51 protein-coding genes and 8 tRNA genes (1 of these 59 running past the window's edge) are annotated in these 57671 nt (G+C 35.4%); 42 read left to right on the forward strand and 17 right to left on the reverse strand.

Annotated elements, in window-relative coordinates; all coding sequences use genetic code 11:
• Positions 1 to 49 precede the first annotated feature (49 nt).
• The 3 genes from SPD45_RS09550 (at position 50) to SPD45_RS09560 (ending at position 2084) form a co-directional block, all read left to right on the forward strand.
• Positions 50 to 126 (forward strand) — tRNA-Ile (locus tag SPD45_RS09550).
• A gap of 27 nt (positions 127 to 153) precedes the next feature.
• Positions 154 to 226, forward strand: a tRNA-Ala gene (locus tag SPD45_RS09555).
• A 334-nt stretch (positions 227 to 560) separates the two neighbouring features.
• Positions 561 to 2084, forward strand: a complete 1524-nt coding sequence (locus SPD45_RS09560) for a BCCT family transporter (protein ID WP_336267510.1) — start codon at positions 561 to 563, stop codon at positions 2082 to 2084.
• Between the two features lie 97 nt (positions 2085 to 2181).
• Here the strand turns inward: SPD45_RS09560 and SPD45_RS09565 are convergent, their stop codons facing one another.
• The 3 genes from SPD45_RS09565 to SPD45_RS09575 form a co-directional block, all read right to left on the reverse strand.
• Positions 2182 to 3480: a CitMHS family transporter gene (locus SPD45_RS09565; RefSeq protein WP_336267511.1), complete on the reverse strand. Its 1299-nt coding sequence runs from the start codon at positions 3478 to 3480 to the stop codon at positions 2182 to 2184.
• Positions 3481 to 3584: 104 nt separating this feature from the next.
• On the reverse strand, positions 3585 to 4295 hold the full coding sequence (locus SPD45_RS09570; protein ID WP_336267512.1) for a response regulator: 711 nt from the start codon (positions 4293 to 4295) through the stop codon (positions 3585 to 3587).
• Positions 4292 to 5893, reverse strand: coding sequence for a sensor histidine kinase (locus SPD45_RS09575; RefSeq protein WP_336267513.1), 1602 nt, complete (start codon positions 5891 to 5893; stop codon positions 4292 to 4294). The genes SPD45_RS09570 and SPD45_RS09575 overlap by 4 nt, the downstream gene beginning before the upstream one ends.
• A 546-nt stretch (positions 5894 to 6439) precedes the next feature.
• Between SPD45_RS09575 and SPD45_RS09580 the strand changes: the two genes are divergently transcribed.
• The 7 genes from SPD45_RS09580 to SPD45_RS09610 all read left to right on the forward strand — a co-directional run bounded on the left by SPD45_RS09580 (position 6440) and on the right by SPD45_RS09610 (position 12873).
• Positions 6440 to 6511: transfer RNA gene (locus tag SPD45_RS09580), tRNA-Asn, on the forward strand.
• A gap of 153 nt (positions 6512 to 6664) precedes the next feature.
• Positions 6665 to 6735 (forward strand) — tRNA-Thr (locus tag SPD45_RS09585).
• Positions 6736 to 7586: 851 nt separating this feature from the next.
• Positions 7587 to 7916, forward strand: coding sequence for a general stress protein (locus SPD45_RS09590; protein WP_336267616.1), 330 nt, complete (start codon positions 7587 to 7589; stop codon positions 7914 to 7916).
• A gap of 758 nt (positions 7917 to 8674) precedes the next feature.
• Positions 8675 to 9565, forward strand: a complete 891-nt coding sequence (locus SPD45_RS09595; protein ID WP_336267514.1) for a cell division protein FtsQ — start codon at positions 8675 to 8677, stop codon at positions 9563 to 9565.
• A complete protein-coding gene (locus SPD45_RS09600; RefSeq protein ID WP_336267515.1) occupies positions 9553 to 11271 on the forward strand; it encodes an ABC transporter ATP-binding protein in 1719 nt (572 codons plus the stop codon). The genes SPD45_RS09595 and SPD45_RS09600 overlap by 13 nt, the downstream gene beginning before the upstream one ends.
• The gene (locus tag SPD45_RS09605; RefSeq protein ID WP_336267516.1) at positions 11255 to 12082 is read left to right on the forward strand and encodes an energy-coupling factor transporter transmembrane component T family protein; all 828 of its coding nucleotides are present in this window, start codon (positions 11255 to 11257) and stop codon (positions 12080 to 12082) included. Before SPD45_RS09600 ends, SPD45_RS09605 begins: the two co-directional genes overlap by 17 nt.
• Positions 12083 to 12111: 29 nt before the next feature.
• Positions 12112 to 12873, forward strand: coding sequence for a PHP domain-containing protein (locus SPD45_RS09610; RefSeq protein WP_336267517.1), 762 nt, complete (start codon positions 12112 to 12114; stop codon positions 12871 to 12873).
• Between the two features lie 280 nt (positions 12874 to 13153).
• Here the strand turns inward: SPD45_RS09610 and nadA are convergent, their stop codons facing one another.
• Together nadA and nadC are read right to left on the reverse strand one after the other, a co-directional pair.
• Positions 13154 to 14260 (reverse strand): quinolinate synthase NadA, encoded by a 1107-nt coding sequence (gene nadA / locus SPD45_RS09615; RefSeq protein ID WP_336267518.1) that lies wholly within the window; start codon positions 14258 to 14260, stop codon positions 13154 to 13156.
• Between the two features lies 1 nt (position 14261).
• Entirely contained in the window at positions 14262 to 15101 is an 840-nt protein-coding gene (gene nadC, locus SPD45_RS09620) for a carboxylating nicotinate-nucleotide diphosphorylase (protein WP_336267519.1), read from the reverse strand.
• 115 nt (positions 15102 to 15216) lie between these two features.
• Here nadC and SPD45_RS09625 point away from each other — a divergent pair, with 115 nt between their 5' ends.
• Together SPD45_RS09625 and SPD45_RS09630 are read left to right on the forward strand one after the other, a co-directional pair.
• The gene (locus tag SPD45_RS09625) at positions 15217 to 16353 is read left to right on the forward strand and encodes an IscS subfamily cysteine desulfurase (protein WP_336267520.1); all 1137 of its coding nucleotides are present in this window, start codon (positions 15217 to 15219) and stop codon (positions 16351 to 16353) included.
• An 89-nt stretch (positions 16354 to 16442) separates the two neighbouring features.
• A complete protein-coding gene (locus SPD45_RS09630) occupies positions 16443 to 17222 on the forward strand; it encodes a TatD family hydrolase (RefSeq protein ID WP_336267521.1) in 780 nt (259 codons plus the stop codon).
• Positions 17223 to 17309: 87 nt separating this feature from the next.
• Here SPD45_RS09630 and SPD45_RS09635 read toward each other — a convergent pair whose 3' ends face one another.
• A complete protein-coding gene (locus tag SPD45_RS09635) occupies positions 17310 to 18290 on the reverse strand; it encodes a YeiH family protein (RefSeq protein ID WP_336267617.1) in 981 nt (326 codons plus the stop codon).
• A gap of 172 nt (positions 18291 to 18462) precedes the next feature.
• Here SPD45_RS09635 and SPD45_RS09640 point away from each other — a divergent pair, with 172 nt between their 5' ends.
• The gene (locus tag SPD45_RS09640) at positions 18463 to 19338 is read left to right on the forward strand and encodes a LysR family transcriptional regulator (protein WP_336267618.1); all 876 of its coding nucleotides are present in this window, start codon (positions 18463 to 18465) and stop codon (positions 19336 to 19338) included.
• A gap of 185 nt (positions 19339 to 19523) precedes the next feature.
• Here SPD45_RS09640 and SPD45_RS09645 read toward each other — a convergent pair whose 3' ends face one another.
• The 7 genes from SPD45_RS09645 to SPD45_RS09675 all read right to left on the reverse strand — a co-directional run bounded on the left by SPD45_RS09645 (position 19524) and on the right by SPD45_RS09675 (position 24976).
• Positions 19524 to 20183 (reverse strand): hypothetical protein, encoded by a 660-nt coding sequence (locus SPD45_RS09645; protein WP_336267522.1) that lies wholly within the window; start codon positions 20181 to 20183, stop codon positions 19524 to 19526.
• A 271-nt stretch (positions 20184 to 20454) separates the two neighbouring features.
• Entirely contained in the window at positions 20455 to 21081 is a 627-nt protein-coding gene (locus tag SPD45_RS09650) for a response regulator transcription factor (protein WP_336267523.1), read from the reverse strand.
• Between the two features lie 9 nt (positions 21082 to 21090).
• Positions 21091 to 22110 carry a sensor histidine kinase gene (locus SPD45_RS09655; protein ID WP_336267524.1) on the reverse strand — a complete coding sequence of 340 codons (1020 nt, stop codon included), beginning with the start codon at positions 22108 to 22110 and terminating at the stop codon, positions 21091 to 21093.
• Positions 22107 to 22772, reverse strand: coding sequence for a cell wall-active antibiotics response protein LiaF (gene liaF / locus SPD45_RS09660; RefSeq protein ID WP_336267525.1), 666 nt, complete (start codon positions 22770 to 22772; stop codon positions 22107 to 22109). The genes SPD45_RS09655 and liaF overlap by 4 nt, the downstream gene beginning before the upstream one ends.
• Positions 22773 to 22915: 143 nt before the next feature.
• Positions 22916 to 23566 carry a PspA/IM30 family protein gene (locus tag SPD45_RS09665; protein WP_336267526.1) on the reverse strand — a complete coding sequence of 217 codons (651 nt, stop codon included), beginning with the start codon at positions 23564 to 23566 and terminating at the stop codon, positions 22916 to 22918.
• A gap of 17 nt (positions 23567 to 23583) precedes the next feature.
• Entirely contained in the window at positions 23584 to 23946 is a 363-nt protein-coding gene (locus SPD45_RS09670) for a lmo0954 family membrane protein (protein ID WP_336267527.1), read from the reverse strand.
• A gap of 418 nt (positions 23947 to 24364) precedes the next feature.
• Positions 24365 to 24976, reverse strand: a complete 612-nt coding sequence (locus SPD45_RS09675) for a TetR/AcrR family transcriptional regulator (protein WP_336267528.1) — start codon at positions 24974 to 24976, stop codon at positions 24365 to 24367.
• 325 nt (positions 24977 to 25301) lie between these two features.
• Here SPD45_RS09675 and SPD45_RS09680 point away from each other — a divergent pair, with 325 nt between their 5' ends.
• The 4 genes from SPD45_RS09680 (at position 25302) to SPD45_RS09695 (ending at position 30987) form a co-directional block, all read left to right on the forward strand.
• A complete protein-coding gene (locus SPD45_RS09680) occupies positions 25302 to 25940 on the forward strand; it encodes an NEAT domain-containing protein (RefSeq protein WP_336267529.1) in 639 nt (212 codons plus the stop codon).
• A 24-nt stretch (positions 25941 to 25964) separates the two neighbouring features.
• Entirely contained in the window at positions 25965 to 28121 is a 2157-nt protein-coding gene (locus tag SPD45_RS09685) for an NEAT domain-containing protein (RefSeq protein WP_336267530.1), read from the forward strand.
• Positions 28122 to 28542: 421 nt separating this feature from the next.
• Entirely contained in the window at positions 28543 to 30081 is a 1539-nt protein-coding gene (locus SPD45_RS09690; protein ID WP_336267531.1) for a class I adenylate-forming enzyme family protein, read from the forward strand.
• Positions 30082 to 30174: 93 nt separating this feature from the next.
• Entirely contained in the window at positions 30175 to 30987 is an 813-nt protein-coding gene (locus tag SPD45_RS09695; protein ID WP_336267532.1) for a GNAT family N-acetyltransferase, read from the forward strand.
• 62 nt (positions 30988 to 31049) lie between these two features.
• Here SPD45_RS09695 and SPD45_RS09700 read toward each other — a convergent pair whose 3' ends face one another.
• A complete protein-coding gene (locus SPD45_RS09700; RefSeq protein WP_336267533.1) occupies positions 31050 to 31727 on the reverse strand; it encodes a hypothetical protein in 678 nt (225 codons plus the stop codon).
• A gap of 15 nt (positions 31728 to 31742) precedes the next feature.
• Entirely contained in the window at positions 31743 to 32420 is a 678-nt protein-coding gene (locus SPD45_RS09705) for a hypothetical protein (protein WP_336267534.1), read from the reverse strand.
• A 101-nt stretch (positions 32421 to 32521) separates the two neighbouring features.
• Here SPD45_RS09705 and SPD45_RS09710 point away from each other — a divergent pair, with 101 nt between their 5' ends.
• Together SPD45_RS09710 and SPD45_RS09715 are read left to right on the forward strand one after the other, a co-directional pair.
• Positions 32522 to 32656, forward strand: coding sequence for a glycine betaine ABC transporter substrate-binding protein (locus tag SPD45_RS09710; RefSeq protein ID WP_336267535.1), 135 nt, complete (start codon positions 32522 to 32524; stop codon positions 32654 to 32656).
• Positions 32657 to 32851: 195 nt separating this feature from the next.
• The gene (locus tag SPD45_RS09715; RefSeq protein WP_336267536.1) at positions 32852 to 33382 is read left to right on the forward strand and encodes a transcription repressor NadR; all 531 of its coding nucleotides are present in this window, start codon (positions 32852 to 32854) and stop codon (positions 33380 to 33382) included.
• A 37-nt stretch (positions 33383 to 33419) separates the two neighbouring features.
• On the opposite strand, the gene fabI is transcribed toward SPD45_RS09715, so the two are convergent.
• Positions 33420 to 34196, reverse strand: coding sequence for an enoyl-ACP reductase FabI (fabI, locus tag SPD45_RS09720; RefSeq protein WP_336267537.1), 777 nt, complete (start codon positions 34194 to 34196; stop codon positions 33420 to 33422).
• Between the two features lie 319 nt (positions 34197 to 34515).
• Here fabI and SPD45_RS09725 point away from each other — a divergent pair.
• The 21 genes from SPD45_RS09725 to moaA all read left to right on the forward strand — a co-directional run bounded on the left by SPD45_RS09725 (position 34516) and on the right by moaA (position 51483).
• Positions 34516 to 34590 (forward strand) — tRNA-Glu (locus tag SPD45_RS09725).
• A 4-nt stretch (positions 34591 to 34594) separates the two neighbouring features.
• Positions 34595 to 34667, forward strand: a tRNA-Thr gene (locus tag SPD45_RS09730).
• Positions 34668 to 34688: 21 nt separating this feature from the next.
• A tRNA-Tyr gene (locus SPD45_RS09735) sits at positions 34689 to 34773 on the forward strand.
• A gap of 7 nt (positions 34774 to 34780) precedes the next feature.
• Positions 34781 to 34855 (forward strand) — tRNA-Gln (locus tag SPD45_RS09740).
• A 245-nt stretch (positions 34856 to 35100) separates the two neighbouring features.
• A complete protein-coding gene (locus SPD45_RS09745) occupies positions 35101 to 36390 on the forward strand; it encodes a hydroxymethylglutaryl-CoA reductase, degradative (protein WP_336267538.1) in 1290 nt (429 codons plus the stop codon).
• Between the two features lie 17 nt (positions 36391 to 36407).
• A complete protein-coding gene (gene mvk, locus SPD45_RS09750) occupies positions 36408 to 37355 on the forward strand; it encodes a mevalonate kinase (RefSeq protein ID WP_336267539.1) in 948 nt (315 codons plus the stop codon).
• A 70-nt stretch (positions 37356 to 37425) separates the two neighbouring features.
• Positions 37426 to 38403 (forward strand): diphosphomevalonate decarboxylase, encoded by a 978-nt coding sequence (gene mvaD, locus SPD45_RS09755; protein WP_336267540.1) that lies wholly within the window; start codon positions 37426 to 37428, stop codon positions 38401 to 38403.
• Between the two features lie 15 nt (positions 38404 to 38418).
• Positions 38419 to 39501: a phosphomevalonate kinase gene (locus SPD45_RS09760; protein ID WP_336267541.1), complete on the forward strand. Its 1083-nt coding sequence runs from the start codon at positions 38419 to 38421 to the stop codon at positions 39499 to 39501.
• Between the two features lie 82 nt (positions 39502 to 39583).
• Entirely contained in the window at positions 39584 to 40486 is a 903-nt protein-coding gene (gene rocF / locus SPD45_RS09765; RefSeq protein ID WP_336267542.1) for an arginase, read from the forward strand.
• Positions 40487 to 40533: 47 nt separating this feature from the next.
• Entirely contained in the window at positions 40534 to 41052 is a 519-nt protein-coding gene (locus tag SPD45_RS09770) for a hypothetical protein (protein ID WP_336267543.1), read from the forward strand.
• A 140-nt stretch (positions 41053 to 41192) separates the two neighbouring features.
• Positions 41193 to 42014, forward strand: a complete 822-nt coding sequence (cdaA, locus tag SPD45_RS09775; RefSeq protein WP_336267544.1) for a diadenylate cyclase CdaA — start codon at positions 41193 to 41195, stop codon at positions 42012 to 42014.
• Entirely contained in the window at positions 42007 to 43230 is a 1224-nt protein-coding gene (locus SPD45_RS09780) for a CdaR family protein (protein ID WP_336267545.1), read from the forward strand. Before cdaA ends, SPD45_RS09780 begins: the two co-directional genes overlap by 8 nt.
• A 37-nt stretch (positions 43231 to 43267) precedes the next feature.
• Entirely contained in the window at positions 43268 to 44605 is a 1338-nt protein-coding gene (gene glmM, locus SPD45_RS09785; protein WP_336267546.1) for a phosphoglucosamine mutase, read from the forward strand.
• A gap of 105 nt (positions 44606 to 44710) precedes the next feature.
• Entirely contained in the window at positions 44711 to 46180 is a 1470-nt protein-coding gene (locus SPD45_RS09790; protein ID WP_336267547.1) for a DHA2 family efflux MFS transporter permease subunit, read from the forward strand.
• A 15-nt stretch (positions 46181 to 46195) separates the two neighbouring features.
• Positions 46196 to 46789 carry a lysophospholipid acyltransferase family protein gene (locus SPD45_RS09795; RefSeq protein ID WP_336267548.1) on the forward strand — a complete coding sequence of 198 codons (594 nt, stop codon included), beginning with the start codon at positions 46196 to 46198 and terminating at the stop codon, positions 46787 to 46789.
• A gap of 75 nt (positions 46790 to 46864) precedes the next feature.
• Positions 46865 to 47197: a hypothetical protein gene (locus SPD45_RS09800; RefSeq protein ID WP_336267549.1), complete on the forward strand. Its 333-nt coding sequence runs from the start codon at positions 46865 to 46867 to the stop codon at positions 47195 to 47197.
• 288 nt (positions 47198 to 47485) lie between these two features.
• Positions 47486 to 48133: a hypothetical protein gene (locus SPD45_RS09805; RefSeq protein WP_336267550.1), complete on the forward strand. Its 648-nt coding sequence runs from the start codon at positions 47486 to 47488 to the stop codon at positions 48131 to 48133.
• 6 nt (positions 48134 to 48139) lie between these two features.
• A complete protein-coding gene (locus SPD45_RS09810) occupies positions 48140 to 49390 on the forward strand; it encodes a molybdopterin molybdotransferase MoeA (protein WP_336267552.1) in 1251 nt (416 codons plus the stop codon).
• On the forward strand, positions 49378 to 49878 hold the full coding sequence (mobB, locus tag SPD45_RS09815) for a molybdopterin-guanine dinucleotide biosynthesis protein B (protein WP_336267553.1): 501 nt from the start codon (positions 49378 to 49380) through the stop codon (positions 49876 to 49878). Before SPD45_RS09810 ends, mobB begins: the two co-directional genes overlap by 13 nt.
• A gap of 16 nt (positions 49879 to 49894) precedes the next feature.
• Complete coding sequence (locus SPD45_RS09820; RefSeq protein WP_336267554.1) at positions 49895 to 50488, forward strand: molybdenum cofactor guanylyltransferase; 594 nt, start codon at positions 49895 to 49897, stop codon at positions 50486 to 50488.
• Positions 50473 to 51483 (forward strand): GTP 3',8-cyclase MoaA, encoded by a 1011-nt coding sequence (gene moaA / locus SPD45_RS09825; RefSeq protein ID WP_336267555.1) that lies wholly within the window; start codon positions 50473 to 50475, stop codon positions 51481 to 51483. Before SPD45_RS09820 ends, moaA begins: the two co-directional genes overlap by 16 nt.
• A 242-nt stretch (positions 51484 to 51725) precedes the next feature.
• Here the strand turns inward: moaA and SPD45_RS09830 are convergent, their stop codons facing one another.
• On the reverse strand, positions 51726 to 52910 hold the full coding sequence (locus SPD45_RS09830; RefSeq protein WP_336267556.1) for a hypothetical protein: 1185 nt from the start codon (positions 52908 to 52910) through the stop codon (positions 51726 to 51728).
• Between the two features lie 333 nt (positions 52911 to 53243).
• On the opposite strand from SPD45_RS09830, the gene SPD45_RS09835 reads away from it, so the two are divergent.
• Positions 53244 to 56921, forward strand: a complete 3678-nt coding sequence (locus SPD45_RS09835; RefSeq protein WP_336267557.1) for a nitrate reductase subunit alpha — start codon at positions 53244 to 53246, stop codon at positions 56919 to 56921.
• A protein-coding gene (gene narH, locus SPD45_RS09840) for a nitrate reductase subunit beta (RefSeq protein WP_336267559.1) crosses the window boundary here: on the forward strand, positions 56911 to 57671 show its beginning. It continues 781 nt past the right edge of the window; the window shows 761 of its 1542 coding nt (coding positions 1-761); the start codon lies at positions 56911 to 56913; its stop codon lies off the right edge, out of view. Before SPD45_RS09835 ends, narH begins: the two co-directional genes overlap by 11 nt.

Here is a 57671-nt window from a genome sequence, read left to right on the forward strand (position 1 = left end):
GCATTTATTGTTGTTTGTTCGGTTTTGAGGGAATATTTCTAACGTAGATGGGCCTGTAGCTCAGCTGGTTAGAGCGCACGCCTGATAAGCGTGAGGTCGGTGGTTCGAGTCCACTCAGGCCCACCATCTAGAATACATATTCATTTTTACTATGGGGCCTTAGCTCAGCTGGGAGAGCGCCTGCCTTGCACGCAGGAGGTCAGCGGTTCGATCCCGCTAGGCTCCATACTAAGCATCTATTGATCATGAAATCAATAGATGCTTTTTTATCGTTTTCGAATAAAGTAATCGTCCATAATTATATGAAAATAGGACGATGTCGAGTGATAGGATATGAGTCGTTATCAGGTTAGGTGATCACCTATAGGCATTTAACATCTTACTTCATGCCTGAACAGTATAATCTGTTGGAGTGGAATTATTGTAATATTTCGATTTATATTAAGTTGAACGTTTTACTTTGACAAAGTAGATAGAAAAGCGTAACATGTCTAACCATGCTATGAATTTTTGAGTGGGATCAATATTCATTGTGTAATGATAAATAAAGGGGAAGTTTTGTGCGTAATATAAAGAAGGAAAAGCAAGTTATTGACTATCCTGTTTTTATGATTAGTGGTGGATTGCTATTACTATTCATTATTATTGGATTTATGAATCAAGACCTTGTGACAAACATTGTAAATAGTTCTTTTGCATTTTCGGTTAAATATTTTGGTGGGTTGTACCAGCTTATATTGCTAGGTACTTTTTTTATTGCCTTATATTTAGGTTTTTCTAAGTATGGAAAAATTAAATTAGGCAAAATGGAGCGACCAGAAATTGGCACATTTGAGTGGATATCTATTATTATGTGTACATTATTAGCAGCAGGTGGTGTATTTTGGGCGGCTGCGGAGCCGTTAAGTCATTTTATTGAGACTCCACCTTATTTTTCAGGTACGGAGGCGAAAACAGCTGAAGCAGTAGTACCTGCACTTGCGACTAGTTTTGTGGATTGGGGATTTTTAGCATGGGCAATATTAGGGACATTAGGAACAATTGTATTAATGTATGCCCACTACCATAAAGGCGCACCATTAAAGCCGCGGACATTATTATATCCATTTTTCGGTAATAAAGTTATGGAAAAAAGTGTGCTTGGAACTTTAGTTGATGCAGCATGTGTTATTGCTGTTGCAGCAGGAACAATTGGTCCTATCGGATTTTTAGGATTGCAAGCGAGTTACGGTTTAAGTGCACTATTTGATATACCAGATACGATGGCAATGCAAATAATCATAATTGTATTACTCGTTATTGCTGCGGCAATTTCAGCAGCTACTGGAGTGCATAAAGGAATTCGTATATTAAGTACGTATAATGTTTATTTAGCGCTATTTTTAATTGTTGTATTATTAATACTTGGGCCAGCATTATTTATATCAAATTCATATTTAGAAGCAATGGCTACGTATGTGGAGAATTTCTTAACATTAAATGCGTATCGTGGAGATGAAGGTTGGTTAAGTAGTTGGACGATATTTTTCTTTGCATGGTTCTTAGGATATGGACCGATGATGGCAATGTTCGTAACGAGAATATCTCGTGGACGTACAATCCGACAGTTAGTAACATCTGTTGCGATTATCGCACCGATTATTTCAACATTTTGGTTTACGGTTGTAGGTGGGACAGGTATTTATCAGGAGTTGATGAATCCGGGTTCTGTTTCCGATGCATTAAATAGTAATGGTCCACCAGCAGCGATGATTGCCATTACAGAGCAATTACCATTTGGTACGATTATTGGATTTTTATTTATCGTCGCTACGATTATTTTCGTTCTGACAACGACGGATTCGATGTCTTTAACAATTTCAATGGCAATAACAGGTAGTGGCAATCCATCCAAGCTTTTACGCGTGTTTTGGGCGTTATTAATGGGAGCTGTAGCTGTTTTATTATTAACGATTGGTGAAGATAGTATTAATGCATTACAATCTTTCATTGTCGTTACAGCAGTACCTGTATCCATATTACTGTTAACGACTTTTTGGACAGCACCGAAAGTGTGTAAGGAAATGTGGAACGAACAGAAGTAGTTTGGATAGTAAGAGTAAGAGAGAAATATAATAATCATCATAAAAGGGGTGCCATGTATCATGTTGGCATCCCTTTTATCTTTGTTTATATATTTGCTTAAATTAATCCCATAAAGAATGAGACGATTAATAAAATAATACTGATTCCCCATAACCAGAAGAAAGAGTAACGAATATGTTTCCCCATTTCAAGTCCTGCAAGCCCTAAAGCTAACCATAATGCAGGAGAGAATGGACTAACAAATGTACCGACGATATTTCCGACAATCATTGCATATGTTGTCGCTAGAGATGAAATGCCGAAAGTCGTTCCAATTTGATCTGCTACAGGTAACAACGCAAAATAGTAAGCATCTGTACTTAGTAGTAAATCTAATGGTAAACCAAGTACACCAATGATTAAGTGGATATATGGTGAGATGAATTCTGGAATGATTTTAACAGCATCAGTTGCGATAGAATCTAACATACCAGTTCCACTTAAGATACCTAGGAAAGACCCAGCTGCTAAAATAATGGTCCCCATTGTTAAAGCACTTGCAGCATGTTCTTTAATAATGTCATTTTGTTCATCAGCTGTACGGAAATTAATAACAAGTGCAATACTTAGCGCAATCATAAATACTAAACCTGCTGGAATGACACCCCATACAAGCATGATTACAACTAAAATAGTTAAAAGTAAATTCACCCAAAGTAACTTTGGTTTCTCCTTTGGTTCTGTACTCTCTTTAGCTTCCTTTATTTCCTCTAGAGCAATTTTAGTAGAACCGTACTTCTTTTCGATGCGACGTTTTTCCATAATACCTAAAAAAGCGGCTAAAATGATCATTAAAACCATTCCAATAATTTGAATAGGAATAAGTGGGCGCCATAATTCCGTGACATCCATATCTAATACAGAGGCAGCTCTTCCTAACGGTCCTGCCCATGGAACCATATTCATAATACTAGCACTACCACCGATGAGTAGTAAAAGTAAATACGGATTCATTTTCATTCGTTGGTATAAAGGTAAAAGTGCAGGAATCGTAATTAAAAAGGTAGATGCACCGGATCCATCTAAATGTGCAACTGCTGCAATAATAACTGTTCCAATACTTATCGTAACGATATTTCCTTGTGTGATTTGTACCATTTTATTTATTAATGGATCAAACAATCCAACATGTTGCATAAGTCCAAAGTATAAAATAGCAAAAATAAACATGATGACAACGTTCATTACTTTTAAGGAACCTTCTGTGAAAAATTCTCCAATATCCGCAAGCCCAAAACCTGTAATTAATGCTGCGATAATAGGAATGATAATTAACGGGATAATCGGAATCGTTTTTCCCCTTAAAAGTATAGCAACAATAACGACTATTGTTATAAAACCAACAATACTTAACATCTATAATCCTCCTCATGTAAAACGCTTTCTTTATTGTACTAATTGTACACGCTTACAGTGAGGGAGGAAATATTCCATTTATATAGTTTATTAAGAAAATAAAATTAATTTTGTTCATATTGTTCACGGAGGATATACATTCTCTGTGGTCTACCAACTTGTCCATAATGTACTGTCGCTTCGACAACTTGTATCGCGTCTAAGTATTCTAAATATCTTCGAGCAGTGGAGCGGCTAACTCCAATTTTTTCTGTTAAAAGTTGTGCGGTAATATATTCTTCTTCTAAAGAGGGAAGAAAAGTTAATATTTTTTCTAATGTTAATTCATCAATTCCTTTTGGTAGTTCTCCTTGTTTTTTTGTTTGATTTTCTTCATCTAATTTTTCCGCATGAAAGAGAATATCGAGTTGAGCTTGCGTCCATTCTTGCTCTTGTAAGTCTACTTCCTTTTTGAAATTTCGAAAACTTGCTTGCAATCGCTCTTTATCAATAGGTTTGATCATAAAATCAAATACTCCTAGTTGTTTTGCGGCTTTAATCGTTTTCGTATCATTTGCAGCCGAAGCAATAATAATATTGCTATATGGATATTGTTTCCGTAAGTTTTCTACTAATTCTAGTCCTTGCACATCTGGAATATACATATCCAATAAAATGATATCTGGTAATATTAGACTCGTCTCTAAAAACTCCATTGCATCTTTTGCATGTAATGACGTATGCAACACATGGCAAAAAGGCAATTGTTCCACCATTTCTTTATGAATATGTGCAATTCTAAAATCATCTTCAATGATTAATACGTTTACGTTCATTTGTTGGCTCCTTTCTTTGGGAGAATCACGATAAATCTTGCTCCACCAAAGTCACTTTCATCGATTAATATTTCTCCATCTAAAGCGTGAACTGCCCGTTGCACGATAAATAAACCTTTTCCATGACCTATCGTTTGCTTCGTTGTTATACCGTCTTCAAAGATTAGATCTATCATTGCTTCAGGTACTCCCTTTCCATTATCATCCACTTCCAGTACGATATTGTTTCCGACATCTGTTATATGCAATTGTACATATGGTCGATTAGAGGAAAGAGTAGCTGCAAAGGCATTATCAATTAAATTTCCGAGTGTTAATAAAATACATTGACGAATTTGCTCATCGTTTATTTTTTGTAAGGAACTATCTTTTTCAATTTCAAATGTAATTCCTTTTTCATTCGCAATATTATATTTAGCGATTAACAATCCGTGGATGACGGCATCTTTAATTTGATTTTCTAAAGAAGGATAATAAGTAGAAGATGTATCTAACTCTTCTTCAATAAATTGTTTCGCTTCTTCATAATGTTGTAATTGTATTAAGCCGTATAATGTATGAATCTTGTTGGAAAACTCATGTGTTTGGGCACGTAATCCTTCTGAATATTGTTTAATCGAGCTTAATTCGCGTGTTGCTTTTTCGAGATCTGTTTTCTTTCGAAAAGTTAATACTGCTCCATATAACGTGTCGTCCATTTTCAGAGAGAGTACATTCATTAAAACTGGTTCATTTTTAATGATATATTCTGTATCTTGACTCATTTCATTTGTTTTGGCATAGTGTAGTAACGGGAAGGATAAAATGGCATCTAATCGTTTTCCGATTACATCGGTTTCTATTTGTAACATTTCTTTTGTTGCTTCATTTATTAATGTAATTCGATTATGTATATCGACGGCAATGATTCCTTCTTTAACAGATTGTAAAATGGCCTCCTTTTGTAATAAAAGGGAGGCAATTTCTTCTGGTTCCATTTTATGTAGTAATTTTTTTAAATGTTGAGCAATAAGAAAGGCGCCGGCCATACCTATTCCTAAAAATACGATAAGTAAAAACAAAATTGGTGTATTTTGCTTCCATACGAGTTTATGTATATCTTCTAATAAATATCCAACGGAAACAACTCCAACAATATCTCCATCTTTTATGATAGGACTTTTCCCTCGAATAGATAACCCAATACTCCCTTCTTTTTTAGAAATATAAGACTTACCATCTTGGAGGGCCCGTTCATTATCATCCCCAACCATTTTCTTGCCAATTCGATCTTTAAGTGGATGCGCAAGTCTTACTTCATTTTTATCCCCAACGACGATAAATTCGGCATCAATTTTATGTTGAATGGCATCTGTGTAAACTTGAATATTTGCAGAAGGATCATCCTCATCAAATGCTTGTATTATGCTTGGAGATGCGGAAATTGCTTCAGAAACTGCGAGTGCTTTTTTACCAACTTCCTCTTGAATATTTTGTGATGTAATGGAATGAATGTATAAGTACAATGCTAGAAAAATAATAAAAATAAGAGCATTCATTAGTACTAAAACTTTCGTTTGGAATTTTATTTGTTTATACCATTGCCTTATTATTTGCACGTTCATCCCTCCATTTTTGTATATTATCTAATTATATTGTAATCGATTTACATGGGAGTTTACATGTATTTTCATTCAAAATATTTACGAGAAGTATTTTATTTGCACAAACAAATAATTTTCGTTATGATATGAGTGAAATGAGCAATACAAAGTTTATGAAGATTCCACAGTAGCTCAGTGGTAGAGCAACGGAGCGTAAGCGAAGTCTGCGAGGAGTGCGTATGCACGACGAGACCATTAGAGTTAACACATGAAACAATCGGGTATAAGTAATTTACTATGATTCCACAGTAGCTCAGTGGTAGAGCATTATATGATTTTTGTTAAAAAATCATATAAACTGCGCCGAGGACCGTAAGGCCCGGAGGCGGCTATCGTCAAGTTACACACGAAACAATCGGGTATAAGTAATTTACTATGATTCCACAGTAGCTCAGTGGTAGAGCAACGGAGCGTAAGCGAAGTCTGCGAGGAGTGCGTATGCACGACGAGACCATTAGAGTTAACACATGAAACAATCGGGTATAAGTAATTTACTATGATTCCACAGTAGCTCAGTGGTAGAGCAATCGGCTGTTAACCGATCGGTCGTAGGTTCGAACCCTACCTGTGGAGCTTTTTTATGTCTTTTTGCTCTCGTAGTTTTGTGGCAAAACATTTATTTTGTATGGAAAATACATATTATTGGATATTTGAAAATAGTATGATGAAGTGATTTAATTACTTAAGAATTTTGCTGAGATGTATGAAATGATGATTTTTTTAAATGCCAGTATAGTTTAATGGTAGAACACCGCCATGGTAAGGCGGCGATGTGAGTTCGATTCTCACTACTGGCTTATATTTATAAAAGTATTTGAAGAGTGTAAGTTGATTTTAAATGGACTTTCGGATAAAAGTATGTAAATACATTTAATGTTGTTTTTCCTGTAAAAAGTTTGAACACGTTCAAAATGGTTAATCTTGTTTCGGTTATATATTAACATTCTGCTAAATATGTTTTATTGCCATTCGACACACTAATATTACATTATTACATATCAACCCTTTCTCACATTGGTGGGAAAGGGTTTTTGTCTCAAAATCAAAGGGTATACAATTATTGCTAATCTAAATTTTAGTAAATATAGAAGAGTCGTAACTTATAAATTTTAGGATGATTGTATGGCTACAAAGGTAAATGAAATCATACAAGCAGCTATTATACGCATCATTATGATAGTGTTAATATTTATTTTAGAGTTTCCGAGGATAGGTGTTCTTCGTCAATTAGTCGGTTCTCGTTATTTTGCTTTTTTTTACCTCTACAACATATTCGATCATTGTATTATGTAAAATTTCAAGACTTTATGAAGAGAAAGATGAAAAGTAATTTATACATTGAAAGGGATGGTGAAAACGAATTTTATTTCCTTTAGTGCTTTGCTAACGACAGGATTGGACCATAAAGTAAATACGTTTTTGCAATCTAATCCCAACATAGAAATAGTCGATATAAAGTTTGCAGCAAGTTTTGGATTTATTTTCGTATCAATTGTATATAAGTAATGATAGCTAATCACTCTATGTTTTTTAGAGTGGTTTTGTTTTTATATACGATATTTAATGCTCAAAAAGATGTTTAAAAGTCGTTAGATAGGAGAAGCTACCTGTGAAACATTTAAATAAAACAGGAAAGGAAGAACTAACTTTGAAGCCACAAGTGAAAGAGTTTCAAGATGATCAAGATGTCATTCAAGAGGTAGAGAAGCAATTGAACGATGGTGTGTCGAAAGAAAATTTATATATTATTTCACATGATGATGATCGTACGAAACGTATTGCGAATAAAGTGAATGCAAATGTAATTGGATTAGAGGAAGAAGGTATGAAAGTCGCAATGGAAAATATGTTCAATAAGAAAGGGGATGAATTAAGAAATAAATTAGAAGTAATTGGCTTTTCGGAAGACGAGGCAGCAAAATTAGAAGAAAAACTTGATCATGGTAAAGTGTTATTAATAAGTACGAGCGAAAAATAGTATAATAAGAACTAAAAAATTCCCATGTCATGAACTGTTTACTTTAATAATTTCCCGAATGCTTTGCCACATACAAAATAATTTAGTACGTAATTGGGTGAAAAGGGAGATTATTCCAACTAGCCTATTAGAACAGTAATGAAATTTTCTTTAAATGATTATATTTGGGATAAAATAGCATCGGATTATCTGGAATATGTTCAGATCGAATATTTAGATGTTAATGTAGATGAAAATAAAATGAATGGTCAAACAACGTTTAGCCGAGATAGGTGTACAGCAGAAGATCTTTTGAACGAAGTGTCCCGAATGAATTCTAATAGAAATGGATGATGTTATACTATGAAGATAATCTTATAAAGAATAGTGATTAAAAATAGGAACGACGTCCATTCATTAAACAGATAGAAAAGTAATGTTTTTTATCTGTTTAATTTTTTTGGTAAAAGTGAGTTATCATTTATGAAATATGTACAGGTTTTTTTGTTTTATATAATTACTGCTTTTGTTATATATGCACTTATAAATTGATCGCACTTTCATTTTTATTATTGTAATTTTATGTATCGTTCGTCTTTCTTATATTTTATTTTGTATGAGTCAGGAGATATGTTGAATGGAAGCAAAAGAATTTTCATCAATCTGTATTGTTATAAACACAATTCTTAAATTTACATCTATTTTACATGTAATTTATAATTAATTAAACTTTCACTGATACGATAAAAGTAGTTCAAAATTAAGAGGAGGAAATTATCGTGTCAGAAAGTTTAGTAAAGAAAACAGGGTATACGCAATCCCAGAAAATGATGATCTTTATTTTAGCAATGTCACTTTATGGACTTGCAGATTTATTTACGGAGTTGTTGCCAGAGTTTCAAATCGGACCAGTGGATTTATCTATTAAATATATGGTATTTGTTCCTATCATTCTCGTTATTTTATTTCATCCGTTATACGCAGCTTTAGGTTCAGCAGTTGGATCTATAATTTTTGGGAGTCTATTACTTGGAGATTTCAGTGGATTAGGTGAAGTTGAAGGTTTCCTTCAATTTACGTTGGCAATGTATATTGCTGGGTTACTTGTAAGAGATCCAACTAGTAAAGGACAAATTGCGACGGCAGCAATAGTTGGGGTATCAATTGATCAACTATTGGGTGCGATTGTTGACATCGGTAAGGTATGGTATGGGGTAGAAGAGTTGGAAGCTGTACCAGGATTACCTGAAAGTATAGTTATCATAGAAGCTGTTGATTTTGTTACGAATACGTTTATTTCCGGCGTTCTTTTCGGAGTAATTCCTGCATTTTATTTAATTCCAAAGTTATATGGAAAAATTGAGCCTTTAATGGGAATGAATCCACGTGATAAGAATACAAATGGATCTATTTTAGAATTCATTTCCATTCGTTTAATTGTTATAACGATTTTCCTAACTTTTGTTGGATTAGTTGCAGAGTTTATAGCTGAAATGGACATCAGTTTTGCAGTTTGGGAACCAGATTTCTTAGATCAATTTGGAGATGGGTTTATTTGGTTACCAATATCTGTTGCGGCAATTATTTGTATAACAGTTATCTTTATTGCAGTAAAATTAGCCACCAAAAGAAAAAATACAGAAAGGGATAATGAAAAATGGCCAGCTTAAATCAACCAATTATAGAAATTAATAATGTTCGTTACCAATACCCTGGTGCGGATTATCCAGTATTAAATGGTGCAAATTTAACGATTCATAAAGGAGATTTTCTTGCTATTATTGGTGGTAATGGTAGTGGTAAATCAACTATTTGTAAAACAATCAATGGTTTGATTCCGCATTATTTCTCTGGATACTTTGATGGAGAAGTGATAGTTGAAGGGAAGTCCGTCAAAGATCAAGCAGTTGCGACATTAAGTCATCATGTTGGCTATGTATATCAAGATTTTCAAAATCAGTTAATGAAGTTAACTGTTTTAGAGGATGTTTCATTTGCTCCACTAAATTTTGGCTATAAAGATTATAAAGAAAAGGCGAAACAGGCTTTAGAATTGGTCGGAATCACGCATTTACAAAATAAAACAATCTGGGAATTGAGTGGAGGAGAAAAGCATTTAACGGCACTTGCAGGTGCACTAGCACTTAATCCGGAAATACTAATTGTAGATGAACCTGTAGCACAGCTTGATCCCCAACATGCTACAGAGATATATGAGAAATTAAAATTTTTAAATGAAGAATTAGGTAAAACAATTATTACTATCGAACATCATACAGAGTTTATAGCAAATTACTGTAAGCAAGTAGCCCTTATTGAAAATGGTAAGGTGAAATGGCATGAGGATGTAAGAAAGGGACTATTCAATATTACGGAGCTTCAAGAAACACATATATATCCACCACAAGTAACACAAGCAGCTATGCAATTAAATGATGTTACAACTAATCATGACTTGCCGATTACAGTGGAGGAAGCTATTGAGTACTTTGAGGGGTTTTATTTTTATCCTGACACTAATCGTCATCAGCCAAATTTACATACAACTAATTCTGCTATTATATCTGTATCGGATGTCCAACATGAAGTAAAACTATTAAACAAGGAAAGAAGAACGGTTTTAAATATTGAAGAATTAACGTTCTATACAGGTGAGCAAGTTGCCATAGTTGGAAACAATGGTGCTGGTAAAACTACATTAATGAAATGTTTAGCCGGAATTATTACACCGAAACAAGGTGAAATTAATGTCAATGGTATCGATGTATTAAAAACACCAGTTGAAAAGCTTTCTAGTCATATTTCTTATATTTATCAAAATCCAGAAGAAATGTTTATTCAGGATACGATAAACAATGATATTACTTTCTTTGGGGATGTACGTAATATGAATCAAGACGATCTGTATGAACATATTACAGAATCATTAGATATGAAGGATCTACTTCCACTTGATGGTAGATTACTAAGTGGCGGACAGCAAAGGAGATCATCTGTCGCCATAGGTCTCGGAATGCTACCTACAGTTATGATGCTAGATGAACCAACAGCTAGCCTTGATATAGGAAATCGAAAACAATTAATTAATATTCTACACTCCATTCGTGATGAGGTAAAAACGGTGCTTATCACGACACATGATATGCAACTTGTTGCAGAGTGGGCAACAAGAGTGATTGTTATGGAGCATGGAAAAGTTATTTTTGATGGGACACCAAAAGTTTTATTTGATCGGGTAGATATTTGGCAACAAGCTGGACTTAAACTGCCACAAATTGCAGAACTTAGCCTAGCTTTAAATATTCATCCTGCGTTATCTGTAAATGAATTCGTTGGGAGAATAAAGGAGGTTCATGTCGATGGATCTAACGGCTAAAATAAAAGATGTACTTAATGTAGAAACAATTAAACTGGAATTAATCAAAACAGCCTTTGGTAAACCAGATGTATATTTTTCAAAAATTGATGCCAGATTATTAATCTTTTGGTATTTAGTTATTAGCCTTTTACCATGGTTTACATTTAATAATACTATTTTAATCACCATTATTATTTATGCTACTTTTTTAGCATTTATCTCAAGAGTAAGTCCGTTGATTTTAACATTACTATTTATCGGGATTCTAACAGAATTATTTACAATATTTATCGTTTCGGCGTTTTTTGCAGGGGGAAGTCTTGAAGCCATACTACCCCTTCTTACTTTATCAATGAAGATATTCATTATGTCCATTGCAAGTGTTTCTGTCTTTGCGAGTATGAGTCCTGAAAAGTTGAGTGATGGTTTATTGAGTTTAGGATTACCGGCACAATTTAGCTTTGCAGTATCCTATGCATTCCGGATGTTACCCATTTTGCTAGACGAGTACCATCAAATTTTTCAATCTTACAGATTACGTGGGAAGACACCAGAAAAACATGGTTTTCTGAAATGGCGAATTGTTTATTATTATATCAAAGTAATTGTTCAATCATTTTATCCTTTGATGCTAAATGTCGCAAAAAGAACAAGACTTACAGTAGAAGCGTTGGAAGTACGAGGGTTTTCGTACTCTCTTCATAATCCCGAAGCGAAAAAACAAAAGTTAACTTATTTGAAATTTAGAAAACAAGACTACCTATTCATTTTTACGCAAACGATTATAATTCTACTCATCCTTTGGTTTGGTGCAACGTTTCCATCCTAGGAAATCACTTATTTAAAAGGAGAATTTACATGCAAATTGATTTTCATACACATGCTAACTTATCAAAAGAAATAAATATCTCTTTTGAGGATTTTAAAAAGAAAATGAATGAGGCGAAAGCTAATGGGCTTACGGCATTAGCTATTACAGAACATTTCAATGCCGCTAATATAATCGAGTTTTACGAAATGTTACAGGCAGAATACCCTTATGAAAAAGATTATTATAAGATTGAGGGAATGAAAATATTTTGTGGGTTAGAAGTGGATGTGAAAGAAAATGGCCACTTTCTTATCATTGGCTCTCGAGATGATATTTGGACCATCGCACATCTTCTTATCCCATATCGTGATAAAGATGCTTTTATTCCAGTAAAAGAGCTTATTAATTTAACTTCTGATTTTAATGTGTTAAAGATTGGTGCCCATCCTTTACGTAAATCGACACCTTGGCATCATCACGAAGTGGATGTTTTGCAACAATTTGACGCATATGATTTAAATAGTAAAGATTTATTTACAGATGGACTAGAAATGGAAGAAAGAGTTCAGTCTTTTGCTACTTCATACAATGTTCCAGTAGTGGGTGGTAGTGATACTCATCAGGAATTACAGTATGGATCTATTCTCAATGTATTTCCTGAGTGTAATTCCATCGATGAACTAAGAGAAGTAATTCGTCAAGGTAATTATGAAATACAAATATCTCCTTGTTTGGAAGTGAAAGTTAAGGCTGCAAGTCAAATTAAGAAAATGATGAAGGAATTGAATTTATATAATAAGGTTAAATAATTGTAAGGTAGATTTCTTTACCTTCATTATGAGAAGGATAAACGCATGAAATCAAATTTAATTCATTTGATTTCATGCGTTAAATTTTTTAATCTTCTGTAACAAAGGAAAATAGATGGGTATACTGTATGGAAGTGTGTATCAAATGTAATTAGCGTGTCGAATGCATGAGAGTGTTAAACAAATGCAATGAAGCACAAAGGTAGATGGACTGGACCATACAGGCCATATGACGAAAAAGCAAGCACATTGTCCACTTACATCTTCTTGTTTTTTCATGTTACACATGTTCTAACATACGATTTAGTGCTAATTTTGCATATTCAGCTGTCTTATTCTCTACTTTTATTACATGTTTATATTCTTCGGTTTCAATGGATTCTATGGACCATAATAAATGGGCTAAATCTATTCGATTCATTGTCATACATGGACATAAATGTGGGTTAAGGGAAATGATTTCCTTATCTGGATGTGCTTGAATCAAACGTTGTACTAGATTCATTTCTGTTCCGATGGCCCATTTACTTCCAGAGGGTGCCTCCTCAATCATACGGATAATATAACTTGTTGAGCCAACATAATCAGATTTTGCGACTGTTTCATAAGGACATTCTGGGTGAACGAGTACACTTATATTGGGATAATCTTTCCGTACTTGTTCGATGTTTTCTACAGTGAAATTCTCATGTACAGAACATTGACCCTTCCATAAAATAACTTTCGCATCCTCTATATTGCCATTGAATTCGAATGAATTTGTTGATTGATTCCATACCGCCATTTTATTCAATGGTATTTCTAGGTCGTGTGATATATTTCGACCTAAATGTTGGTCAGGTAAAAATAAAATTCTCTCCTTCTGTGTAAATGCCCATGTAATTATTTTTTTCGCATTGGAAGATGTAACAGTCGCACCACCATTTTTTCCGACAAATTGTTTAATTTCAGCTGTAGAATTTACATACGTTAAGGGAATTATTGTATCACCGAATGTTTGTTGTAATGTTTCCCAACAGCGTTCCGTTTGCTCTATGTTTGCTGTATCTGCTAAGGAACAACCAGCACGTAAGTCTGGTAGTAATACGGTTTGTTCTTCTTTTGTTAACATATCTGCAGTTTCTGCCATAAAATGTACACCACAAAAGACAATAAATGCAGCTTGATCATTTTTTTCGCAAAGTTGAGCGAGTTGTAAAGAGTCCCCAGTGGCGTCGGCGAACTGAACGACCTCATCTTTTTGATAATGGTGTGCTGGAATAAAAAGTTTATCTCCAAATTTTTCTTTCAACTTTTTCACTCTATTCTCCATTTCTTCCATTGTTAAATTTTTATATTTTGTAGGGATTGTTGTACCTTGCTGAAATAAATCAATAAATTGTACCATTTTAATACCCTCCTTCAATCATGACGCTTATATCTAAAGCTTTTACAGAATGAGTTAAAAACCCTAATGAAATAAAATCTACTCCGACATGCCGGAATTCATTAATTGTATTAAGTGTTATCCCACCAGATGCCTCCGTGTAAATGTGCTTTGGTACTAGTGGAAGTAGTTGCTGAATTTCATATGGGGTACGATTGTCGAACATGATGATGTCACATTTCGCATCAACGGCTTCCATTACTTGTTCCTTCGTTTCAGTTTCCACTTCGATTTTTATCATTGGACCGACTTGTTCTCTTACTTTTTGAACAGCATTTTTGATAGACCCTGCGGCCACGATGTGATTATCTTTAATCATAGCGCCGTCATATAAACCATTTCGATGATTCCATCCTCCCCCACAAGAAACTGCATATTTTTCAAATATCCTTAAACCAGGCGTTGTTTTTCTCGTATCACAAATTTTAATAGTTGGATCATTGAGCTTTTGAACAGCATGATTTGTCGTTGTTGCTATGCCACTCATGCGCTGAATTAAATTTAAAATAACTCGTTCACCGACTAAGATAGAAGGGATGGGTCCCGTCACTTCGGCGATAGTTTCTTGTTTCTTTATAGATTGTCCATCTTGTTTTTTTAATGTAACCCGAATGGATGGGTCAATCATGTGATACATATGCTTGATGATGGATATTCCGGCGATGACTCCTGCTTCTTTTGCGTAAAAATATGCTTTTGCTGGCTCTTTCTTTGTAAAAATAGACATTGTAGCTACATCTTGATGTCCAACATCTTCTAAATAAAATTGTTTCAATTTTTCTTTGATTAAGACTTCGTTCATGTTAACTCCTTTCTTGTGATTTACTTCACATGACTATGATGTTTATTTTGACATTCATACGAATATATGTCAATACTAGTGACAAGACACACGTAATTTTAAGGAGTGACAATACTTGATTTATTTAGATTATGCAGCAACAACTCCAATGAGTGAAGTTGCTTTATGTGCGTATAATGAGGGGAGTCAATTGTATTTTGGTAATGCGAGTAGTTTACATGATATTGGAATGAATGCTAGGGATGCTTTACAACTCTGTCGAAAACAGCATAGTTTATTTTTAAATGGAGAAACAGAAGGGATATATTTCACCAGTGGGGGTACAGAAGCGAATATACTTGCTATATTGTCGATTGTACAAGCATATAAAAGCAAAGGAAATCATCTAATTACGACAAAAGTTGAACATGCATCGTTGTTTCATTTATTTCAGCAATTGGAAAATGACGGTTTTGAAGTGACTTATTTAGATGTAAATGAACACGGTACAATTCAGTTAGATATATTAAAACAAGCTATTCGTCCAACTACGATTTTAGCTTCTATCCATCATGGAAATGGAGAAATTGGGACAGTTCAACCCCTAGAGGAAATTGGAGAGATTTTAAAGGCTCATCAAATCATATTTCACTCCGATTGTGTACAAACGTATGGAGAAATAAAAATTGATGTGAAAAAATGTAAAGTAGATAGTATATCTGTTTCTAGTCATAAAATATACGGTCCAAAAGGGGTTGGATTTTGTTATATAAGTCCATCTGTATTATGGAAGAGTATTTACGATGGAACGACACACGAAGATGGTTTTCGCCCTGGAACGGTTGATGTGCCGTCTATTGTATCTTTTACTGCTGCAGCACAACATATGATGGAAACAATGGAGGAGCGCGCAGCAAATTATAATCAATTACGTACTTTATTTTTACAAGATATAAAGAAACTTTCTGATAAAATAATGGTGGAACAGTCATTAGAAGCGCAGTTACCTCAAATTATAGGCTTAACTTGTTTGCACGTACAAGGGCAATACATGATGCTAGAATGTAATCGGCATGGTATTTGCATATCAACAGGTTCAGCATGCCAAGTTGGAATGGAGAGTCCATCAAGAACAATGTTAGCGATAGGAAAGTCGGAATCTGAGGCGAAATGTTTCATTCGTATTTCTTTAGGGAGTAAAACGACAAAAGAGGAATTAGAACGAACAGTAATAGTAATGGAGCGTATTTTTCAATCGCTTCCTTCTTTATGAGGCATGCAAATAAATTATTTCGTTTATGTGTACTATGTTTGATACAGTAATAGTAAGGAATAAAATAATAATCTATAAAAGGTGATTAGATGCATATAATCGATGCGCATATTCATTTGGATATGTATGAGAATAAAAATAGGCAAAGAATCTTAACCGAATTAGAGGCAGAGAAAATAGCCATGTTAATTTCTGTATCGAACGATTATCAGTCAGCGGTAAAAACATTACAAATAGCGATGGACGACCATCGTATAAAGCCCACATTTGGTTACCATCCTGAACAGCCATTACCATCAATGGTGGAAATGAATCAGTTTTTTACTTGGATAGAACAAAATAAAGAAAAAATGATAGCGATTGGTGAGGTAGGATTACCATATTATTTGCGAAAAGAAAATGAACAAATAGAACTAACTCCGTATATACAACTATTAACTAGATTTATTGAATTATCTGTGAGAATGGATAAACCGATTATTTTGCATGCTGTGTATGAAGATGCACCACTAGTATGTACATTATTGGAAGAGTTCAGCGTGAAAAAAGCTCACTTTCATTGGTTTAAAGGAGATCAAAAAACATTAGAACGAATCATTCAACAAAATTATGTTATTTCGGTTACACCAGATGTCTGTTATAAACGAAAGATTCAACAAATCGTTGCACAAACTCCGATCGAAAATTTATTAGTGGAAACAGATGGTCCATGGCCCTTTGAAGGTCCATTCCGTGGAGAAATGACACATCCTAAAATGCTTCATGCATCAATTGAAATGATTGCTTCTATAAAAGATTTGTCATTGGATGCTGTTTACGAACAGTTGTATGAAAATACAATAGACTTTTATTGTTTGGATAAAAGATAAAATAACTGAAAAAAGGATAGGATGACATATTGTTTGCATCAAATGTTATCCTGTCTTTATGTACACATTTATCTAGCAAATGAAGGATTATACGATTATATATACAATAATTGATAATAAAACAGATGTAATAGTCATTGCTACTAATGGGCGTAATGCTCGTGCTCGTAGGTCTTTTAAGCTTACGTTTAGTCCAAGTCCAACCATAGAAGCGGTAAGTAACCAAGTTGTTGACGTAGATATACCTTCCATTACATTTTCAGACATCGGAATATACTGTCCAAATACATATGTGCCTAAAAAGCTACATACAATGAATCCAATTAAAAACCAAGGAAATTCAATCGAAGCATCGGAAGATTTATTATCTTTGTTTTTACGTTTCATTATTGCAATGAAAATAAAACAAAGGGGCACGAGCAAGAAAACACGACCTAACTTACTTAGTAATGCAATAGCTAAACCATTTTCTCCAGCAGGGGCTCCTGCTAATGCAACGTGCGCAACTTCGTGCAAACTAGTTCCAGACCAAATTCCATACTGAATAGCATCAATAGGAAGGACAGGCCATAAAATCGTATACGTAATAGCGAAGACCGTCCCCATTAAAGCAATGATCCCGACGCTAATGGCAGTATCTTCTTCATTTGATTTTACGATTGGTGCAACTGCAGCAATTGCTGCTGCCCCACAAACTCCCGTTCCAACACCTAATAAAAGAGATATATTTTTATCCGCCTTACATAATTTTGCTAAACCAAGCATTGTAAATATAGCGAATACGATCACACCGGCATCAAGCAGTAATAATCCAAGCCCATCACTAAGGACGAGGTTAATGTTTAACTTTAAACCGTATAAGATGATTGCTACACGTAATAGTCTTTTAGAAGAAAAATGAATCCCTTGTCGGATTTTTTCAGGATAACCGAATATTTGACGATACGCGACAGCAATAATTATTGCGCAGGCTAATTGTCCGATAAGAGAGAACCCTGGAACAATAGATAAAACATACCCTAACAATGCAATAAAGAAAGTAAATGCGACTCCAACGACCCACGCCATTTGGGAGGATAGCTGTTTTGTTGATTCTATGTTTTTTTGTGTATTTTTTAATGTCATAAAACACACCTCCTGTATTTATCATAAAGGGAATATTGATATAAGTTAAATAATTAAATATGATTATGATAATAAGTTAATACTTATGATAAGATAAATAAAAGGGGTGATTATGATCAATCAACAATTAGAGGTATTTGTCATGGTAGCAGAAAAACAAAACTTTACTCGAGCAGCAGAAGCTTTACATATGACTCAGCCGGCAGTGAGTCAATATATACGAATGTTTGAGGAAAGTATGGGGCAGCGACTTTTAGAAAGAACGAACAAATATGTATATTTAAATAAAGCCGGAGAAATTGTTTATCATCATGCAAAGGAAATTATCGCATTGTATGACCGTATGGAAAATTTAGTGGGGGATTTAACTGATAATCCTGTTGGCCCGTTATCCATAGGAGCAAGTTATACATTTGGTGAATATGTACTACCAGAAATTTTAGCGAAGATGAAAAGAAATTATCCAGAAATAAAGCCGATTGTAAGCATTGGGAATACAAAGGAAATAGCCGACCTTGTTAAAAGACACCAATTAGATATTGGGATTGTTGAAGGTGATTTTATTCAAGACAAAGAGCTGACTATGGAAGACGTTGCAACAGATTTTATGTATATTGTTGCTAGTCCGCAACATCCATTAAATCTTCATAAGGATAAGATCGGATCGGAGTCATTAGAACAAGTGGAGTGGTTTTTACGGGAGAAAGGTTCTGGAACACGTGCAGCAACGGATAAAGTGTTTCAACAACTTGAGATTCAGCCGAAAAGCACGCTAACATTAGGAAGTACACAACCTATTAAAAGTTTGGTTGAAAAGGGGATGGGGATTAGCTTGATGTCGGAATGGGCAATCCAGAAAGAATTACGAGACGGTGACGTAACAATTTTGCCTGTTGAAGGACTACCATTGTCTCGTAAGTTTTCTACTTTAATTGCCACTCCTTTTCGTTCAAAGGCATTGCAAGTATTTATAAAATTATTGCATGAATGACAAGGATGAACAAACTTTATAATTGAACATATAGATGTATTTGTTCTTCGTGAAAGGATTGCAATAGAAAAACCAATAAAGCGGTAGTAGACCACTTTATTGGTTCTTCTATGAAGGAAGGGAATTACATACATTTCATATCCTTCATTACAAAGTTTCACTTGCACCTTCATGTTATCTTAAGTTTATTGCTTCATATCATCTTTTTCTATTTTCCACATTACTTGGTTACTACTCCCACCAGCAATGTTTCCTGTAGTTTTTCGGAAGAAATATGTATCTGATTCATATGCGTACGCAACAAATTGTGCACTTTTTTCTTCATTCGGAGCAATTTCTCCTTCAAATTCTTCTACTGATTCAAAAGCACCTGCAGAGTCAATGTAACCAGATCCTTCTTCTACTTCCGTTAATTCCATAGCTTCCATCAGATCTTCCGCCTGTAATGTTTCATCTGATGTATTTTTGATGGTAATGTCTAATACTACCCAACAATCAAGTTCAGATTCATAGCCTTCGAACTCATAACCTTTTAATTCGGCTGATGTAACAGTCATATCATATGTACCTAAAGTTGTAACATAGGAACCAGTTTCTCCTAGTTTTAAGTTTAGTTGATCGTCCGCTTCCTCTATAGTTTTAAGAATAGCTGATAAATCATCCTCATTTTCAGCAGTGTTATTTTCTGAAGCATTGTCATCTTCATTAACAGTAGCGTTGTTATTTGTGCTATCGTTTTCTGCATTTTGAGTAGAATTATTATTGGCAGCATTGTTATTGCCACAAGCTCCAAGTACGAGCATTATAGCTAATGTAAGCACGATATATCGTAAAGATTTTCGCATTGGTTTCTATCTCCTCTCTTAAAGTAATAATTTTATCAAAACATAAAACTTATTCATATGTCAATATGAAATGAAAAATAATTGTATTAGTCTTCCTGGTCGATATAAGGAAAATCTCTATTAAATATGTACGATAACATTAGGAAATTGTTCATGGCGATGACCATAAAAAAACTTAAAATACGAATGGAAATTCTGCTATATCGCCTTAGACATGCGTTTTGCGATATATTACTCAGGATCATTCATATTTTAAGCTAATATGTTTCTTCTATTTTGTTAGATGATGTTTATATGCATACACTACTGCTTGTGTTCGGTCATCGACTTCTAATTTACTTAAAATATTACTTACATGGACTTTTACTGTTTTTACTGCAATAAATAATTCATCTGCAATAGCTTGGTTCGATTTTCCTTCTGCAATTAAAAGTAATATTTCCATTTCACGAGGTGTTAACTCTTCGTGTAGGAGTGTTTGTTTTCTGAAACGGTTCATCACTTTTCCTGTAACTTCAGGTTCTAAGACAGACTCTCCTTTGAACGTATGACGAATTGCATCAGCAATTTCTGATGCTTTCGATGTTTTCAACATATAACTCGTTGCTCCAGCCTCTAAAGCCGGATATACCTTTTCATCATCGATAAAACTTGTGACAATTATTATTTTTGCTTCTGGCCAAGCCTTTATAATTTGTTTTGTCGCTTCAATACCATCCATATCATCCATGACGAGGTCCATTAAAATAATATCTGGTTTTACTTCTAAAGTTTTTTCAATCGCTATTTTTCCATTTTTTGCCTCTGCTACAACTTCCATGTCCTGTTGTGCTGATAAATAGGCTCCTAAGCCGATGCGCACCATTTCGTGATCATCTGCAAATAATATTCGAATCATTATGTCACCTCATTCGTGTATGGTTGGTATTTTCACTTCAATTTGTGTCCCTTTATTTGGGAGACTTACTATTTTAAAAGTTCCACCTAGTTCTTCGCTACGCTCTTTCATCGTATCCAGTCCATAAGAGCTAGTGTTTGCTTCGGATAATTTAAATCCTTTACCGTCATCGATTACTCGCATAATAATGAATCCATCACGTTTTATTAACGTAATTTTTAATGTATTTGCTTCTGCATGACGTAATGTATTAGAAACCGCTTCTTGTAAAATACGGAAAAGTTGGTCTTCTACCCCTTTATCAATAGGGAATTGTTCAATTTGTTGTTCCAGTTCAATTGGCAACCTTGCCATTAATTCCTTAATTAAATCGTCTATCCCTTCTTGGAGGTGCTTTCCTTTTAATTGTACGGGACGTAGATGTAAGAGTAAGGCACGCATTTCTAATTGTGATTGTTGAATCATTTTTTCGACCATTGACAATTGATGTTCTAATGTTGGTGAAACATCATGTTTTTCTTCTGTAATGGCAGACATCATCATCGAAGCGGCAAATAGTTGTTGACTAACTGCATCATGCAAATCTCTCGCTAGACGATTCCGCTCTTCTACGACGATTTCTTGTAAACTAGCTTCGCGTTCATTTGCTTGTTCTGTTGCAAGTTGTTGTGCATATTCAATTTGTTGTGCGATTTTTTGTTGGATTTGCTTCATTAATTGATCAACTTGTTGTAAATCTTTATATTCTTCTTCAATGAGCGCTTGTCCTTCATGAAGTTGTCTTAGTTGTCGTTCAATATAACGTATCTGTTGTCTTTCCTGCTGTCCACTAAAAATTCCTTTCAATAAGCCGGCTATAACGATAATGGCACCGATAAGCGAAATATAATGAACATTAAAAAAGGTTGCACGCCATAAGATGTTAAAATCTTTAAATGGAAATACAAGGAATGTAATAGTTAATATGATTACGACGATGAACAGGATGAAAAAAATGTTCGAAAAAATACTTCGGAAAATTTTTCTCATATGCGCTTCACCTCCACATTTCCAGAAATCATGGAGGTAACAATTTTTACTCTCGTTTTGGCAGTTGCATAGTTTTCAGTTTGGTATGAAAGTTGTTGATTTAATAGTTGTTCATGTGGTTTGTTTACTATATAAGCTCTACCAAAAATAGCACTATGATGAATCATAAATTCCGTGTCATAAGGAATATATATCGTAATATTTCCAATGCCGTGACGGATCGATACAACTGCAGTATCATCTGGGATAATCGTTTGGCTCAAATCAATTACTTTATCGCCAATACCGCTAAATATGTTAATATCACGCCATTCATAAGCATCTTCTGGCGTAGATTGTTTTCCGTGTAACAACGCTTTAAATAGTGGATGAATATTTACTAATACTTCGTCCTGGGCTGGTCGGTTTAAGCGATGTTCCGGAATAATATACGTTGCATTTTTATTTTTCCAATAATCGAGTATAAATAAAAGGATAACAACGACGATAATAAACCGTACCGCTAACATATTAAGAATCGTTACTAAAAGACCGATGATTCCGCCCCAAAAAGAAAATTTTCCCCAAGATTGTGCGTAGTTTTTATGGCCTACATAAATCGCAACTCCGAAAACAATTGCTGTAAGGATAAGGCCACCTCTAAAAAATAAAATTTCTAACACAAAGAGGGTTAATCCAATAATTAATATCCAATTAACTGTTTGTGTGGATAATCGATTAAATATGGAAATAACCCCCTTTTTAACATAGTCAAATAAAATTATCTTCGTTTAGTATACCATAATTATATCGAGCTACTTTATTGTTACATAGTGTTTTCATTGTTTTTTTGTGCTTGAAAATCAATGTCCCGTTCTAAATCCGCGATTTTTTGATCGAATGTACTTGCGTAATAAGCTTTATTCACTTTTTGTTCAATTCGGTCGATGAAATCTTCTAATTCTTGAAAACGATTATAAGCGTTTTCCCCATTGCCGTGTAATACGCGGTTGATTTCTTCGTTTGTGCGGGCGACGTTTTCTCGTCCCATTAGTTCCATTCGACGTAAATGCATATCTTTTAGTTTATGGCTCATTTCTTTATATTTTGTTTCCAATTGTTCGATTTGTTCTGTAGTGTTTTCTCTAGCAAGCTTCATTCTTTTTGCTCTTTGGGCATATTCTTCAAATTCTTTCATCGCATAGTTGTACAGTTCTTCTTCATTTGCCATTTTTGCGATATCGGCTTGTCTTTTTCGTTTCGTTGCTTGCTCTTCCGCTACGATAAATTCTTGTGTAAATTCATCTTTTAATTTGTAATGACGTTGTAGCAATTTTTTTACTTTCTCTTTTTCTTGTTCTGATTGTCGTAAGTAATTATTTAAAGCTGCAATCGGGTTCTTTTCCTCTTTTCGATCCAAAAGTTGATGCATATCAGCTGAAATAGAATTTTTAATACGTGTAAAAATATTATCCAATGTAATCGCTCCTTTGATTAAAGTTTTTTATTTGATAATTCTTGCCATTCATATTCAAAGTTTGTAAAAGGGTCGTTTTCAAGTTGTTTTACATTAGGTGCAATAGCATCGTCCATATGCCAGTTCTTATAAATCCAATACAATAAGCAAGCTGCAACTATTGCAATCAATGCATATAGATTGGAAAGACTAATCGATAATACAATAAATCCTAAAATGACCCAAATGGTTTTTGAAATAACGGAAGAAGCTTTTACAAACTGTTTGAATATCAAATACAGCAGTAATACAGAGATCCCGAGTAAAATCATCGGTCCTAAGTTGAAAATCAACACGGCTAGGGCAGCAAGACCAGTGATAAATAATAAGAAATGTCTCATTTGTTCTCTCCTTTCTAAGTCTAATTTTATTGTAGGAAATATTCGTTGCTTTCGTAATGAGCGCAAGATGTATTTTTGTATACGACTAGAGGCTTAGTGTAGAAATAATGAGGGGAGAATAGAAAAAAGAGGCAGTAACAGAACTAGTTTCTAATTATAAAAAATCGATCATGTTTGTCTTTTTAAGACAAGCATGATCGATTTTCATTTTAAATTCGTTGAAATGATACGAGAACTTCATAAGTTATGATGTTGTTACATTCATTTTACGTGGGTGTGTTTTTTGTATGCTTAAAAATAACAAAAGCGAAGCAGATTTATGGAGCGATATAATCGTACAAATAAAATGAAAAGGTAATTCCAATAAAAATAAATTTACTGAAATTACCTATTTCATGTATTCGTATAACAGATGAATTTAATCTTGATGCGCAATACCGTTCCAGAAAAATTCGATTGTTTGTGCAACGAGATCATCTAAAGAATTAAATGATTTTTCGTGATTTTTTCCAGTTAATAACATCGACATAAATAATAATGCTGCAAGGTGTGTATTGCACGGTGGGATTTCATTTTCATCAATCGATTGTTGGATACGATCTTCAATAGCTTGATACATTTTGTCTTCAGCTTCTTTTAACTGTGCCTCATGTTCAGCAGAGAGAGAATGGCGGGCTTCTTTCATAAATAAATTAACATCCATTCCTGATGTCGCACGTAAATGTGCAACCCCTAATTTATGTAATTGCACTTTAAATGGCTCATCAGTGGAAAAGATTTTATTAATTCCACCAGTAATTCTCTCCATTAATTTAACGACTGCATCTGTAAATAGATCATCCTTTGTTTTGTAATGATAATACACAGTCGCCTTCGTTACGTCTGCTCGCTGTGCTACATCGTCCATAGAAATTAATGGGTACCCTTTTTCTAAAAATAAAAATGTTGCGATTTGTAAGATTGTATCTTTTGTTGATAGTTCATTTGTACTTTTGCGTGGTCGACCTAATTGTCGCTGAGAATTTTCCATTTTACTCACTCCAAGTAAAGATATATAAACATTATTCTACCAATAAAAAGCCAAATCATCAAAGATAGCTGTTCATATTATGTAAAATTTTTGTAATTAATAATAGTCCATGAAAATGGACATAAAAATGCCGTTTTGTCTATAAAAAATGTAAGTTCACAATTTATTTATAAATTGATTAAATGTTGATTTGACAACGTTCTTTGGACATGTGGGAAATTTTTCAATAAAATAAGTTTGATTTCACTTGATTAATTAACTGCCTAGTATATATAATAACTGTATACTGACCAGTATATATAAAAATAATGTGGAGGTGCAATCGATGAAAAGAACTTTCATCATGTTTATAGCTATTATAACTTTTAGTTTATTTCAATTCGTATCACCGAATAGTGAGGCACATGCAGCAACATATGCGGATGGTACATATGATATTTCGTTTGAAATGAAAGAGGCAGGGAGTAACAATACATCAATCGCTGATGGATATTTTACAAAGCCTGCTAAATTGGTCGTTAAGAATGGGGCAAATTATATTCAATTAACGACGAATGAGAGTGACTGGATTAAATCCATGTCAGGTCCAATGGGAAGTGCAACAGATGTAAGCGAAAGTGGCAATACTCGTACAGTTCAATTTGAGGTGGGAGATTTATCAAACCCAGTTAATATGAATATGCATGTTGTTGTACCAGAAGAAGTTGCTGGAATGGAATATGATCATAATCATTCTGTTCGTGTAGTTTTTAATGCCGAAAATATTCCAACTGCAACAAGTGGAAGTACAGAAGCAAAGACAGATGCAAAAGAGGATGTAGAACAAGTAACTGCAGGTGCAGATGATACTACGGAAAAGAACCCTAAGACAGGGGATACAACTCCGATTGGTGTATATGTATTTTTACTATTAGCATCAACTGCCGTTTTAGTTATTTATGAAACTCGTTTTGCAAAAAATTAATCATATGATGGAAAGGAAAGTAAAATGAGAAAACCAACGATCATATTTTCAATAGTACTTCTTCTTATGAGCCTATTCGGCCAACAGCCTGTCCTAGCTGAGACTAGTAGTTATAATAATATAGAGCCCGGTTCATATGATATTACGGCTAAGGCTTTAAATGCTGATAAAGATGAAGCGTCTGGAGCAGCAGGTTTTATTGATGAAAATGCGACTTTAACTATAACTGAAGATAGTTTTTTATTTACCATCACTATTCCTAAAAATGATATGGCAGAAATTGCGGGATTACAAGTTGAGGGTGCTGAGCCTGTTGAGATAGATGGGACGGAATGGACGTACCAATTAAATGAAATTGATGACATATTAAATGCACGTACACAGTATGAAGTACCAAAGTTAAACATGAAACACGATGTTCCTTTTAGATTTAAATTAGAAGGCTTAACTACTTTACCTACTGTAGAAGAAACGCCTGAACAGCCAGAACAGCCGGAAAAGCCAGAACAACCAGAAGATACACCGGAACAACCGGATGAAGAACCAGATCAACCAGAAGATACACCGGAACAGCCGGATGGAGATTCTGAAAAACCAGAGGAAACACCAACACCAGAACAGCCGGATGAAAATAATGCAATTGAATTAGAAAATGGACTACATTCATTCGATACGGCATTTATTAATGTTAAAAATGGTAGTCCATCAGCTATGGCTCGTTATTTAGGGGAAGAAACATATGTTGAAGTAAAAGATGGAAAAACTTTATTTTATATTTTGATTAATGATAATGAGACGGTAACAAAATTAGAATTGGATGGTAAAGCACCAGTAGAAAAAGGTGTCGATGGTAAGAAAACATTACTAGGTTTTGAAGTAGATGCGCTACAAACAAAAATGGATGGATATGCTGAATATCAAGCTCCGTTGAATGGAGAGATTTATAACGGAAACGCAGATTTTAATATCGAACTAAACGATGAATCAATTAAAAAGGTGAACCAGTTACCAATCGAAACGGAAACGACAGTAGAAGAAGACAAACCAAAACCAGAAGAAAAACCTTCTAAGCCAGAAGAAAAACCTGAGGCAGAAGATAAAGTACAAACGATTGATTATGTAATTAAACATGAAACAGAAGATAAAGCATCAGCAGCAGATGAATTCTTTAAAAAGCCAGGAAAAATTGTTGAGAAAAATGGGAAGTATTTCTTAGAAGTAACAGTGAAAAACTGGAGCATGATTGACGATTTAAAAGCGAATGGTAAAAAGATAAACGTTTTGAAAGAAAATAAAAAAGACGATGAAGCAGTAGTTCAAATTCCGATTGCAAAAGATTTTTCTAAAATTGTCCCGTTAAGCATGAAAGTAACGGTGCCTGGTTTATATGAAACAACACATGAAGCTCGTCTTGTCATGGATATCGATTCTTTAAAAGAAGTGGAAGAAGAATCGGGTAGTAATGGAAACTCGGGTAAAGATCCTAATCACCCAGGTACTTCACCAAAAGATAAAGGGAAAAAACCAAGTAAACAATCTACCAACCAAACTAACGTTGGTGTAAATGCTTATAATATTGACTATACTATTAAACATGCTACAAAAGACGAAGCATCTACTGCAGATGGGTTCTTTGAAAAGCCAGGAACATTACTAGAGAAAAATGGAAAATACTATTTACAAGTAACAGTAACAAACTGGAGTATGATTGATTGGATCGAAGTTAATGGAAATTCCATTGCAATTGTAAGTGAAAATAAAGCGAAAGATATAGCAGTCATTCAATTTGCTGTGCCAAGTGATTTATCAAAAGTTGTTCCATTAACGATGAAAATTACAGTTCCAGGTTTATATGAAACTGTACATGAAGCTCGTCTTGTCATGAATCCTGATAGCATGAAATTAATAAATGGAAAACATAGTTTCGATGTTGATGAAAATCTTGAAAACAATATAGGAACATCAAATGGAAAAAATAGAGCATCTACTGATGATCAAATGGATAAACCAGCATTTGGTAATGCAACAAATAATGGAACACCAACAGATAACGGTACAGATAATGCTCCAACAAACCCTAAAACAGGAGATACGAGCAAAATCATTTTGTACAGCTTATTATTAGTTGGATCATTAGCAATGTTGGTGCTTCGTATTAGAAAAACTCAGTTTAACGGATAAAGAATCATACAATTAGTATATACATCTTACTAATTGGATTGGATTTTTGCGGGCAAGGCTCTCCCCCACATAAATTGACGGTGGCAAAACGCTTCCGTCAGTACTTTGCCCATAATGATGTGAATTCTTTATTTGCATATAAATGACCCCACTACCAATTTTGGAGTGGGGTTTATGTTGTTCGTTTATTGTTACATAATTGGACGAACAAGCGAAAAGAATTCCAATACATAGCATTGTTGTAACATATCGTATGATTCTTTTTTTCATCGCTTCCATCTGTCTTTTTATAAGAATTATAAGGTATATTTAATGATTGAAAATAAATTTTTCGCGAAAGTCTTTTATTTAAGCTCCATTGACATTGAAAGCGCTTTATAATAATGTTTGAGATATAGATTATTTTATTGGAGGAATGTTCATGGGTGAGATGATTTTTAGTGATCCATTAAAATTGAATGCAATTCGTTTTGGTGAAAAAGAAGCAATATCCTATTTGGACAGGCGATTTACATATAAACAGTTGAATGATCGTGTAAATAAATTAGCGCACGCATTGCAGAGTAAAGGGATTAATAAAGGAGATAAAGTTGCTTTCATGTTGTTAAATTGCAATGAACTTGTGGAAACGATGTTCGCTTGTAGTAAAATTGGAGCGATTTTTATTCCGATTAATGCACGTTTTGTAGGAAGGGAAATTGCCCATATTGTAAATAATGCTAAAGCGGGATTACTAATTTATGATATTCGTTTTGAGGAAGAAGTGGTGAGAGCAACAGAATGGACGAAAACGATTCAACACTTTGTTAGTGTCGGGACAAATAGTTCTTTTACAAAGGTGGAGTATGAACAATGGATTGGAGAACAACCATCGGTGGAGCCAACCCCAGTTGTTCCTTTGCAGGAAACGGATACAATTTGCTATTTATATACAGGTGGTACGACAGGTTTGCCAAAAGGTGCGGTTAGATCACATAGAAGTTTGTATTTAGTTAGTTTATTATTTAGTATCGAATTCGAAATTGGACGAAATGGAAAGGGGTTAGTAGTTGGACCATTATTCGGTGCAGCATCTTTGGCCATTACGATACCGAACTTTTTTGTCGGTAATCCTGTCCATTTACTTGAGCGTTTTGATCCAGAGGCAGTGTTACGTGGAATGGATGAGGAGAAAACGACAACGACTTTTTTAGCACCACCTATGTTAGATGCAATTTTTTCGTTACCGGAAGAAATAAAGGAAAAATATGATGTATCATCAATGGAATCGATTATTTCAGTTGGTGCCCCTCTTATGACAGCGACAAAGGAACAGACATTGCAATTTTTTCCTCGAATAAAATTAAATGAATTTTATGGTGCATCGGAACATGGTGGATCGACAAATTTATTTCCAGAATATATGGCTTTAAAGGATCGTTCCGTCGGTTTACCGATGTTAGGAATGGAAGTGAAAATTGTAGATGAAGCGGGAAATGAAGTGAAGCAAGGAGAAGTTGGCGAGATTGTTGTAAAAGGTATTACATTATGTGATGGATATTATGAAAATGAACGAGCGAATGAAGAGGCATTTCGTGATGGATGGCTCGGTCTTGGGGATTTAGGAAAACAAGATGAAGAAGGGTTTTATTATTTAGTCGATCGTAAACAAGATATGGTTTTATCTGGAGCATTTAATGTGTACCCAGCAGAGATTGAAGAAGTACTACATTTGCATAATAATGTTGCGGAAGCGGCAGTAATTGGCAAAAGTGATACAAAATGGGGGGAAGTTCCTGTCGCAGTTATTCGCTTAAAGGATTCTAAAACGACAACTGAAGAAGATATTATTCATTTTTGCCGTAGCAATATGGCTAGTTATAAAATTCCACATGAAGTAATTTTTGTAGAAGAATTGTTGCCTCGTAGTTTACAAGGAAAAGTATTGAAATTTAAATTGAGAGAGACATTTGTTCAATGAACTGATGAAGCAATAGGTAAGGGAACATCTTCTTCTCGCAAGATAAATCGTATAATATTATATAATGAAGAAATATAAGATGTAGAAAAGAGAATGAATATATTATATCATGTTAAAGGTGTACGGAAGAAAAGAGGAGAAGTATTGCAACATATTACATTTGAAAATATTCACGTATTAGGGTCCGTAATACATGAGGAAGATACATATATACAATATGAACACAAAGATATGTTCTATAGGTATGATAGTAATTTTATTCGCTTTAAACAAATGCCATCATTGCTTACATTTCAAAAATTAGTAGCGACGTCTAAAAGATATAATGAAAGTAATGGTGCATATTATGTACATTTTCATTTTCCTGAAAATGTTGAACTCCCAACAGGATTATGTCGTTATTTACAAGATGAACAATATGAAATTACTAAAATTGAACTATATGCGATTCAACCAATTGATTTTCCAATTGTAGAACAAACAGCAGAAATTGAGATTCAAGCTGTAAATGAGGAAAATTTACAGACGTTTCTACGTTTGCAATATGAAGATGATATAGAATTTGGTCCGACATTTGCGAAGGAACAAAGGGACTTGACGTATCGTTTATGGGAATCAGATGTTCATACATATGTTATAGCTTATTTTGCAGGAAAAGCAGTAGGGTATGTTGAGTTAATATTGCAAGAAGAGACAGTAGAAATAAATAATTTAATGGTACGTGCCCCATATCGGCGCCGTAGTATTGGAAGTATGCTCCAGACTTATGTTGTGCAAACATTTCCAAATAAAACGATCATTTTATTAGCGGACAGTGAGGATACTCCGAGAGAAATGTATCAAAAGCAAGGCTATGTAAACTGTGGTTTTATGTATGAAGCATTAAAAATATTTAAATATGATTGAGTGTACGAAGTGAAAAACATAAAACGAGACAGGAGATAGCAAGAAGTTATCCCTGTCTCGTTTTAATGTAGCATTTGATCGAACATATTTGTTAATCCGAAGTTAGTAGACAATTGTTCCTCTGCGTACTTTAACTCGTCTATAGCACGGTAAAACAGATCGGCACTAGACTCATATTCTTCAGCAACAGCAAGTGAGATTGCTTGTTCTATTTGGTCCAGATTCTCATTATAAGTTGTGCTAACATCTTTTAGTACCCCAATATAATCTGTGGCATCGTTTGAATTTGGTAAAGCATCGATTTGTTCTAAACAGTCTCTGACATATCCAATATGTTCTTCTACATTCATCTGCCACTCAGCATCGTACAAAACCGCTTGCATCATGTATGCAGGAAAGACAATTTCTAAAAAATTATCTTTTATAGCGAGAAATGTAGGGAAGATTTCATTGAATTCGTCCTGTGCATTAGTTTCTGCTATGTGATCTGTTTCTGCTTCATCCTCATGCTCCGTTTTCTCGGTATGAGTATTAATAGCGGTCTTTTCTTTTTGAGCATTTTTAATTTCTTGATCTAAATTAGCTTCTTCTTTTTCTAATTTTTCCATTTCTTCATTTAATGTTTCGAGTTCTTTTTCTAAAGTTTTTACGCGCATTTCTTGTTCATTTAACGCCTCTTTTGGAGTGGATTCACAGCCAATTAAGAAAACAACAAGAAAAAGCATCATCATACGTTTCATTTATTAACCACCTTTTTAATTAAGTTGTGCCTGTATGTCATGCATCATCTCTAATGCCTCATCTAGATTAGTTTGTACTTCATCGATTAGTTGTCGATGTATTTCTTTTGAACCAGTACTATTTAGACGATGGTTTTCTAATTCTGTAACTACTTCATTGATGTTACCCGAATACATTTGTGTCCAAGTGACAAATTCGTCTATAAGTGCCTCGTGTTGTGGTGGAGTTGATTCTAAAAAATCAGGGATAAACTTACTAGGTGCTTGATAAAATACTGGCATAAAAACATATACCTCCATTATCCAGTCTATTTCAGGCAACGCATCTACCCCTTCACGAATCATCGATTGTAAGTCGTTGTGATTAATTTCATAGTATTCAACGTACATGCTCAATTCTTCTAAAAATGGGTCATGTTTTGCTGTGGACGCCACTGTCTTTTCATTTTCTGCTTGTTGTTCCATGATTTCAGCTAATAACTTTTCCATTTCTTTCTCTTTTTGGTTTACCGTTTCTTGTTTTTCCTCTATCATTATTTCTTTTTCTTCTATTTGTTCTTTTAATGTTTCCATTTTATCGTTGATTGCATGTAGTTCATTTTCATTGCTACTATTCGATTGGCAACCGATCAATAAAAGAATCATAAATACGATAAAGTACATGCAAAAACTTATGTTTCTCTTTTTCTTCATGTTATCTTCCTCTATAAAATAATACTTATTATCTATTACTTTTAGGCTAATAGCAAGTAAGAGTAAAGAAAAATAGATATCGTGTGATTGTGTTGGAACATATGAGAGAAATTTATGAACAATATGAAGGTGAATTTGAAGATTTAGGTCCGAATTTAACAGGGGCTAAAATAGGCCTAGCGGTACCTAGCTATATGGAAATTGATTCATTAGCAGATTTAAAGCCTAAAAAATAGAAGAGAAAAAAGAGTCTAATGATGTACCGAACGGATAAAGTTAAATTTACTATTTATCTCTTGAGGTGTATATGTCATAGTAGACTCTTTTTTTTATTTCTCTTATGTGAAACAAACTAAATTGGATAGACATTTTAATAACATTCTTCGATCTGGTTATTTTCATGTATAATAAAAGATACTGAGGTGATACAAATGTCAGAAAAAATGTCTGGTGAAAAAAGACGTAAATTCATCGTGAATCAATTAAAAAAGACGAAAAAGGCTTATACGGGTAGACAATTAGCTGAAATGACGAATGTCAGTAGGCAGGTGATTGTTACAGATATTGCCTTATTAAGAACGGCGGATGAACCAATTATTGCAACGAACCGAGGGTATATTTATTTACAAGAAGATGAACAGGAAACATTTAAAAAAGTTGTTGCATGTCAACATCGCCCAGAGGATACAGCAGAGGAACTAAACATTATAGTAGATAATGGTGTAAAAGTGTTAAACGTGATTGTCGAACATCCGATTTATGGTGAAATGACGGGTAGTTTGCAAATTGAAAGTAGATTTGATGTGAAACAATTTATCGAAGCTTTACACGAAGAACAGTCAACTCTTTTATCTGTTTTAACAGATGGGATTCATTTACATACGCTTGAAGCGGACAAAGAGGAAAAATTGGAAGCGGCGATCCAAGCATTACGTCATGCGGGGTATTTATACGAAGCATAATTGAAAGGGGTAAACGAAAATGTTTACCCCTTTTTCATTAAAGTCCCATAATATGGTATCCAGAATCTACATGGATAACTTCGCCGGTAATTCCTCTTGATAAATCACTTACTAAGAACATTGTTGCATCTCCGACTTGTTCTTGGTCAACATTTCTACGTAAAGGAGCTCTCTCTTCAATAACAGAGTGGATTTCATTTAAACCGGAAACCCCTTTAGCTGATAATGTACGAATCGGTCCAGCTGAAATAGCATTAACACGGATGCTGTTTTTACCTACATCTTCTGCTAAGTAACGGACACTTGCTTCTAATGAAGCTTTCGCAACTCCCATGATATTATAATTTTTCACGACTCGTTCTGAACCTAAATATGATTGTGTAACAATACTGCCGCCTTCTGTCATATATTTACGTGCCGCATTTGTTACAGTTACTAAAGAATACGCACTAATTTCTTGTGCAAGTAAAAATCCATCTCGAGATGTGTTTGCAAATTCACCTTGTAATTCTTCCGTGTTTGCAAACGCGACAGAGTGAATAACACCATGAATTACACCAAGTTTTTCGCCAATTTCATCAAAAGCTTGTCCAATACTTTCATCACTCGCAACATCACATGTAACAAGCAAAGCCGGTTGTATATTATTTTCTCCTAATAATTTTTCTAATTTTTTCTTAGAACGTTCTTGTCTATTAGTGAAAATTAAATTCGCGCCTTCCCGATGTAAGGACTTTGCAATTCCCCAAGCGATGCTTCGTTGGTTAGCAACTCCCATTACAACAATGTTCTTTCCTTTTAATAAGCCTGACATATAGGCACCTCCATCGAAATATGTACTTTCTATATTATACTTAATAGAAGGAGGGGAACACAATGTAAAAGGTAAAAAAAGACATGAACAGAAGAGGAAATGATAGTTTTTACGGAAATATTCAATTTATTTGACGATTAATCTAATATATACTACTATATGGTTGTCCAAGTAATTTTGTGACTTTTTTTATCATGGAAAAAGTAAAGTGAAAACTTTTTATTCAAAAAATATGCAAAATACTTTACAAAGCAAAAAATGTTCTCTATAATAAAAAATGTTGACTGTCAAAAAGGCGATGCAACATATACATAAGTAAGGCCCCTTGGTCAAGCGGTTAAGACACCGCCCTTTCACGGCGGTAACACGGGTTCGAGTCCCGTAGGGGTCACCATCATGCCGGCCTAGCTCAATTGGTAGAGCAACTGACTTGTAATCAGTAGGTTGGGGGTTCAAGTCCTCTGGCCGGCATTTTTTTAATGAAAAAATATTGGAGGGGTAGCGAAGTGGCTAAACGCGGCGGACTGTAAATCCGCTCCCATCGGGTTCGGCAGTTCGAATCTGCCCCCCTCCACCATGGATATTGGGCTATAGCCAAGCGGTAAGGCAACGGATTTTGGTTCCGTCATTCCTAGGTTCGAATCCTAGTAGCCCAGCCAATTATTACAATTATAAGTTATAAATATAGATAAAATAAACAAGGGAGGTTTTTTAAACTTACCTTGTTTATTTTTGTTTTTATGACTATTTCAGTGGATTATATGAAAAGGTATCGTATTTTTTGAAGAAAAAGCAAGATATATAGGAAATTTATAAGTACTTTTGATATAATGAAATGCAGGATTTGTTCGGAAAATAATAAATGAAGAAAAATGAACATAATTTTTAGTTAAGGGTGAATGAAATGGATATTTCTTCTAGAATTCCTGGTTTTTATAAAATGACTGTTGAGGAACGAAAAGAACATATTAGTACATTATTTCAACTAGATGATGTAGCAAAATCACAGTTGAATGATATGGTAAATTTACCAGAAAATATTGCAGACAAAATGATCGAAAATGTTATTGGAACATTTTCGTTACCTTTAGGATTAGGATTGAACTTTTTAATTGATGGGAAAGATTATGTCATTCCAATGGCAGTGGAAGAACCATCGATCATCGCTTCAGCTAGTTATATTGCGAAAATTGTACGTGAGGCTGGTGGATTTAAAACAGAAGCGACAGATAGAATTATGATTGGCCAAATTCAAGTTGTCGGTTGCCCAGATTTTGAAAAAGCAAAACAAGCCGTATTAGATCAAAAAGAAATGCTTATTAAAGCAGCAAATGATGCGTATCCGAGCTTAGTTGCTCGTGGTGGTGGAGCGGTTGATTTAGATGTTCGTATTATTAATGAAGATGGATCAAAATATACGAAAATGCTCGTAGTTCATATTTACGTAAATACGTGTGATGCAATGGGTGCAAACATCATTAATACAATGGCGGAATCACTTGCACCAGTTGTGGAGCATTTAACAGAAGGAAAAGTATATTTACGAATTTTATCGAATTTTGCTGATCAATGTTTAGCAAAAGCGACTTGTGTTATACCACCGCATTTATTAGAAACAGATAGTTTTACAGGGGAGGAAGTACGTGATGGTGTCGTATTAGCGTACGAATTTGCGGCTTCTGATCCTTATCGTGCTGTTACACATAATAAAGGGATTATGAACGGAATTGACCCTGTTGTTATTGCAACGGGGAATGATTGGCGTGCCATTGAGGCTGGAGCACATGCGTATGCCGCACGAGATGGTCAATACAGTTCTATGACGAAGTGGTCTGTAGATGAAAAGGGAAATTTAGTTGGAGAACTTGAATTACCTATGTCGCTAGGAATTGTCGGTGGTGCGAGCCGTGTACATCCAATGGCTCAAGTAGTTTACGACATTTTACGTGTGGAATCTGCCGAAGAGCTTGCACGTATTATCGTAACAGTTGGACTAGCTCAAAACTTAGGAGCAATTAAAGCTCTTGCAACTGACGGTATTCAAAAAGGACATATGCGTCTTCATTCTCGCTCAGTAGCGGTTGCAGCAGGTGCGACAGGGGAATTAGTAGATGTTATTGCAGAGAAGTTAGTAGAAGCGAAAGAAATCCGAGTTGGCTATGCAGAGCAACTACTGGAAGAGTATAAAAAATGAATGTGGAAATGATACCTATGTCAGAAAATAGAGCTATTGGAGTAGCGAGTAGTAAATTAATATTAGTAGGCGAGCATGCTGTTGTTCATGGACAACCAGCGATTGCTTTGCCATTTCCTTTAATTAAGGTCGAATCGAGTGTTCAGGAAATAGAAGGACCCATTCGTTTGGAAAGTGAATTGTATAATGGCCTTTTAGATGAGGCGCCAACGCAATTATCAGGCATTGTACAAACGATAAAGGAAACATTAATTTGTTTACGGGTTCCTGCAGAAAATTTACTGATTCAAATCCACTCAACGATACCTCCTGGAAAAGGGTTAGGTTCTAGTGCATCTGTCGCTATTGCGATTGTAAGGTCGTTGTTTCATTATACAAATACACCGTATACAAATGATCAACTATTAAAGCTAGCAAATATTGCTGAAACATATGCACATGGAGCACCAAGTGGAATTGATTCGATTACGATAACATCATCGAGTCCTGTTTGGTATCAAAAGGAAGCATCAGTTGATTATATTGAACCTAAAGGGACGTTTTACTTCGTCGTTGCAGATACAGGAATGATGGCAGATACAAAATCATCTGTAGCGAACGTAAAAGAACTTTTAAAAACAGCTCCTGAAAAAATGTACGGTGCCGTAGAGCGTATTGGTGAAATTACGTATCAAGTACGTGAAGCATTAGAAAAATCGAGTAAAAAGGTCCTCGGTTATTTATTAAACGAGGCGCAACATGAATTGGAATTATTAGGAGTTAGTAATGAAGGTTTAGAAAGATTAATTCAGTTTGCCCGAAAAGAAGGTGCACTTGGTGCAAAATTAACTGGGGCTGGAAAAGGTGGTTGTATGATTGCCTTGGCACAAAATGAACTACATTCAAAACAATTAAGTGAAAAGCTAAAACAGTTTGGGGCACAAGCTGTTTGGCCATTCGTCCTTAAAAATGAACATATCGAATAAAAAATGAAGGAAATCGGCTGCCCGGTTTCCTATTTGTCTGTATATAACAAATATGTAAAGGGGTATGAACATGAAGGGAACAGCGAAAGCACATACGAATATTGCGTTAATTAAATATTGGGGAAAACGGAACGAGGAGTTAATTTTACCGACAAATAGTAGCTTATCAGTTACGTTGGATGGATTACATACCGAAACGACCGTGCAATTCCACGAAGATTTACAAGAGGATGTATTTGTTTTAGATAATAAAGAAGTAACAGGTGTAGCATATGATCGTGTTACAAACTATTTAAATTTATTCCGTAATTATGCGAATAAACAAGGGTTATTTGCCGAAGTAACTTCCACGAATAAAGTTCCAACAGCAGCTGGATTTGCTTCAAGTGCATCAGGATTTGCTGCATTGGCTGGAGCAACGTCAAAAGCACTTGATTTACAGTTATCAGATGAAGATTTATCACGTTTTACACGTCAAGGGTCTGGTTCGGCTTGTCGCTCTATTTATGGTGGATTTGTAGAGTGGCAAATGGGGGAACGTGATGATGGCCAAGATTCATTCGCAGTACAAGTTGCACCACAGGATCACTGGGATATTCGGGTAGCAGCCGTTGTGTTAACCGCAGAGGAAAAAGATGTTTCAAGTCGTGTAGGAATGAGGAGGACTGTGGAAACATCCGTGTTTTATGATGGTTGGTTACAAAGTTTACCGAAAGACATGGAGACGATTAAAGAAGGAATTCGTGATAAAGATTTTGAGAAAGTTGGTAAAGTGGCAGAAGCGAATTGTTTAAAAATGCATGCGACAACATTTGGGGCGACACCTCCGTTTACGTATTGGCAAGATACGACAATGTCTTTAATGCAAACTGTACAAAATTTACGAAAAAAAGATATTCCAGCATATTTTACCATCGATGCAGGTCCGAATGTGAAAGTAATCTATTTACCAGAACATGAGGGAGAAGTGTTACGAACATTAGAAGCTGCACGAGGTGTAGAAAAAATTATCGTAAGTAAAGTTGGGGCAGGTATTTCGTATAAATAAGGAGGCAGCACATTAATGGAACAGGCGATAAAAATAAAGGTACCAGGTAAATTAATGGTTGCTGGAGAATTTGCTGTATTAGAAAAGCATCATCCATTAATTGTGATGGCTGTCAATCGTTTTGTAGAAACGACGATTGAAAAAACTCCGATTAGTCGTGTTTGTTTGCCAGATGTAGAAGTCCCCTCTGCAACATGGGATTTTTTAAAAAAGAGAGTGCATATTCATCATTCGAGCAGACGCATGTCCTTTGTGAATGATGCGATGTCTTATACATTAAGGTATTTAAAGGAACAAAACATCGAAATTGAGCCATTTACAATCACTGTACATAGTGAGCTCGATGATAAAAAGACAGGTGTAAAATTTGGCCTAGGTTCTAGTGCGGCAGTTGTTACTTCGGTCGTGAGGGCTATTTTACAACTATTTCTCGGAGATAAAGTGACAGATGAACTCGTATTTAAATTAGCATCGATATCACATGTGAAAACTCAAGGAAATGGTTCTGGTGCAGATATTGCAGCTTCGACATATGGTGGTGTCCTTTTATACACTTCTTTCCAAGCAGAATGGCTTTTAAGTCAATTCCGAAAAACACGTTCAATAACAGAATTGATTGAAAAAGATTGGAAGTATTTATCGATTAAACAATTGAAGTTTCCACCATCGATTCAACTAGCTGTCGGTTGGACAGGAAAGGCTGCATCAACAAAAAGCTTAGTAAAAGAAGTAAAGAAAATGGATGATCGATCCGTTTATGAAGCATTTTTAGTTAAAAGTAAAACGGCGGTATTGTTGATGATTGAAGGGATGGAAACAGAAAATGTCGCAAAATTTTTGAAAGGTATCGAGCAAAATCGTATTGCTTTAGCGGAAATGGGCAATATTGCAAAAGTACCAATTGAAACAGAAAAACTTCGTAAATTGCGAGATGAAGCAGTCAAACTCGGTGGTGCTGGGAAACTATCTGGTGCCGGGGGCGGAGATTGTGGCATAGCCTTCTTACCACTCGATAAAGACGTGGATGAGTTGTATGGAGCTTGGGAACAATTGAATATCAAACCTTTAACAATAAATGTATATGAACGTGCTGAATAAATATACAAATTTTTGTTGAGTTGAGTCAACCTCCTCACTTCATATAAAATAAAATTATATATGAAGTGAGGGGGTTATTTTAATGAAACGAAATATCTCTGTTATTGGAGTACCGATGGATTTAGGCCAATTGAAACGTGGTGTCGACATGGGACCACAAGCAATTCGTTATGCAGGTGTAATAGAAAAATTGCAAACTTTGCAATATGATGTATCTGATTTTGGTGATATAAAAGTAGTGGATGTAGCAAGTGAGGATAGTCATGTAGCGGAAAACTTAAACAATTTAACCGCGGTAAAAAAAGTGAACGAAACGTTAGCAAATACGGTAGATGAAACGATAGAACGAGGCGATTTTCCACTTGTATTTGGTGGAGACCATAGTATCGCAATTGGATCACTTGCCGGCATAGCGAAACACTATGAAAATATTGGTGTTATTTGGTTTGATGCACATGGTGATATGAACACAGATAAAACCTCTCCATCCGGCAATATTCATGGTATGTCTTTAGCTGCAAGTGTAGGGCATGGCCATCCTTCTCTCGTTCATCTATTTGAAGCGAAAACAAAAATACAACCTGAAAATGTCGTTTTAATTGGGGTGCGTGAATTAGACCGAGGAGAAATTGAATTGTTACGCCAGTTAAATGTAAAGGTGTTTACGATGCATGAAGTGGATACAATGGGAATGAAGGCTGTAATGGATGAAGCATTACAATATTTACAAGACCGAACAGATAAAATTCATGTAAGTTTTGATTTAGATGTATTAGATCCATCAGAAGCACCAGGTGTTGGAACTCCTGTAATTGGAGGAATAACGTATCGTGAGGCACATGTTGCATTAGAACTCCTAGCAAAAACGAAAGGTATCACTTCAGCAGAATTTGTAGAAGTAAACCCTATTTTAGATGCTCGAAATAAAACCGCTGAACTAACCGTCGCCTTAATAGGTTCATTATTTGGAGAAACATTATTTTAAGTTTTAAGTTTTAAGGAAAGGCAAGGACGCTGTCGTTTAATGTATAGTTGCAAGAATACGCGGTGGAGTTGCAAGAATGCGCGGTGGAGTTGCAAGAATACCGGTCGAAGTTGCAAGAATGTGTGGTGGAGTTGCAAGAATACAGGTCAAAGTTGCAAGAATACCGGTCGAAGTTGCAAGAATGTGTGGTGGAGTTGCAAGAATACAGGTCAAAGTTGCAAGAATATGGGTCAAAGTTGCAAGAATACAGGTCGAAGTTGCAAGAATGCGCGGTGGAGTTGCAAGAATACAGGTCAAAGTTGCAAGAATACGCAGTGGAGTTGCAAGAATGCAGGTCAAAGTTGCAAGAATACCGGTCGAAGTTGCAAGAATGCGCGGTGGAGTTGCAAGAATACAGGTCAAAGTTGCAAGAATGCGCGGTGGAGTTGCAAGAATACAGGTCAAAGTTGCAAGAATGCATGTCGAAGTTGCAAGAATATAGAATGAACCTGCAAGAACTCACGCCGAACCTACAAAAATCAACAGCCAACTTACAAGAACCTACAAAAATCAATCCACATATATAACGAAAAAAGTTAAGCCGTTTCATAGCGTACTTAACTTTTTTATTGTAAAGGAAATGTTTTCAACCATGATTACATACATGGTGCATAGATTATGGTATAATATACGATATATTATTTGGCTATAAAAAGGAAGTGTCGACGTGCTAGCGGATGGACTCGATCTCATCAATATTTTAAGAATTGGCGTAGATATCGCTATCGTCTGGTATGTTTTATATAAATTAATTATGATTATTAGAGGAACGAAGGCAATCCAATTATTAAAAGGAATTGTCGTTGTTATCTTCATTTGGGCATTAAGTATTTTATTTAATTTACAAACGATTCAATGGATAACGAACCAAGCTATTTTATGGGGTTTCCTCGTCATCATTATTTTATTCCAACCAGAATTACGTAGAGCGTTAGAACAGTTAGGGCGTGGAAGTATTTTTTCAAGAAGTACACGTTCAGAAGAAGAAGTAATGGAACAAACGATTAATGCGATTGTTGCTTCTTGTTTGTATATGGCGAAGCGACGCATTGGAGCATTAATAACGATTGAATTAGAAACAGGGACGGGAGAGTATGCTGAAACTGGAATCCCGATTAATGGTAATTTAACGAATCAATTATTAACGAATATATTTACACCAAACACACCATTGCATGATGGTGCGGTTATTATTAAAGATAATGAAATTGTAGCTGCAGCATGTTACTTACCACTTTCTGAAAGTGCGACAATTTCTAGAGACCTGGGGACACGTCATAGAGCTGCCTTAGGAATTAGTGAAGTAACAGACGCATTAACGATCATCGTATCCGAAGAAACTGGTGCGATCTCTTGCACACAGTATGGGGAATTATACCGAGATATTGACGAAGATCGTTTACGTTCCATTTTAGAACGAAACTTAACACAAACATTGAAGAGCCCTGAATCAAAGGCATTTAATTGGAGGGCGAAAAAGAATGGATAAATTATTTCAAAGTAAATGGTTTATAAGGGTTATTTCCCTCGTATTAGCAATAACATTGTATTTATTCGTAACAGTGGAAACAAACCCGGGTCAAAATGAGTCACGAATTGAAACGACAAGTTCCAAAGAAACAGAAGTGATTGATGAAGTACCTTTAGAAATCAAAATTGACGCCGAAAATTATGTTGTAAGTGGTGTGCCTGAACATGTAAAAGTTTCACTAGAAGGTAAGACGAGTGTGTTAACTCCGATTGTTCGACAGCAATCATTTACAGTTTTTGTTGATTTACGTGAATTAGAAGAAGGGTCTCATACGGTTGAGGTCGAATACGATAATATACCGAAAGAAGTAAATGCCTATATTGAACCGAAAACAATCGATGTTCAAATTGAAAAGCGGGCAATGCAAGAGTTTTCAGTTGATGTTGATATTACGAACTTGGACAAATTACCTGTTGGATACGAACTAGGTGAACCATCAGTCGATCCGGAAACTGTGACGATTGTTAGCTCACAAGAAGTTATTGATCAAATCGCCATGGTGAAGGTGTTTGTGGATGTGACAGATTTAAGGGAGTCCATACGTAATAAGGAGTTACCGATCATTGTATATGACGCACAAGGGAATGATTTAAATGTTCGGGTAGAACCATCAAGTGTAACAGTATCAATGGATGTCGATCGTCCAAGCACAAAAGTTCCACTTGATGTAAAAACGAAAGGAAAACTACCGGACAAGTTTGAAATAGATAAAATGGAAGCAGTAGAGGAAATTGAAATTTTCGGTCGCCGTGACGTGTTAGATGAAGTGAAGGAAATTTCGACAGAGGAAATAGATTTAAGTGAAATTGAGAGCTCTGGAGCTATAGAAGTCCCCCTGAATCTACCTGAAGGTATTGCGGTGAATGATGAAAAAATAAAAGTAGACATTACTTTAAAGGAATCTAAGGTATTTAAGGAAATTCCAATCGAAATTAAAGGAGAAGGGGATCAGAAAGTAGTATTTAAACATCCAGAAGATGGCACAATTAGTGTTACAGCTATTGGATTGGATACCCTTATGGAAGAATTGGAAGAATCAGAAATTATCGCATCGATTGATGTTACAAATACTGACAGTGATAAAGAATCTAGAGTAAATATTTCGATTGAAGGACCGAAAGATTTTAAATTTGATGCTGAACCGAAAAAAGTTACAGTTGAAGTGAATGAATAGTGCGAATATGCATGATTGAATTAAAGGAGAGGTAAAGTTGGGTAAATATTTTGGAACAGATGGTGTAAGAGGTGTAGCAAACGAAACATTAACACCGGAAATAGCCTATAAATTAGGAAGAATAAGTGGACATCTATTTAAAAAAGAAGATGGGAAACCAAAAGTATTAATTGGTTTAGACACTCGAGTTTCTGGTCCGATGCTAGAAGGAGCACTTGTGGCAGGGCTTTTATCCATTGGAGCAGAAGTAATGAGATTAGGCGTTATTTCGACACCAGGAGTTGCTTATTTAACAAAAGTAACGAATGCCGAAATGGGGATTATGATTTCTGCATCACATAATCCATTTGGAGATAATGGGATTAAAATCTTTGGACCAAGTGGATATAAATTATCAGATGAACAAGAAGCGGAAATAGAAGCATTAATGGATGAAGAAGATACATTGCCACGTCCAACTGGTGATGGTATTGGAACAGTGAGCAACTATTTCGAAGGGTCACAAAAATATCTGTCATATTTACAAGAGACAGTAGACCATGAATTCACGGACATGTATGTCGGTTTAGATTGTGCAAATGGTGCAACATCAAGTCTTGCAGCACATTTATTTGCTGACTTAGATGCTGAGCTATTTACAATTGGAAATTCACCAAACGGCACAAATATCAATGATGGATATGGTTCGAATGCGACAGAAAATTTACAAGCGTTAGTAAAAGAAAAAGAGTTAGACATTGGACTAGCATTTGATGGAGACGGAGATCGCTTAATTGCGGTTGATGAAAATGGGGAAGTTGTAAATGGAGATCAAGTAATGTATATTTGTGCGAAACATTTACATGAAAAAGGCGCATTGAAAAATGAAACGGTTGTAGCAACGGTAATGAGTAACTTAGGGCTACATCGCTCATTAGAAAAACTAGGTGTTCAAGTTGTGACATCTAACGTTGGAGACCGTTATGTTATGGAGAAAATGGTTGAAGAAGGACATAACTTCGGTGGAGAACAATCTGGTCACGTTATTTTCTTAGACCATAGTACAACGGGTGACGGAATGTTGACGGCTATTCAGCTAGTTAATATTATGAAAGAAACTGGAAAACCTCTGTCTGAATTAGCAGCAGAAATGCCTATTTTCCCACAATTATTAGAAAATGTAGAAGTAACAGATAAAAATGTTGTATTAAATAGTGATGAGGTTTATGCTGAAATCGATGCAGTCGAACAAGCTTTAGGTTCAGATGGTAGGGTGCTCGTTCGTCCTTCAGGAACAGAACCTTTAATTCGAGTAATGGTAGAAGCTGAAACAGAAGATGCATGTGAAACATACGTACAACAAATTGTTGATAAAATTAAAGCATTAGGATTTTAATAAAAGTGGGGCATAAGTCGGGAAAATGTCTTTGGACATTTATATCCTTTACTTATGTCTTAACTTTTTTTATTGGCAAATTGTGTGAAATTGAGGTGGACGTAAATGGAGTTAGATATTAAAAAAATACATGCGAATCCTCCGTATGGAATGATCTCAATTTTGTTTATCGGTGCTTTTGCGGCATTATTAAACAATACTTTATTAAACATCGCCCTTCCGACGATTATGGTGGAATTCGATGTATCACCTGCAAAGGTGCAATGGGTAACGACGAGTTATATGCTTGTTAACGGAATTTTAATTCCAGCAAGTGCCTTTTTAACTCAAAGATTTTCAAATCGAAAAATATTTCTAACTGCAATGTCATTATTTACTTTAGGAACATTTATTGCGATGATTTCTCCAAACTTTTCTATTTTAGTGCTCGGGAGAATGTTACAAGCAAGTGGTTCCGGAATGATGATGCCACTTTTAATGAATATTATTTTGATTGTATTTCCAATTGAAAAGCGAGGAACGGCGATGGGGTTTTTCGGACTTGTAATGTTTGTCGCACCAGCAATTGGTCCAACTTTATCTGGTTGGATTGTCGAGCATTATTCTTGGAGAATTTTATTCGCACTCATTTTACCGTTTGGAATGATCGCACTTATTTATGCGTCATTCCGCTTAAAAAACTTAACACCAATTAAAGATATGACGTTAGACGTTTTATCACTCGTTTTATCTAGTATTGCTTTTGGTGGATTATTGTATGGATTTAGTTCTGTCGGAGATTTAGGATGGAATCATTATCTCGTTTATGTACCGATTACAGTAGGTACGATTACGTTATTTTTATTTGTTCGTAGACAGTTTACGCTACGTGAGCCAATGTTAGACTTTCGTATTTATCGGTTTCCAATGTTTGCCTTATCTTCTGTTATTTCAGTCGTTGTCTCAGCTTCCATGTTTTCAGGGATGATTTTAACTCCTCTATATGTGCAAGAAGTTAGAGGGATTTCCCCGTTTCATTCTGGTATACTGATGTTGCCGGGTGCAATCATTATGGGGTTAATGTCTCCGATTACTGGTCGTTTATTCGATAAATTTGGGGCACGAATTTTAGCGTTGATCGGTTTAACAGTGATGGTGACGACTACATTTCTATTAAGTTCGCTAACGATGGAAGATAGTTATTTTTATTTAATGACGATTTATACAGTGCGTATGTTTGGGATGTCTCTTGTAATGATGCCTGTTATGACGAATGGGTTAAATGAAATTCCGATGGAGGCAAATCCACACGGTACGGCAATTAATAATACGTTACAACAAGTGTCAGGTGCTATCGGTACAGCATTTTTATTAACGATTATGACAACAAAATCAAAAAGTGCTGGCTTAGAACTAGCGGATAAAATAGCATCCGGTAAAGTGATGCCAGATGCGTCTTTAGAACATTTAGCGATGTTAGAAGGAATTAACCATGCATTTTTCATATCAACCATTTTGGCGTTTGTTGCACTAGTTTTAGCACTTTTTATTAAGAAACCAATTCCTTATGAGAATAACATAAAAGGAAGTATGTAAAAGAGGGATAAAACAATGGTATATTATATTGCAGGATATGCTTTAAAAGTATTTTTAACGATTTTTGGTGGCCCAATTAAAGTATTCGGAAGAGAGAAATTGCCTAAAAATGATGGTTACGTTATTGCGTGTACACATACAGGATGGGTAGATATTTTATGGTTAGGGATTTCTATACTACCACTAAAAATAAATTATATGGCGAAGAAAGAGTTGTTCGAATCAAAGGGGTTAAAGTGGTTAATGGAACATTTAAATGCCTTTCCGGTCGATCGAGAAAACCCGGGGCCTAGTTCCATTAAGACGCCGATGCGTTTAATTAAAGACGGGAAAATTGTCGGTATATTTCCAAGTGGAACACGCTCGAGTGAAGATGTACCATTAAAGCGTGGGGCAGTGACGATTGCAAGTTACGCAAAGTCACCAATTATTCCAGCAGCATATGTAGGGCCGAATAACTTTAAAGAGTTATTTCGCTTTAAACGTGCCAAAATTGCCTTTGGAGAACCGATTCATTTAAGAAAAGATGTGCCTAAAAAAGAGGCGTTAGATTATTTAATGGAAGATTTAAACAAGGCGATGAAGGAATTACAAGAAGGACTAGAATAGATATTACTTTTCATAAAATTCGTAATATATGGTATAATTTTGTTGTAATCATAATACATAGAGGATGGTGCTTTCATGTTTAAAAGGTTAGTAACATTCGGTGCAATGCTTGCTTTAATAGTGAGTTTCATTGTACCTACAACAGCTGTATTTGCAAATGAAGAAAATGTCGAAAATAATGAAGCAGTAAACGAACAAGCTGAAAACACAGAAGCAAATGAAGAAACAAATGACGAAGCAGAATCGAATAATGAGGCAGAAACAAATGAAAATAATGCTGAAAACGAAGATGCTGAACCAGCAGAAACACAAGAAACAAACTTAATTTACTGGATTGTAATTGGGTATGTCTTCGTTTTATCTGTAGGACTATATGCATTTACTGAAGGTACGAAAAAAGATGAATAAAAAGTAATATCGTGTTAGAAAAATCTAGCATAAATAAGAAGGGATTTCAGTTCAATTTAATACTGGAATCCTTTTTTATATCGAAAAAAAAGGAAATATAGGATGTTCACGTATATGTCAAAAATATGATACATGTTTAAAATAGTAGTGTTTAAAAGGAGGAATTGAATAAAAGGCTATTTGTAAAGGGTTAGATATGTACTACTAGTAAAAAATATTGTTACCGCTATCTCGAATTTCTAACTTCAGTTTGGTACAATAAAATAAAAAGCAAAGCGAGGTTTTATTGTGGAATGGTTCCAAACCTATCAATGGGAAGTTTTTATTTTCCTAGAAATAGCCTCTTGGATTTTTTTGTTTCTATTTTTATTGTTACGTTATGCGTTTGATCGAGTAAAAATAGGGCAAATTTTTCTCGTATTATTTTTGTTATTTATTATATTTGAAGGAATTCTTGCCTTCATAAATTATCGACAAACAGGGGAAATCGATACATTTCAGATCGTTGTATTCATTTTTATTATATATGCTTGTACGTTTGGAATCAGTGACTTTAAAAAACTTGACCGTTATATCAAGCAAACAGTAGGAAAATGGCGGAAAGTAGATTTGCTTACAGAAAAAGATAGAGCAGTAATGGAAAAACAACAAAACCCTAAATATATAGCGCGTCGTTATCGTTTATGGTGGTACGGACATACCATCGCATTTATAATTGCTAACATTATTTTTTGGCAATTATATGGAGATAAAGCGACAGAGTTTTTATCGTATATTCAAGATTGGTCTTGGTTTGAAGAAGAGACGATTCATCATGCACCATATAAACATGAAATGGTTATGAACATTGTTCGTTTATGGCTCGTTATTTATGTAATCGATACGATTATCGCATGGTCATATACATTTTTTCCGAGCAAAAAGAAAGGGGAATAAACTAAGATGATTCGAACAGCAATTCCAGTACATGAAGCAATTGAAAAGGTATTAGCACATACAACACAATTACATAGCGAAACTGTCAAACTTGAGGATGCATATGGGAGGGTATTGCGCGCACCGATAGTTGCGAGTCACCCAGTCCCTCCATTTGACCGCTCTGCATATGACGGGTATGCCGTTCGTTCAGAAGATACCGTACATGCAACGAAAACGAATAAGATTGCTTTTAAAAAAATCGGCGACATTGGTGCAGGTTATGTCGGAAGAAAACGACTTCAACCTTTTGAAGCGTACCGAATTATGACGGGGGCAAAATTGCCTGAAGGTGCCGACGCGATTATTATGTTAGAGCATACAGAAACGACAGAAGATGGTTTTACAATTAACACACCAATTAAGCATCATGAAAACATTTCTTTTACAGGGGAAGATGCTAAAGAAGGCGAAATGCTCATAGAGGCAGGAGATATCATTCATCCTGGTACGAGCGCATTATTAGCAACATTTGGCTATGCAAATGTTGAAGTCGGGAAAAAACCTCGTGTTAGTATTTTATCGACAGGTACCGAGTTATTAAACGTAGATGAACCGTTACAAGACGGGAAAATTCGAAATTCAAATGGGCCAATGCTAGAAGCACAACTCAAACGGATGGGTATTCAAGCTACTTCTTACGGGATGTCGGAAGATAATTTAGATGCGTGTACGAAAATCGTAGAAGAAGCATTAGAAAATTCCGATGTCGTAATGACGACTGGTGGGGTGTCGGTAGGTGATTATGATTATTTACCGCAAATTTATGAACGTTTAGGTGCGACAGTGTTATTCGATAAAATTATGATGCGACCAGGAAGTGTGACAACGGTCGCTGTAGTAGGAGATAAATTATTATTTGGGCTTTCAGGAAATCCATCCGCATGTTTTACTGGCTTTGAATTGTATGCTCGTCCAGCTTTATTAAAAATGATGGGTGCTACAAAATTGTTTTTACCGACGATGAAAGCATCCTTAGGTGAAGATTTTACAAAGGCGAATCCGTTCACACGATTTATTCGCGCATCTTGGGATATTCAAAATGGAAAGATCGTTGCTTCCCCTGCAGGTTTTAATAAATCAAATGCCGTTTCATCGATAGCTAGAGGAAACTGCATCATCGTTTTACCTAGTGGTTCTGAAGGCTATGTAAAAGGGGCAGAGATTGATGTATTATTATTAGGACAAGAACAGGGTGTTGCACAATGGATACTGTAAAGATATTACATGTAGTCGGATATAAAAATAGTGGAAAAACAACATTAATGAAAAATTGGATATCATATTTAAAGGAATCAGGTTATAAAGTAGCGGCAATTAAACATCATGGCCATGGAGCAAAACTTGCGATGCCAGATGAAGCGAAAGATTCCATGCAATATATTGCACATGGTGCTGATATGTCACTTGTCAGTGGGGGCGGTTATACACAGCAAATTATGCAAAAAGAATCTTCTTACAAGGAATTAATCGCACTTGCAAGACGAGATGAACCGGATATTATTTTAGTAGAAGGATTTAAAGAAGAACAAGGAAAGAAAGTAGTGCTTGCAACAGAAGAAGAATGGGAGACATTACAACAACTTGATGGAATTGTGCTCGTTGTAGGTGATGTAGAAACGGATCGTTATGAAACGATTGCTTCCCGTACATTTGAAGATCGCTTAAATAGTTGGTTACGTAGTTGGTTAAGAGAAGCTTTTTGATTTGAGGGATATGACTATGGCACAAGAACGAGTTATCGGTATATTGTTAGCTGGGGGGTTATCTAGTCGTTACGGGGAACCGAAAGCTTTTGCAACGTGGAAAAATAAAAAATTTTATATATGGTCATATAATATTTTACATGATCTTTGTGATGAGGTTATCGTAGTAACGCGAGAAGATTTACAAGCCCTGTTTCCAAAAAATATCGTCACTATAACTGATGTAGAGCCTTTTGTTGGTTGTGGACCACTTGCTGGTATTTATAGTGCGATGGAAACAGTGGAAGGTACTCAATATGTAGTGTTACCTTGTGATATGCCGTTAATGGAGAAAGATGTCATTAAAAAACTTATTGAAAAACATAAAAAAGGTGTTACAGTAGTAAAAACAGAACATTATATTCAAGCACTCGTTTCTATTTGGGATAAATCAATGAAACAACTGATTTATGAAGCACTCATACAAAAGCAATATAAAATAAAGGCGGTATTAAAAGAACCATATGTACATATGGTAGAGGGAAAATCATTAACTGATGAAGCACATATATTTTCCAATATTAATACGAAGGAAGAAGAGAGGAGGTTGGAAGCATGGAACCGATTGTAGACAAATTTGGTCGGCCCATTCGTGATTTACGTATTTCGGTGACAGACCGATGTAATTTTCGATGCACATATTGTATGCCGAAGGAAATATTTGGGGATGATTATGTATTCCTACCAAAAGAGGAATTATTAACATTCGAGGAAATTGTCCGTTTAAGTGAATTATTTGCATCGCTAGGTGTAGAAAAATTACGATTAACTGGTGGAGAACCTTTACTTAGACAAGACTTACCAAACTTAATCGAAAAATTATACGCGATTGAAGGAATTCATGATATCGGATTAACGACGAACGCAGTAATGCTTGGAAAATATGCCCAGCCTTTATTTGATGCAGGATTACGTCGTCTAAATATTAGTTTAGATGCTCTGTCAAAAGAGGTTTTTGGCAAAATGAATGGTCGTGGAACGACTCCAGATATCGTATTAAAAAATATTGATCTTGCCAAAGAAATTGGTTTTGAAATTAAAGTAAATATGGTCGTTCAAAAAGGGGTCAATGAACGAGAAATAATCCCGATGGCAACGTATTTTAAAGAACGAGGAATTACTTTACGATATATTGAATTTATGGATGTTGGAAATGATAATGCATGGAGTTTTGAACGTGTCGTTTCTAAAAAAGAGATATATGATATGCTTAACGAAAATTTCGATTTAGAGCCAGTAGAAGCGAGCTATTTCGGGGAAGTGGCGAAACGATATCGATATAAAGATAATGGAGCCGAGGTCGGTTTTATTACTTCTGTTTCTGAATCATTTTGTTCATCTTGTACGCGAGCGCGGCTTTCTTCGGAAGGGAAAATATATACATGTTTATTTGCTTCAAGTGGATTTGATATAAAAGAACTCGTTCGGAAAGGATATTCAGACGAACAGTTATTAGAAGCATTAACGACGGTTTGGGAAAATCGAACAGATCGTTATTCTGATGAACGAACAGAAGAAACTGCGAAAAAGCGAAAGAAGATAAATATGAGTTATATTGGTGGATAAATAATCGGGTTTGGATCAACGAAGTTACCATGAAATACGAATGATCATTCAAAAAAAGAAATGTACAAAAATTTCTGCGGGAGAAAAAGCTTTGCTAAGTCTCAATAAGTTATAGACTATAAGAGACATAGCAACTCCTCGCTAAAAAATAACAGTACATTTCTTTTTTAGTTATGTAACATGAATTATTCGTATTGTAAGGTTCTACCTTAACTTATGTTCCAAGCTCGTTACTCGTTTTATTATGAAGCGAATTCTTTTATAATTTCCGCTAACTCTTTTTCTTCTTTTGATAATGAAAAGTCTTTGTCTAAATTTTGAAAGGAGTTAAGATGGTCGAACTCTCTCTTATCTTTTATTGTAGAATCGATTATCGTTAAGATTTCGTCGTCCGACAACAAATCTTCTGTATCAGAAGTGTTGATAACATAGTAATAGGAACCATCTTTCCATTCATATGATGTGTCATTTACTTCGCCATCATCGTTGATACTCATATGTTTGATTACTTCTGTACCGTTGTCAGCTTTTAAAGATTCTGTTTCCTTACTATCTTCGTCATAAATTTCTAATTGTTCTGCTCTAATATGAAAAACGTATGTTAAATGTTCAATATTATAAAAAGCTCTTACTTCATTTGTATGCCTTGAAGAAGGGGTTTCAGATGGATTATTTAGTACACCGATAGACTCCATTTCTACACGTTCTTCATTAAATGATGGAAATTTAACTTCATTTAAATCAATTGTGAAGTGATCGTAAATCGGGTTATATGCCCCTTCATTTTCTGTATTCATTGATTTTGTCATTAGCTTTAGCAATGTTTGCATTTTTTCTTTATCTTCAGTGGATTGTACATTAGAAATAAATGGATTATATAATCTCCCATCAAATTCAAACGCCATACCATATACGCCGTCATCTGTTTGATAGTACACTCCTTCTTTTCCATTTTCGGAAAACTCCTCTATGTTTGTTGCTTCTGATTCATCTTCCTCCATAAATGTATCGATTCCATATTCTGTTAATACGGAAGATTGTAGCAGTTGTACGAGGACATCTGTCACATCAATCGACGTTTCTACACTAATTGGCTGTTTTTCCTCTAGAGGTCGATTAAACATATTTATATTCATATAGTCATCGCCAGGTTCAAGAATACTAATAATTGGTTCGTCCTTTGCAGCTTCAAATAAATTAAGTAAAGCTTCACGTTGATTGATCGATTTATCCGTATCAATGAGAGGTGCGTCAGGGTTTTTTGGTTCAATTATGCTGTTTTCTTGTTGTAAAACCTCATTATTTCCTGCATTTTCTGCTTCTATATTATTTTTCTCGTTAGGCTTCTCATTTTCATTAGTTATATTACAACTTACAAGCATCATAACGGCAAAACTAATGACCACCCATTTTAATAATTGCTTCAATATGAATTCCTCCTTGTATGTACATTTTGACTTTAAAAAACGTATGTTTTATATACTACCGAAATTAAAAGTAGAATTCTAGAGAAATTTTGAAAAATTTAAAAGATGATAGAAAAGTAGTGGGACAACAATAAAGTTACATAGGTCTTTTATGATATATCTTCTTGTAAATGGATATGTGCATCATACATTTTAGGGAAACACCTTATTTATATAGGTGTTTCCCTAATGGTCTAGTATTTTCGTATATATGATAATAAGAATATAACAATGAATAAGTATTGATTTTCCTTAATGATGTAACGTTTAAGATAGAAAGGATGATGAGTCCGTATGAAGCGAAAATTTGGGTTGAAATTTTTTCAGCCGACAGAAAAGTATTCAGGTAGTTGGTCAATTTTAGAAGAAAAAAGTAGAGAATGGGAGAATATGTATCGTGAACGATGGTCCCATGACAAAGTTGTGCGAACCACACATGGGGTAAACTGTACTGGTTCATGTAGTTGGAAAGTATTTGTGAAAAATGGAATTATTACATGGGAAAACCAACAAATAGATTATCCATCATGTGGACCTGACATGCCAGAGTTTGAACCGAGAGGATGTCCGCGTGGAGCCTCCTTTTCTTGGTATGAATATAGTCCACTTCGTGTGAAATATCCTTATATGCGTGGTCGTCTATGGCGATTATGGCAAGCAGCATTGGAAGAACATGAAAATCCCGTTGATGCATGGGCAAGTATTGTAGAGGATGAAGAAAAAGCAATGTCATACAAAAAAGTCCGTGGGAAGGGTGGACATGTACGGGTCGATTGGCAAGATGCATTGCAACTAATTAGTGCGCAATTAATTTACACGATTCGTAAATATGGTCCAGATCGTATTGCAGGGTTTACCCCTATTCCAGCGATGTCGATGATTAGTTATGCTGCTGGTTCTCGTTTTATTAGTTTGCTAGGCGGAGAAATGCTAAGTTTCTATGATTGGTATGCAGATTTACCACCTGCGTCTCCACAAATTTGGGGAGAGCAAACCGACGTTCCTGAGTCATCTGATTGGTATAATACTGGTTATTTAATTATGTGGGGATCCAATGTTCCACTAACTCGTACGCCGGATGCACATTTTATGACAGAAGTACGTTATAAAGGTGCAAAGGTCGTTTCGGTTGCTCCAGATCATGCGGAGAATGTGAAGTTCGCGGACAATTGGTTACCGGCAAATCCAGGAACAGATGCTGCATTAGCCCAAGCGATGACACATGTTATTTTAGATGAATTTTATGTAAAACGTGAAGAAAAAATGTTTATCGATTATGCGAAACAATATACAGATATGCCTTTTTTAATCATGTTGGATGACCATGACGGAAAATATAAAGCTGGACGCTTCCTACGTGCAAGTGATATTGGTGACTCGACCGAGCATGCTGATTGGAAACCACTCCTTATCGATCAAATAAAAGACGATATTATCGTGCCAAATGGAACGATGGGACAACGTTGGGAAGAAGAGACGAAATGGAATTTAATATTAGAAAATGAAGATGGGACATTTATTGATCCAGCAATGTCCGTGTTAGATAGTGAAGCGACAATAGAAGAAATAGTCTTTCCATTTTTTGATCAAAAGGAAAATGGTGTATTTACAAGACATATTCCGACAAAGACGATTACATTGCAAGACGGTACAACGAAAAAAATTGCTACTGTCTATGATTTAATGTTGAGCCAATACGGGGTAGACCGCGGGTTCAATAGTCCATATGACGCTAAAAGTTATGAGGATGAAACATCGCATTATACACCTGCATGGCAAGAAGCAATTACGAGTGTGAAAGCATCAATCGTCGTACAAGTTGCTCGTGAATTTGCCCAAAATGCTATTGATACAAATGGTCGTTCTATGATTATTATGGGAGCTGGAATTAACCACTGGTTTAATAGTGACACGATTTATCGTTCTATTTTAAACCTCGTTATTTTAACTGCTTCTCAAGGTGTCAATGGTGGAGGTTGGGCACATTATGTCGGACAAGAAAAGGTACGCCCGATTGAAGGATGGTCTACAATCGCATTTGCTAAGGATTGGCAAACACAAGCACGTCAACAAAATGCGACATCATTTTTCTATTTTGCAACAGACCAATGGAAATATGAAGAAAGTGGAACAGATGCGTTAAAATCACCACTTGCAGATGATATTCGTTACCAACATCCAGCAGATTATAATGTGCTAGCTGCAAGACTTGGTTGGCTACCGTCTTATCCACAGTTTAATAAAAATAGTTTGTTGTTCGCCGAAGAAGCGGCTCAAGAAGGGAAGACGTCAGAAGAAGCTATTGTTCAACATGCATATGAACAAGTCGTTACAGGTGAAGTAAGAGCAGCAGTGGAAGATCCTGGTTCACCAGAAAACTTCCCGAAATCACTGTTTGTATGGCGCTCCAACCTTATTTCAAGTTCGGCAAAAGGGCAAGAATATTTTATGAAACATTTACTTGGTGCTTCAGATGGATTGCTTGCTTCACCAAATGAAGATGAAAAACCAGAAGAAATTGTCTGGAGAGAAGATGTCGAAGGAAAATTAGATTTGCTCGTTTCTTTAGATTTCCGGATGACTTCGACACCTTTATATTCTGATATCGTTCTTCCTGCTGCAACGTGGTATGAAAAAGATGATATTTCCTCCACAGATATGCACCCATTTGTACACCCGTTTAATCCGGCGGTAGATCCATTATGGGAGTCTAGATCAGATTGGGATATTTATCGTTCTTTAGCGGAAACGTTTAGTGAAATGGCAGAGGAACATTTACCAGGTATTTATAAAGACCTTGTTACAACACCACTTGCACATGATACGAAAAGTGAAATATCACAACCGTTAGGTAAAGTAAAAGATTGGAAGAAGGGCGAAATTGAACCGATTTTAGGTAAAACAATGCCGAACTTCTCTGTTGTAGAGCGAGATTACACGAAAATTTATGATAAATTCGTTTCGTTAGGCCCGTTATTAGAGAAAGGAAAAATAGGTGCGCACGGTGTTGCGTTCCCGGTTGAAGAAGAGTATGACGATATAAAGAAAATTAACGGCACACATTTTGATGAAACAATCAAAAATGGTTTACCGATGATGCGGACTGCAAAGCAAGCGATAAATGCCGTATTACATTTATCTTCTGCGACGAATGGAAAAGTATCTCAAAAAGCTTGGGAAACTGCAGAAGGCATAACAGGAATGGAATTAAAAGATATTTCAGCAGACCGGGCAGCCGAAAAAATTACGTTTGAAAATATTACAGTTCAACCGAGAGAGGTTATTCCAACACCTGTATTTAGTGGATCGAATAAAGCAGGTAGGAGGTATTCACCATTTACGACGAATATTGAACGATTTGTTCCATTTCGAACATTGACTGGAAGACAGCATTTCTATATCGATCATGAAATATTTTTACAGTATGGTGAATCATTACCTGTTTATAAACCAACATTGCCACCACTTGTTTTTGGGGCAAACGATAAGAAAATTGTCGGTGGAAAAGATGCACTCGTTTTACGTTATTTAACACCACATGGAAAATGGAATATCCATAGTACGTATCAAGATAATTTGCATATGCTGACATTATTCCGCGGTGGTCCAACTGTTTGGATTAGTGATGTAGATGCAAAAGAACATGATATTGACGACAACGAATGGTTAGAAGTATATAACCGCCACGGTGTTGTAACGGCTCGAGCGGTCGTAAGTCACCGTATGCCAAAGGGAACGATGTTTATGTATCATGCTCAAGATAAACATATTCAAGTTCCAGGTTCTGAAATTACCGAACAACGAGGTGGAAGCCATAATGCACCAACGAAAATTCATGTAAAACCGACACAAATGGTTGGGGGCTATGCCCAATTGAGTTACGGATTTAACTATTACGGTCCGATCGGAAACCAACGTGACGGATATGTGGCTGTCCGCAAGATGAAGGAGGTAAATTGGCTTGAAGATTAAAGCGCAAATTGCAATGGTCATGAACTTAGATAAATGTATCGGGTGTCATACGTGTAGTGTGACATGTAAGAGCACTTGGACGAACCGAAAAGGTGCCGAATATATGTGGTTTAACAACGTTGAAACGAAACCAGGAATTGGGTATCCGAAACGTTGGGAGGACCAAGAACATTATAAGGGCGGCTGGCAAATGCGAAACGGCAAACTCGAACTAAAATCAGGTTCGAAAATGTCTAAGGTCGCATTAGGAAAGATCTTTTATAATCCAGATATGCCTGAGATGGAAGATTATTATGAACCATGGACATATGATTATGAAAGTTTAACGACGGCACCGGAAAAGAAACATACACCGGTTGCACGTGCAAAATCAGCTGTAACAGGCGAAAAAATGGATTTAGAATGGGGACCGAACTGGGAAGATGATTTAGCTGGAGCTCATATTACAGGTCCTCAAGACCCAAATATTCAAAAAATTGAAGAGGAAATCAAATTCAATTTTGAAAAATCGTTCATGATGTATTTACCACGTCTTTGTGAACATTGTTTAAATCCGAGTTGTGTAGCATCATGTCCGTCTGGTGCGATGTATAAACGTGATGAGGATGGAATTGTATTAGTCGATCAAGAAGCATGTCGTGGTTGGCGTTACTGTATGACAGGGTGTCCGTACAAAAAAGTATATTTTAACTGGCAAACGAATAAAGCAGAAAAGTGTACGTTTTGTTATCCAAGAATTGAGTCTGGACT

It is taken from the genome of Pseudogracilibacillus sp. SO10305 (assembly GCF_037072005.1).
Lineage (GTDB): Bacteria > Bacillota > Bacilli > Bacillales > Amphibacillaceae > Pseudogracilibacillus > Pseudogracilibacillus intestinigallinarum.

Bases quoted from the DNA above. Each gene is read 5' to 3' on its own strand.
- SPD45_RS09565 (WP_336267511.1), bottom strand. From the start codon at position 3,480: ATGTTAAGTATTGTTGGTTTTATAACAATAGTCGTTATTGTTGCTATA.
- SPD45_RS09570 (WP_336267512.1), bottom strand. From the start codon at position 4,295: ATGAACGTAAACGTATTAATCATTGAAGATGATTTTAGAATTGCACAT.
- SPD45_RS09600 (WP_336267515.1), top strand. From the start codon at position 9,553: ATGGCCAGCTTAAATCAACCAATTATAGAAATTAATAATGTTCGTTAC.
- SPD45_RS09605 (WP_336267516.1), top strand. From the start codon at position 11,255: ATGGATCTAACGGCTAAAATAAAAGATGTACTTAATGTAGAAACAATT.
- SPD45_RS09610 (WP_336267517.1), top strand. From the start codon at position 12,112: ATGCAAATTGATTTTCATACACATGCTAACTTATCAAAAGAAATAAAT.
- nadA (WP_336267518.1), bottom strand. From the start codon at position 14,260: ATGGTACAATTTATTGATTTATTTCAGCAAGGTACAACAATCCCTACA.
- nadC (WP_336267519.1), bottom strand. From the start codon at position 15,101: ATGAACGAAGTCTTAATCAAAGAAAAATTGAAACAATTTTATTTAGAA.
- SPD45_RS09630 (WP_336267521.1), top strand. From the start codon at position 16,443: ATGCATATAATCGATGCGCATATTCATTTGGATATGTATGAGAATAAA.
- SPD45_RS09635 (WP_336267617.1), bottom strand. From the start codon at position 18,290: ATGGCGTGGGTCGTTGGAGTCGCATTTACTTTCTTTATTGCATTGTTA.
- SPD45_RS09645 (WP_336267522.1), bottom strand. From the start codon at position 20,183: ATGCGAAAATCTTTACGATATATCGTGCTTACATTAGCTATAATGCTC.
- SPD45_RS09650 (WP_336267523.1), bottom strand. From the start codon at position 21,081: ATGATTCGAATATTATTTGCAGATGATCACGAAATGGTGCGCATCGGC.
- SPD45_RS09655 (WP_336267524.1), bottom strand. From the start codon at position 22,110: ATGAGAAAAATTTTCCGAAGTATTTTTTCGAACATTTTTTTCATCCTG.
- SPD45_RS09670 (WP_336267527.1), bottom strand. From the start codon at position 23,946: ATGAGACATTTCTTATTATTTATCACTGGTCTTGCTGCCCTAGCCGTG.
- SPD45_RS09675 (WP_336267528.1), bottom strand. From the start codon at position 24,976: ATGGAAAATTCTCAGCGACAATTAGGTCGACCACGCAAAAGTACAAAT.
- SPD45_RS09680 (WP_336267529.1), top strand. From the start codon at position 25,302: ATGAAAAGAACTTTCATCATGTTTATAGCTATTATAACTTTTAGTTTA.
- SPD45_RS09685 (WP_336267530.1), top strand. From the start codon at position 25,965: ATGAGAAAACCAACGATCATATTTTCAATAGTACTTCTTCTTATGAGC.
- SPD45_RS09690 (WP_336267531.1), top strand. From the start codon at position 28,543: ATGGGTGAGATGATTTTTAGTGATCCATTAAAATTGAATGCAATTCGT.
- SPD45_RS09695 (WP_336267532.1), top strand. From the start codon at position 30,175: ATGAATATATTATATCATGTTAAAGGTGTACGGAAGAAAAGAGGAGAA.
- SPD45_RS09700 (WP_336267533.1), bottom strand. From the start codon at position 31,727: ATGAAACGTATGATGATGCTTTTTCTTGTTGTTTTCTTAATTGGCTGT.
- SPD45_RS09705 (WP_336267534.1), bottom strand. From the start codon at position 32,420: ATGAAGAAAAAGAGAAACATAAGTTTTTGCATGTACTTTATCGTATTT.
- SPD45_RS09710 (WP_336267535.1), top strand. From the start codon at position 32,522: ATGAGAGAAATTTATGAACAATATGAAGGTGAATTTGAAGATTTAGGT.
- SPD45_RS09715 (WP_336267536.1), top strand. From the start codon at position 32,852: ATGTCAGAAAAAATGTCTGGTGAAAAAAGACGTAAATTCATCGTGAAT.
- fabI (WP_336267537.1), bottom strand. From the start codon at position 34,196: ATGTCAGGCTTATTAAAAGGAAAGAACATTGTTGTAATGGGAGTTGCT.
- SPD45_RS09745 (WP_336267538.1), top strand. From the start codon at position 35,101: ATGGATATTTCTTCTAGAATTCCTGGTTTTTATAAAATGACTGTTGAG.
- mvk (WP_336267539.1), top strand. From the start codon at position 36,408: ATGTCAGAAAATAGAGCTATTGGAGTAGCGAGTAGTAAATTAATATTA.
- mvaD (WP_336267540.1), top strand. From the start codon at position 37,426: ATGAAGGGAACAGCGAAAGCACATACGAATATTGCGTTAATTAAATAT.
- SPD45_RS09760 (WP_336267541.1), top strand. From the start codon at position 38,419: ATGGAACAGGCGATAAAAATAAAGGTACCAGGTAAATTAATGGTTGCT.
- rocF (WP_336267542.1), top strand. From the start codon at position 39,584: ATGAAACGAAATATCTCTGTTATTGGAGTACCGATGGATTTAGGCCAA.
- SPD45_RS09780 (WP_336267545.1), top strand. From the start codon at position 42,007: ATGGATAAATTATTTCAAAGTAAATGGTTTATAAGGGTTATTTCCCTC.
- SPD45_RS09790 (WP_336267547.1), top strand. From the start codon at position 44,711: ATGGAGTTAGATATTAAAAAAATACATGCGAATCCTCCGTATGGAATG.
- SPD45_RS09795 (WP_336267548.1), top strand. From the start codon at position 46,196: ATGGTATATTATATTGCAGGATATGCTTTAAAAGTATTTTTAACGATT.
- SPD45_RS09800 (WP_336267549.1), top strand. From the start codon at position 46,865: ATGTTTAAAAGGTTAGTAACATTCGGTGCAATGCTTGCTTTAATAGTG.
- SPD45_RS09810 (WP_336267552.1), top strand. From the start codon at position 48,140: ATGATTCGAACAGCAATTCCAGTACATGAAGCAATTGAAAAGGTATTA.
- mobB (WP_336267553.1), top strand. From the start codon at position 49,378: ATGGATACTGTAAAGATATTACATGTAGTCGGATATAAAAATAGTGGA.
- SPD45_RS09820 (WP_336267554.1), top strand. From the start codon at position 49,895: ATGGCACAAGAACGAGTTATCGGTATATTGTTAGCTGGGGGGTTATCT.
- moaA (WP_336267555.1), top strand. From the start codon at position 50,473: ATGGAACCGATTGTAGACAAATTTGGTCGGCCCATTCGTGATTTACGT.
- SPD45_RS09835 (WP_336267557.1), top strand. From the start codon at position 53,244: ATGAAGCGAAAATTTGGGTTGAAATTTTTTCAGCCGACAGAAAAGTAT.